We start from the raw sequence: 57,671 nt of genomic DNA, 5'->3' as shown, positions 1-57,671 counted from the left end.
TGGAACCCCTTCTTGTCACCGGCCTCGGGCGCCACTCTGTCGGTGCTGCCGTCGGCGGAGTTGCCGCAGGCGGTGACCGAGAGGACGGTGACGAGGCCGAGCAGGGCGGAGGTGATACGGAGGGGACGACGACGGGGCGGCACGGAGGGCTCCTCGACAGGGTGGCGGAAACACACGGAAGGACGAGTGACGGAAGGACGGAAGGACGGAAGGACCGAAAAAAGGGGACGAGCGGACAGGTGGATGACGGGATGGCCGAAGATCAGAGGACCTTGGACAGAAATGCCCTGGTGCGCGCGTGCAGCGGGCGGTCGAGCACCTCCGCCGGCGGGCCCTGCTCGACGATCACCCCGTCGTCCATGAAGACGACCGTGTCGGCGACCTCGCGGGCGAAGCCGATCTCATGGGTGACGACGATCATGGTGGTGCCGGTACGGGCCAGATCCTTGATGACATCGAGGACCTCACCCACCAGCTCGGGGTCGAGCGCGGAGGTCGGCTCGTCGAAGAGCAGCACCTTGGGCTCCAGCGCGAGGGCGCGGGCGATGGCCACGCGCTGCTGCTGACCGCCCGAGAGCTGACGCGGATAGGCGTCGGCCTTGTCCGCGAGACCCACCCGCTCCAGCAGCCGTCCGGCCTGCTCGACGGCGGTCTTGCGGGGGCGGCGCAGCGCCGAGATCGGGGCCTCGACGATGTTCTCGACCACCGTGAGATGTGGGAACAGATTGAAGTTCTGGAAGACGAAACCGATGTGCAGACGCTGCTTCAGCACCTCCCGTTCCTTGAGTTCGTGCAGCTTGGAGCCCACACGGCGGTACCCGATCAACTCGCCGTCGATGCTGACGTATCCCCGGTTGAGCTTTTCGAGATGGTTGATGCTGCGCAGCAGCGTCGACTTCCCGGAGCCCGAGGGGCCGAGCACGACGGTGACCTCGCCGGTGCGGACCTGGAGGTCGACCCCGCGCAGTACTTCGAGCGCGCCGAAGTTCTTGTGGACACCGCGCACATCGACCATCAGACCGCCGTCGGCGTACCTGCCCCCGGCCTCGCCGGTGACGGATTCGGAGTCGGTGCTCATTTCTCGATACCTCCCGTGGCGGCGGCGGTCCGCATTCTGCGGGTGAAGGTCCTGGCCCGCTGGAGCGGCGTGGGCGGCGGCGTACGCTCCGCGCCGCGCGCGAAGTGCCGCTCCACGTAGTACTGGGCGATCGTCAGCAGGGTGGTCAGCAGGATGTACCAGACGGTCGCCACCATCAGCAGCGGTACGACCCGCCCATTGCGGCCATAGATGACCTGCACCTGGTAGAACAGCTCCCCGATCGCCATCACCGAGACGATCGACGTCCCCTTGAAGAGGGAGATGACCTCGTTGGCGGCGTTGGGCAGGATGCCGCGCATCGCCTGGGGCAGCAGGACACGGCGCAGCTGCCGCGACCGGGGGATGCCCAGGGCCGCCGCCGCCTCCAACTGCCCGGCGTCGACCGAGATGATCCCGCCGCGCACGATCTCCGCGGCGTACGCGGCCTGGTGCAGCGCGAGCCCGATCACCGCGGCCGACAGCGCGCTGACCAGATTCATCGTGTCGAAGCTCCACAGGACGGGCCCGAACGGGATCCCGATCCCCAACTCCTCGTAGAGATAGGCGAGGTTGAACCAGAACAGCAGCTGCACGATCAGGGGGATCGAACGGAAGGCCCAGATGTACGTCCATGCCACCGTCTGGAGGATGACGCTTCGGCTCAGCCGCATGAAGGCGAGGACGACGCCGAGCGCGAAGCCGAGCGCCGTGCCGTACACGGTGAGCTGGAGGGTGACCCAGACGGCCTTGAGTACGGTGTCGGCGGACAGATAGCGGAAGAAGGTGTCCCAGTCCCAGCCCGGGTTGGTGACCAGACCGTGGCTGAACTGGGCGACCACCACGAGCGCGGCGACGCCCGCCACCCAGCGCCAGTAGTGGCGCGCGGGCACGACCTTCAGTGTGGCGGGATCCTCCTGGTCCGGGACCGATCTTCGCGGTGGTACGAGGCGGCCGGGAGGTGGCGCGGTGTGCGCGGCGCCGGTTGCGGTGTCCATCAGCGGCTCCTGCCGGCTACTTCTTCTCGGGCGGACTGATCCGGGACTCCTCGATCGCGGAATCCCCCGTTCCCCACTTGTCGAGGATCCGGCGGTAGGTGCCGTCGTCGATCAGCTGGTTGACGGCTCCCTGGAACGCCTTGAGCAGCGGGGAGCCCTTGGTGAACGCGAAGCCGACATCGAGCCGGTGGAATTCGCCGAGGAACCTGACCCCGGCCGCGGGCTGGGACGCCTGGTGGCGCAGACCGTTGATCGTCGACATGACCACCTCGACCCGGCGCTGCTGGAGGCTGGTGAGCAGCGCCCCGTTCTCGGAGTACACACTGACCCGGTACGGCTCCTTGCCCGCGTCGGCGCAGACGCCCTTCCGGGAGTTGAGCGTGGCCTCGAAGGTGGTGCCCGCCCCCACCCCGACGGACTTGCCGCACAGCTGGTCGAGCCGGGTCACCTTGTCGAGGCTCTTGTCGTCCGCGCGGACGGCGAACCCCTGACCGTCATTGATATAGGTGACGAAGTCGATTGTTCTGCGGCGTACGTCGGTGACCCCGAAGTTGCCGGTGCCGACGTCGTACTTGCCGCTGCCGAGCGCGGGCAGGATCGCCTCGAAGCTCGCCTCCTCGCGGCGCAGCTCCACCCCCAGGACCTTGCCGACCGCGTCGGCGATGTCGATGTCCAGTCCGGCGGGACGGCTGGACGACGCGTCGGGGTAGTAGGCGCTGGGCGGCGCTCCCACGGAGGAGGCGATCCGTACGGTCCCCCGCTTCCTGATGTCTTCGGGGAGAAGGGCCGCCAGCGACGCGTTCTTCTTGAGAGCGGCGGTGACATCGTCGGACGGCGCGGGTGAGGCGGCGCCGGCCGCCTCCTCCCCGGCGGCGGCGTCCGTTCCACAGCCCGCGAGCACCGGCAACAGCAGGGCGGCCACCAGCGTCGCGGCGATGCGGTGACGTACGGGCCGCGTACGTCCCGGGATCGGGATACGCATGGGGTCACACCTCTCTTTCGTGGGAATACGGAGAATCCGGGGAACCCGCGGGACGGTCGGCGAGGCGCTTCTCGAAGGGGAGCGGACCGATGGTTTCCGGATCCGCCCCGGTGTCGAACAGCGGTGTGTAACCGGTCGTCAGATACAGCTCCCTGGCCTCCGGCTGGCGCGGCCCGGTGGTGAGAAGGACGCGGCGGTAGCCCCGGGCGGCGGCGATACGTTCCAGCTCCGCGACGACGCGTCTGGCCAGCCCGCGCCGCCGGTGCGCGGAGTGGGTCCAGATCCGCTTCAGCTCGGCAGTGGTGTGGTCGTAGCGGCGGAACGCACCGCCGGAGACCGGTTCGCCGTGCTCCAGCAACAGCAGCAGGACCCCGTGCGGTGGGTCGAACTCCTCGGCGGGATAGCGGGCCAGCTCGCCGTGCGCGTCCTTGCCGTAGCGGGTGGAGTACTCGTGCCCCAGCTCACGCAGCATCGGCAGCACCCGTGGATCGGAGACGGAGGTCGACAGCCAGGTCAGACCGCCGGGTTCGGCGACGGACGTCATCAGTCGGTGACCAGCGTCTCCGGGCCGCGGGCCGCCCGCGCGGCGTCGCGCTTGGCGACCTCTTCGCGGACCGGCTTGAGTGTGAACTCCATGTCAAACGAAGCGCCCGAGCGGGGATTTGTCTTCGACCCGTTGTGGGTGGCGGCTATGCCGAGGAACTCCACAGGCATGACGGACCTTTCGTGCGGGAGATGGGTGTGCGTCGGCGGGAAGGCATGCCGAGGGAGACCCGGGACAGCCCCGTGGAACCGGCGGACACGGGACCACCTGCTGGTACGGGGCAGCCGGGCGCGACGGTGCGGCCGGGCGCGACGGTGGGAAGGCGTGATGACGGGTGAGGAAGGGGTGCTTCACGGCGGAAGCGGCAGCGAACGCCCGGTGAGATAAGGGAAGTCGGCCCGCGACGGGATCACCGAAGGGACGGGGTCACCGAGGGAGGGAGGGGCCGGTCAGGCGGCCCGCTGCCGGGTCAGGCGCAACAAGAGGCGGACCACACACGACCGAAGTCTATGTGGCCGCGTATGACCAACGGCAGCTGCTTCTGCATAAGGCCAATTGAGCACGGGACGTTCGGTGAAGTCAACAGGCTCTCGCTCTGTGGGCAGCGCCGACGCCCCGGCGGCCTTGACAGTCGTCCGGCGAAGGCCCGTACGATCGAGAGGTGTGCGGTACCGGCTGCTGTGAGAACACCGGTCCGCGCCGGCCGTGTTGAGGGACGCGGTACGCGTGATGACATCTGCCGCCCGGTCCACGCCGCCGACCGTCTCTCCCGCCGGAGCCCCCTCATGTCCGTATCGCCCTCGCTCGATGGTCCGCGCGCCACCGCCGCCGCGGCCTCCCGGAAGACACCACCCGCCGACCCCGCGAACCCCGCTCCGCCGGGGACCTCGGGGGCCTCCCCGCTCGCCCCGCCGGGACCCGACGAGATCTCCCGTATCGTCCCCCGACGCCACCCGGGCCGGTGGCTGGCGGCCGCGGTGGCGCTGCTCGGCCTCGCGATGATCGTCAACTCGGTCGTCCGTAACGAGAGATTCCAGTGGAGTGTGGTCAGCCGGTACTTCACCACCCCCGCCGTACTGGACGGTCTGCTGCTCACCCTCTGGCTGACCGCCGCCGTGATGGTGCTGGGCTTTCTCATCGGTACGGTCTTCGCCGTCATGCGGCTCTCCGTCAACCCCGTGCTGCGCACGATCAGTTGGGGATACGTCTGGATCTTCCGCTCGACCCCGCTGCTGGTGCAGCTGCTGTTCTGGTTCAACATCGGCGCGCTCTATCCGACCCTCGGGATCGGGATCCCCTTCGGCCCGGAGTTCCTCACCTTCCAGACCGTGAACCTCTTCGGCGCCGGTCTCACGGCGCTGATCGGCCTCACCCTGCACGAGGCGGCCTACGCGGCGGAAGTGGTGCGCGGCGGCATCCTGTCCGTCGACGCCGGCCAGACGGAGGCGGCCGCGGCACTCGGTCTGAGCCGTCGGCGAGTGCTGCGCCGTGTCGTCGTGCCCCAGGCGATGCGCTCGATCGTCCCCACCGCCGGCAACATGCTCATCGGCACGCTCAAGGGGACGAGCATCGTCAGTGTCCTCGCCGTGCACGACCTGCTGTTCTCGGTGCAGCTGATCTACAACCGCACCTATCAGATCGTTCCACTGCTGATGGTGGCGACCATCTGGTACGTCATCGTCACGACCGTGCTGTCCGTGGGCCAGTTCTATGTCGAGCGCCACTACGCCCGGGGCGCGGCCCGCGAGCTGCCGCCCACGCCGCTCCAGCGCCTGCGTGGGCGCGTGGCGGCCCTGGCCGGGCGGCTCCGTACCGCGAGCGCCGCGGACGCGAAGCCGCTCTGAGACCCGGCACGCCCTGTTGACTCGCTTCCGCTCGCACACTCCGGGTAACGGAGGGAGTCTGGAGACGGATCGATTCGAAGCGGTGACGGAGAGGAAGGACCCACGTGAACAGTGCGCACCAGCCCGCGGCGGACGTCGTCGTGGCTCTCACCGGTGATGAGAAGGAAGACGCACGCGTGGTGTTCGGCGCGCTGCGCACGGCCTTCGCCTGCGACCGCGCGGCGGAGGATGTCCCGCAGGAGGTGGTCGAGGGCCGCCCGACCGTATGGATCGCGACGTTCAATGTGTCCGAGCCACGCGCGGAGCCCCGCCCGGCGCGGCTGAGGGCGCCGGTGGTGGCCACCCTCCAGGGCGGCTATACGGCGGTGGACAGTCTCCGGAAGAGCCTCGCCTCCGCGTTCACCGTCCGCATGGTCGGTACGGCCTCCGGCGACCAGGAGGAGGAAGTCCAGCTACGTCTGGAGAACCGCGGGAATCGCTAGGTCCTTTTCACTCCCACTCGTCTTCACTCCCACTCGTCCGGTCACTCCCACTCGTCCGGCTCGGGGACGAGATGCACCGCGGCCTCCTCCGCCGAAGCCGCGGCGCCGTCGATGCCCACATCGCGGGCGATCATGTCCTTCTCGGTGTCCTCGTGAGCGCCCTCGTCGGGAGCCACCAGCCGGCCCGAGCGATCGTCGCCGACCTCGTCGTCCAGCCGCTCACCCTCGCCGTACGGCAGGTCCCCGATGCCGTCGCCGACAAAGGCGCCCTCGTCGGGGATCTCCTCCGCGAGCCGCTGGTCGAGCGTTTCGCCCACTCGCTGCTCGGTGGCCGTCGTACCGACATGCTCGACACCGAGCGGGCGTTCGGGCGGTGACCAGCCCTCGTCGAACGGGTCCGAGCCGCGGTCGATGAGGGTGTCCTCGGGATCGAGGATGCCCTCGTCCTCGCCGATCTCGGCGCCGTCGGGCTGGTACACCTCGTCGCCCATCGCCTCGCCGTTGTCGCCGCTCACGTCCCTCTCCTCGCCTCCTCCATGCGCCCGGCCGGCCCATCACGGCCGGTGGGACCGTCCACAGCCGGTGGGACCCGCCACGGCCGGGTGGCAGTCCACCATCGGTGAGGCCGTCAGGAGCACGCGAGTGGCCGGAGCGGTTGCGTTCTCACGTCCTGCCCGGGGGCGGCTCATCCACCACGTCCACCTTCCCACCAATCACGGCCGTGTCAAACGGCAGGTGAGCGCCCCTGTGAGGGGGTGCGCGGACCGCCTCGACGCGATCCTCCGTGTTTGTCGGCGCTGTCGTCGGGCACGTGACCAAACGACCCGTACGACCCGTACGACCCGAAATGCAACCCTCCGGAGTCGAACGTGAGCCGAGAACGCATAGTCATCGTCGGAGCCGGGTTCGCCGGCTATCAGGCGGCCCGCACCCTCTGCCACCGGGTCAGGGGCGCGGCCGAGATCGTGCTGCTGAACCCCACCGATTACTTCCTCTACCTCCCGCTCCTGCCCCAGGTCGCGGCGGGCATCCTGGAGCCGCGCCGGGTGACCGTCTCCATCCCGAGCACACTGCCACGCGTACGGCTCGTGCTCGGCGAGGCCAACCACATCGATCTGGAGACGCGGAGTATCGGCTACACCGGACCGGAGGGCGAACGGGGCGAGCTGCGGTACGACCGGCTCGTCCTCGCCGTGGGCAGTGTCAACAAACTGCTCCCCGTCCCCGGGGTGGCGGAGTACGCGCACGGCTTCCGGGGACTGCCGGAAGCGCTCTATCTGCGTGATCACATCACCCGTCAGATAGAGCTGGCGGCCGTCACCGACGACCGGGCGGAGGCCGCCGCGCGCGGCACTTTCGTCGTGGTCGGCGCCGGGTACACCGGCACCGAAGTGGCCGCCCAGGGCAAGCTCTTCACCGACGCGCTGGTCCGTAAACAGCCCGCGTGGCGCCGCACGGACAAACCCCGCTGGCTGCTCCTCGACATCGCCCCGCGCGTCCTGCCTGAGCTGGACCACCGGCTGTCGGACACCGCACAGCGGGTGCTGCGCGAACGCGGTGTGGACGTCCGTACGGGCACCTCCGTCAAGGAGGCGCGAGCGACCGGGATCACCCTGGACGACGGCGAGTTCATCGAGACCCACACCCTGGTCTGGTGTGTGGGCGTACGGCCCGACCCGCTGGTCTCCGATCTCGGGGTGTCCGTCGAGCGGGGCCGGGTGGTGGTGGACCCGCAGCTCAATGTCCCGGGCCACCCCGAGGTGTTCGCCTGCGGTGACGCCGCGGCCGTACCGGATCTCACCAGGCCGGGACGCTTCACACCGATGACGGCTCAGCACGCCACCAGACAGGGCAGGGTGGCGGGCCGCAATGTGGCCGCCTCTCTGGGATACGGGGAGCGGCAGACCTACAAACACAACGACTTGGGGTTCGTGGTGGATCTCGGCGGGGTCAAGGCGGCGGCCAACCCGCTCGGCGTACCGCTGTCGGGGCCGCTCGCGGGGGCCGTCACACGCGGCTACCACCTGGCGGCCATGCCGGGAAACCGGGTGCGCGTCGCCGCCGACTGGATGCTCGACGCGGTCCTGCCGAGGCAGTCCGTCCAGCTCGGACTGGTCCGCTCGTGGACGGTGCCGCTCGAATCGTCCTCGCCCGAACTGGCGAGGGTTCCCGGCGCACCCCGTAAGGAGTGACATGAACAGCCAACGTACGGACAGCAAGCGCTCGAAAAGCCGGCACCACCAGCTGAACAGCGAACAACTCGCCGAACTGGGACAGCAGTTGAGGGTCGACTCGGTACGGGTCGCCGACGCGGCCGGATCCGGCCATCCCACCTCCTCGATGTCCGCCGCCGACCTCATGGCGGCGCTGCTCGCCAACCATCTGCACTACGACTTCGGCCGGCCGGACGATCCGGCCAACGACCGGCTGATCTTCTCCAAGGGACATGCCTCGCCACTGCTGTACTCCATGTATCTGGCGGCAGGCGCGGTGGACGAGAAGGAGTTCCTCACCTACCGCACCCTCGGCAGCCGGCTCGAAGGCCATCCCACCCCACGGCTGCCCTGGGTCGATGTCGCCACCGGCTCGCTGGGCCAGGGGCTTCCCGTCGGCGTCGGCATGGCGCTCGCGGGCCAGCGGCTCAGCCACACTCCGTACCACGTCTGGGTGTTGTCCGGAGACAGCGAGATGGCCGAGGGCTCCGTATGGGAGGCGATCGAGGAGGCCGGTGACCAGCATCTCGACTCGCTGACCCTTGTCATCGACGTCAACCGCCTCGGCCAGCGCGGACCCACCCGCCATCAGCGGGATCTGGACGCGTACGGCCGCAGGCTGCGCGCCTTCGACTGGCACACCATCGAGATCGACGGCCATGACCTCGATGCCGTCGACGCCGCGTTCACCGAGGCCCGGTCGACCTTCCGCAAGCCCACCGCGATCATCGCGGGCACCCGCAAGGGACGTGGTGTCGCCTCCGTCGAGGACCGCGAGGGCATGCACGGCAAGCCGCTGCCCGACGCGGAGAGCGCCATCGAGGAACTGGGCGGGCGGCGCTCCATCCGGGTGTCCGTGGCGAAGCCCACCGAGCCCGGGACCCACGCCCGCGCCGCCGGACGGCGTGCCACCATCAAGCTGCCGCGCTACGACCTCGGCGACTCGGTCGCCACCCGGGACGCCTACGGCCGAGCGCTCGCGGCCCTCGGCACGGCCCGCGAGGACGTGGTCGTACTGGACGGCGAGGTCAGCGACTCCACCCGCTCGGAGTTCTTCGCCAAGGAACACCCCGAGCGGTTCTTCGAGTGCTACATCGCCGAGCAGCAGATGATCGCCGCCGCGGTCGGCATGCAGGCGCTGGGCCATGTCCCGTACGCGTCGACCTTCGCGGCCTTCCTGACCCGCGCGTTCGACTTCCTGCGGATGGCGGCCGTCAGCCGTGCCTCGATCAATGTCGTCGGCTCGCACGCGGGCGTCTCGATCGGCCAGGACGGTCCGTCCCAGATGGGCCTGGAAGACCTGGCGATGTTCCGCTCCATCCACGGCAGTACGGTGCTCCACCCTTGCGACGCCAACCAGACGGCGCGTCTCGTGGCGGCGATGCATGACCTGCCCGGCGTCTGCTACCTGCGTACGCTCCGGGGCGCTACACCGGTCATCTACGGCCCCGGCGAGCGATTCCCGGTCGGTGGCAGCAAGGTGCTGCGCCGCTCGGACGCGGACCGGGTGACGCTGATCGGCATCGGGGTCACGGTCCATGAGTGCCTGAAGGCGGCGGATCTGCTGGCCGGGGAGGGCTTCCCCGTACGGGTCGTCGACCTGTACTCGGTCAAGCCCGTCGACGAACACACACTCCAGGCGGCGGCCGACGAGACCGGCTGCCTGGTCACGGTCGAGGACCATCACCCGGAGGGCGGCATCGGGGACGCGGTGGCCGCGGTCTTCTCGGACGGCCGTCCCGCGCCGAAGCGGCTCGTACGGCTCGCGGTGGGGAACATGCCGGGCTCGGCGACTCCGGCTGAGCAGCTCAGGGCGGCGGGCATCGACGCGGACTCGATCGCGGCGGGGCTGCGGCTGCTGGTGGAACAGACCCTCCGCTGACAGCGGGAGGCCGGCACCAGGAGCCCTGGACAGCAGGACCCGGACACACGGCGAACACACGGCGAAGAGGACGGAGAGAGGGAAGACGGTATGAGCACCCACCATCCAGGCCCGCGGCCCGCACCGGCCGTGACACACCGGCCGACCGAGCGCGAGGGGCGGATACGTACCTGCGTTCCGGCGCGGGTCGCCCCACGCGAGCGCCGGGCCAGAGCCGGCCATGGGCGCCAGGAGACGGCCGATCAGGAGTGGAACGTCGTGCGCGGAGAGGACTGAATGACTGGCGTGTTCCCCGCGATCGAGGCCCACGCGCCCGCGTCCCGTGTTGCGGGGCCGGTCGCGGCACGGGAGGGTCGGACTGCCGAATCGAGGCGAATCGAGGAGGAATCGCCCCCATGCCCATCGCGACGGTGAATCCAGCCAGCGGAGAGACACTCAAGACCTTCGACGCGCTGGGAGCCGAGGAGATCGAGAGCCGGATCGCTCGCGCCGCCCAGGCGTTCCGGCACTACCGGCTCACCGGATTCGACGAACGCGCGCGGCTGCTGAACCGCGCCGCCGACCTGCTTGAGAAGGACGCGCCGGAGATCGCCCGGACCATGACCACCGAGATGGGCAAGCCACTCGCGGCGGCCCGCGCCGAGGCGTTGAAGTGTGTGAAGGCGATGCGCTGGTTCGCGGAGCGCGCCGAGGAACTGCTCGCGGACGAGTACCCCTCGGACGCCGACGTACGGGACGCGGGCGCGTCCCGGGTGAGCGTCCACTACCGGCCGCTGGGCGTGGTCCTCGCGGTGATGCCGTGGAACTTCCCCCTCTGGCAGGTCGTACGGTTCGCCGCGCCCGCGCTGATGGCCGGCAATGTGGGGCTCCTCAAACACGCCTCGAACGTTCCGCAGACCGCCCTCTACCTGGAAGACCTGTTCGCCAGGGCCGGATTCCCGGCGGGCTGCTTCCAGACGCTGCTGGTGGGTTCCAGCGCGATCGAGAACATCCTGCGCGACCCCCGGGTGGCCGCCGCGACACTCACCGGCAGCGAGCCGGCCGGCCGGTCGGTGGCGGCGATCGCGTCCGACGAGGTCAAGAAGACCGTTCTGGAGCTGGGCGGCAGCGACCCGTATGTGGTCATGCCCTCGGCCGACATCGAACGCGCGGCGCGTACGGCGGTCACGGCCCGGGTGCAGAACAACGGCCAGTCCTGTATCGCCGCCAAACGCTTCATCGTGCACGAGGACGTCTACGACGTCTTCGCCGAGCGGTTCACCGCGGGGATGCGTGATCTGACGGTCGGCGACCCGATGGACGAGTCCACCGATGTGGGGCCGCTCTCCACCGAGCGGGGCCGGGCCGATCTGGAGAGACTGGTCGACGACGCGCTGAGCCGGGGCGCGACCGCGCTGTGCGGGGGCCGGCGGCCCAAGGGGCACGAGCGGGGCTGGTACTACGCGCCGACGGTGCTCACCGGCATCACCTCCGCCATGCGGATCCACCGCGAGGAGACGTTCGGGCCGGTCGCCACGCTCTACCGGGTCTCCGGCCTGGACGAGGCGGTGGCGCTCGCCAACGACACGCCCTTCGGCCTGAGTTCGAACGTCTGGACACGGGACGAGGGGGACGTGCGCCGCTTCGTACGGGATCTGGAGGCGGGCGGGATCTTCTTCAACGGGATGACGGCCTCGCATCCCGCCCTTCCCTTCGGCGGTGCGAAGCGCTCCGGTTACGGGCGCGAGCTGTCGGCGCACGGCATCCGGGAGTTCTGCGACATCACCACGGTGTGGCACGGCGCGGAGCCGGACGACACCCACTAGGGACGACACCCACGAGAGACGACACCCACTGGAGACGACACCCACTGGGCCGGGGCCCGCCACGGCCACCCCGGGCCGCCATGGCCACCCAGTGGTATGGCTCCGAGGAGGACCGGGTTCAAGGAGGACCGGTTCAAGGACAAGGCGGAAAGGCCGGGAACAGCAGGGAGAAGGGAGACGGGTATGCGCAAGGCGACCACGACCACCGCGGGCGCGTCGGCCGGGCTCACCGAGGCAGAGCTCGCCGCTCTCGACGCCCACTGGCGTGCCGCCAACTATCTCGCCGTCGGCCAGATCTATCTGATGGCCAACCCGCTGCTCCAGGAGCCCCTGGCGCCGGAACACATCAAGCCCCGTCTCCTCGGCCACTGGGGGACCTCACCCGGCCTGAACCTCGTGCACACCCATCTCAACCGAGTGATCAAGGCCCGGGATCTCGACGCGCTCTGCGTCTGGGGGCCGGGCCACGGAGGTCCGGCCGTACTCGCCAATTCCTGGCTGGACGGCACGTACTCGGAGACCTATCCGGATGTCAGCCAGGACCGGGCGGGCATGGAGCGGCTCTTCCGGCAGTTCTCCTTCCCCGGCGGGGTCCCCAGCCATGTCGCTCCCGAGACACCGGGCTCGATCCACGAGGGCGGCGAACTCGGCTACTCCCTCGCGCACGCCTACGGAGCCGCGCTGGACAACCCCGAGCTGCTGGTGGCCTGTGTGATCGGTGACGGTGAGGCGGAGACGGGGCCGCTTGCCGCGTCCTGGCACGCGAACAAGTTCCATGATCCGATCCACGGCGGCGCGGTCCTGCCGATCCTGCATCTCAATGGCTACAAGATCGCCAACCCGACCGTGCTCGCCCGGCTGCCGGAGGGCGAACTCGACTCCCTGCTGCGCGGCTACGGTCATGAGCCCCTCCATGTCACCGGCGACGAGCCCATGGCCGTGCACCGCGCCATGGCCGCGACCATGGACCGCGCCCTGGACCGTATCGCCCAGATCCAGCGGGACGCCCGCGAGGGCCGGAGCACCGACCGGCCGAACTGGCCCATGATCGTGCTGCGTACGCCCAAGGGCTGGACCGGTCCCCGTGAGGTCGACGGGCTGCCCGTCGAGGGGACCTGGCGCGCGCATCAGGTCCCGCTGAGCCGTGTCCGGGAGAACCCCGACCATCTGCGCATGCTCCAGGCATGGCTGCGCTCCTACCGTCCCGAGGAACTGTTCGACGCGATGGGCACGCCCCATCCCTCGGTACTCGACTGCGTACCGGCGGGAACGCGCAGGCTGGGCGCCAATCCGCACGCCAACGGCGGTCTGCTGCTGCGAGATCTGCCGGTCCCGCCACTGGAGCGGCACGCGGTCCGGGTGGACCGGCCGGGTACGGGCCTGCACGAACCCACCCGGGTGCTCGGCTCCTTGCTGGAATCCGTCATGGAAGCGTCCTCGGGACGGCGCGACTTCCGGGTCTTCGGCGCCGATGAGACGGCGTCCAACCGGCTGGACGCGCTCTACGAGGCCACGGCGAAGGCATGGGAGGCCGAGACGCTCGACACGGACGAGCGTCTCGCGCCCGACGGCCGGGTCATGGAAGTGCTCTCCGAGCATCTGTGCCAGGGATGGCTGGAGGGCTATCTCCTCACCGGCCGGCATGGTCTCTTCTCCAGCTACGAGGCGTTCGCCCATATCGTCGACTCCATGGTCAACCAGCACATCAAGTGGCTGCGGACCTCGCGGCGACTGCACTGGCGCCGACCCATCGCCTCCCTCAACTATCTGCTGACCTCCCACGTCTGGCGCCAGGACCACAACGGCTTCTCCCACCAGGACCCCGGCTTCGTCGACCACATCCTGAACAAGAGCCCCGAGGTCGTACGGGTCTATCTGCCGCCGGACGCCAATACGCTGCTCTGCGTGGCCGACCATGTGCTGCGCAGCCGCGACTACGTCAATGTGATCGTCGCCGGCAAGCAGCCGAGCTTGGACTGGCTCACGCTCGACGAGGCCCGCGCCCACGCCGCCCGGGGTGCGGGGGTCTGGTCGTGGGCCGGTACGGAGAGCGCCTCGAAGACCAGCTACCGGGAGCCGGACGCCGTCCTGGCCTGTGCCGGGGACGTGCCCACCCTGGAGACACTGGCCGCCGCCGACCTGCTGCGGCGGTATCTGCCCCAGCTGGTCGTACGCGTGATCAACATCGTCGACATGGCGCGGCTGCTGCCCCATGACGAACACCCGCACGGGATGCCGGACTCCGAGTACGACGCCCTGTTCACCGCCGACAAGCCGGTGATCTTCGCGTACCACGGCTATCCCTGGCTGATCCACCGGCTCGCCTACCGCCGCAGGGGCCATGACAATCTCCATGTCCGCGGCTACAAGGAGAGGGGGACGACCACGACCCCGTTCGACATGGTCGTCCGCAATGACCTCGACCGCTACCGGCTGGTCATGGATGTGATCGACCGCGTGCCGGGGCTGGGGGTCCGGGCGGTCGCCGTGCGCCAGACGATGGCGGACGTACGTACCCGCCACCACGCCTGGATCCGCCGGCACGGTACGGACCTGCCCGAGGTCGCCGACTGGACGTGGACGGGCTGAGCCCGGCTCCACCGGACGGCGGAGCCGGGCCCGCGCCGCCCTGTACGCGCCACGGCTTACGGCGTGAACTCACCGGTCAGCGCGGCGGCCATGCGCAGGTGCGGCGCGGCCTCAGCCGCCCTGCCCTGCCGCTCCAGCGTCCGGCCCAGCATCAGCCGGGCGTAGTGCTCCACCGGGTCGCGCTCCAGGACGGCTCGCAGCTCGGTCTCGGCCTTCGCCAGCCGGGCCGAGTGGTAGTAGGCGCGGGCGAGCAGCAGCCGCGGCGCGACCTGCTCCGGAACCTCGTCCACCAGCCCGCCGAGGATACGGGCGGCCGTGACGTACTCCTTGGCGTCGAAGAACAGCCGCGCGCGGTCCCAGCGCTCGGCGGCCGTTCCGTACTCGTAGTACGTGGTCTCCACGTGCCCTCCTTCATCGTCTTCGTACACCCTGAACACCCTAAGATGGTTGAACATTCCACTATCGAATTCGTGTGGGTACTGCCCGACCGGGGCACCACGGGAATAGGTTGTCCGCCATGAGTAATCTTGATCGTCAGGCATCCGTCAGCGTCTGCGGCGGTCGCGGCTTCGTCGTCGCCGAACCGGTACGTGAGTTGCTGAGCCCGCGCCGGGTCCAGCTGGGGGAGTCCACGGAGGTCCGCAGGCTGCTGCCCAACCTGGGCCGCCGCATGGTGGGTGCCTGGGCCTTTGTCGATCATTACGGGCCCGATGACATCGCCGACGCCTCCGGTATGCAGGTGCCGCCCCACCCGCACATGGGGCTCCAGACCGTCAGCTGGCTGCACGACGGCGAGGTGCTGCACCGCGACAGCCTGGGCAGCCTCCAGACCGTCCGCCCACGCGAACTGGGCCTGATGACCTCCGGCCGGGCCATCTCCCACTCCGAGGAGAGCCCGCGCTCACACGCGCGCTTCCTGCACGGCGCCCAGCTCTGGGTCGCCCTCCCGGAAGCGCACCGCCAGGTCACCCCGCACTTCCAGCACCACGCGGACCTGCCCGTCGTCACAGCCCCGGGCCTGATCGCCACCGTCATCCTCGGCGCCCTCGACGGCGCCGTCTCGCCAGGCACCACCTACAGCCCCCTGGTCGGCGCCGACCTGGCCCTCGCCCGCGGCGCCCGGACCCGGCTGCCGCTCGACCCCGACTTCGAATACGCCGTACTGGCCATGTCCGGCGAGGCCGAGGTCGACGGCGTACCCGTACTGCCCGGATCGATGCTCTACCTCGGCTGCGGCCGCACGGAACTCCCCCTGCGCGCCGAGTCCGACGCCGGACTGATGCTCCTCGGCGGCGAGCCCTTCGAGGAGGAGATCGTCATGTGGTGGAACTTCATCGGCCGTTCGCACGAGGAGATCGAGGAGGCGCGGAGGGGCTGGATGGAAGGCTCCCGCTTCGGCGAGGTCACCGGCTACGCGGGTGACCGCCTCCCCGCCCCCGAACTCCCGCCGGTGGCACTCAAACCGCGTGGACGGGTGCGCTGACCCGCGGCGACAGGTTTGGAACGGTTCCCGCCGCGTGCCCACCCGGCGTTCCCCCGCCGGTTCGACGGGGGAACGCCGATGTGCCTGCCGTCGACCGGTTTCGCGGGTGCCCGGGTGGCGCAAGTGTGGGCACGTGTGACCAGGCCGCGAACTCGTCGCGAACCGACGAGGCAAGGCCAGGACCGGCACCCGGACGCCGCCGACGTCAGCCGCCGCAACGCACCGCGTCAACCGATCCACGATCCAGGAGTGACACCATGAGATGGGACAACCACCGCGTCGTCATCACGGCCGCCGGCCGTGACTTCGGGCGAACCCTGGCCATCCGCCTCGCGGACCTCGGCGCCGAGGTCTTCCTCTCGGCACGCGACCTCGCCGCCGCCCAACGAGTCCGCGACGAGATTCGCGACCGCGGCCATCGGCACGTGCATGCCTTCGCCTGCGACCTGACGGACCCCGCATCAATCCGCGACTTCGCTTCCGGCGTCGCGGAACACACCGACCGCGTCGACATCCTCATCAACAACGGCTCTCGCTACCTCGAAGGGCCGGATGTGCTGTCCGCGACGGACGAGGACGTCGTCAACACCATTGCCTCCGGCGCCACCGGCACGGTCCTGACGACGAAGAGCTTCCTCCCCCTCCTGCTCAAGTCGGAGATGCCAGATATCGTCACGATGGTTTCCGCATGCGGAACACCGGGCCATCACCGGTCAGACGCGCACGACGCCTTCTATGCGGCCAAGAGCGCCCAAACAGGCTTCACCGAGATCCTCTCCAAGCGCCTGCGTCCTCAAGGGGTCCGGGTGATCTCGCTCTACCCGCCGGACTTCGACAACGCCGACCCGCTCTCCGAGGAGTGGGAGACCACCCCGCGCGAGGCCAAGGACACCCTCACCGCGCACTCGCTCGTGGAGTGCATCCTCTTCGCCGTCGGCCAGCCTCGCGACTGCTTCATCAAAGCGTTCCACTTCGAACAGGTCTGAGCAATGCCCTCGTAGCGCATGGCCCGCACAGGTGACAGGCCGGATCGGCTCATCGAGGGTCGTCGATCTGAGACCAGACCCGCTGGATCGTCCGGTAGTCGATCACAGCGATGTCCTCCTGCCGCAGAACTTCACGGGCCTGCGGCGATGTCAGGAACTCGTAGTCGGTCCGACGCACGAGCCGGCCACTGTCGGCGGCCGGGGGCGGCGGTGAGCGTCCCAGCACCCTGCTGAACAAGATGCCAACTGGCCGCTCAAACGGGCCAGACATCGCAGAGGCCCCGTCGAGCCCGGCACGGCGGGGTCAGCCGAACAGGCCGGAACCGAGCGGGTGCTGTTCGTCGAAGCCGGGGAGGATCAGGAAGGTCGCGCTGGCGGTCGTGGTGGTGAAGGGCAGCAGTGCGTCCGAGGCGTCCATGCGGCTGAGTGTGGCCGTGAAGGTCCGCAGATCGTTCTGGAAGCTGATGAAGAGCAGGCCGGGGGCGGGCTCGTCGGTGCTGTAGGAACGGCGGAGCATGAGGCCGACGCCGACCACGGTGGGGTTCGCCCTGCGGACGTGGGCGTCCACGGGGACGAGATAGCGCCCGTCGGGCGTCTTGGCGCCGAGTTCCGGGCCCGCGGCGACGGTCCCGCCGGAGAGGGGTACGCCGCTGGCCCGGCGCCTCCCGAAGACCGCCTCCTGCTCGGCGACGGACAGTGCGGCGAACCGGGTCAGGTCGAGTTCCATGCGCCGCAGTACGGCCAGGGTGCCGCCGGCGACCGCGGGGGGCCCGGCCAGCCACAGGTCACGCTCCTGCTCGGCCGTCGTGTGCGGGCCCACGATGCCGTCGATGAAGCCGAGCAGGTTGCGCGGCGCGGTGACGCCCTCGGCGACGGACACGTTCGCACCGCGGCGTCCGCTCTGCCGCCAGCGTTCGCGGACGCGGTCGCCGGCCTGGTCAAGGAGCGCGGCGGCGACGACCGGTAGGAGCAGGGCGTCGTCGGCGCAGATCTGTATCAGCAGATCACCGCCGCGGGCCGGCGGGGCGATGCGTTCGCGGGAGAACCGCGGGAGGTCGGCCGCGCCGGGCAGTGCGGCACCGGCCGGCCGTACCAGCCGCGGACCCACGCCGACGGTCACGGTCAGGTCACCCGGGGACAGGCCCAGCAGCCGCGGATCGGACCCGGCGGTGAGGGCGCGGATGGTCTCGCCGAGTTCCGCCAGCAATGGGCCGGGCGCCACCGCGGTGTCGAGGTCGGCCACCACGGCCAGCAGATTGCGCTGGGCCGACTGGGGAAGCGTGACGCCCGCCTGATGCCGGCCCGTCGCCGGGACCGTCGTGGCCATGGCCGCCGCGGAAGGGGCGGGCGGGCCCGGCCGGGCGGAGTCCGATGAGCACCCGGCGATGAGACCGGCGGCCACCGTGGCGCCGGTGGCATCGAGGAACGCGCGGCGTGACGGGTGGCGATCGGCGCGGTTCATGATGTGCAGAGTGCCATACGCGCCTCGCGTCTGCCGTTCAACTTCGCTATTCCGGCGCGGAATTCGCCGCCGTGACAGACTGGGATCATGTCTCGATCAGCTCTTCGCGTGATGGCGGCGGTACTGGGCGCACTGACACTGGTGGCCGGTTGCGGCGGTGGTGACGGCGGTGGCGGCGACGACGGATCGGGCAAGGGCCAACGGCCGGAGGGTGCGCGGGTGACGATCCGGGTGCCCGGCGACGCCCCGACGATCTCGGACGCGGTGTCCCTGGCCCGCCCCGGTGATCTGGTGCTGGTGGCCCCGGGTGTGTACCGCGAGTCGGTGAGGATCGACACAGCTCGTATCACGCTGCGGGGCGAGTCCCGCCACAAGGTGGTCATCGACGGGCAGTTGCGACGGCCGAACGGAGTGGTCGTCACCGCGCCCGGGGTGGCCGTGCAGAATCTGACCGTGCGGCAGAACACGCAGAACGGGGTGCTGGTCACCGGTTCGGCGGCGGCGGTCAACGGGCTGCCGGGGAGCGGCGGTTACGACACCGGCGACGAACCCGTCAGCCTCCTGAAGTCGTTCCTGGTCTCGCATGTGACCGCGACCCGTAACGGCCTGTACGGCATCTACGCGTTCTCCGCGCAGAACGGTGTCATCGAGCACTCCTACGCATCGGGCGGCGCGGACTCGGGGATCTATGTCGGCCAGTGCAAGCCGTGTCGGATCGTGGTGCGGGACAATGTGGCCGAACTCAACGCGGTCGGTTACGAAGGCACCAACGCCGGCGGCGACATGTATGTGGTCGGCAACCGTCTGGTCGGCAACCGCGTCGGACTGACCACCAACTCCGACCACCAGGAGAAACTGCTCCCGCAGCGCGACGCCGTCATCGCCGGCAACCTGATCGCGGACAACCAGCAGTCACGGACCCCCGAACAGGCCGACGGGGGCTGGGGCCTCGGTATCGGCGTCGACGGCGGCAGCGACAACCAGTTCATCCGCAACCGGATCACCGGAAACACCAACGCCGGGCTCCTGATCACCGCGACCGCCGACCTGACGGCGGACCGCAACCGGATCACGGACAACACCTTCACCGCCAACGGCGTCGACGTCGGCTGGACGTTCCCCACCGCCACCCGCGGACAGGGCAACTGCCTGCGGGGGAACGTGCTTCGCAGGACCGTACCCGCGGGGCTCGAAGACACCGCGTCCTGCCCGCTTTCCGCCACGTCCCCCACGCCCTCCGGCAGTTGGGCGAGTCCGCCGGCGCCCGCGGGCATCCCGTTCACCGACGTGGCCGCGCCGGGCCCGCAGCCGGAGTTCCCGCGTGCCGCCACCACAGGCGCCACCGCCGTGCCGGACGTTCCGACGCTGCCGGACATCGCGGACATCGCGCTGCCGTCGGCGTCGCTGCTCGCCACCGGTGCGGCGGTAGGGACCTCCTGAGCGGCGGCTACGACGGTCCCGGCGCCGGTGTGATTCCGGGGACCGGCTGGACGGGCACGTACGCCCTGGTGTCGAAGTCGAAGACCACCGGCTGCGACTCGGAGGCGATACTGACCTGAACCTGGTGCATGGTGCCGTCCGAACCGATCCAGTAGCGCACGGTCTGCGACGAACCGGCCTTGGTATCGGCGTCAGGCCCGTTCATGATGTCCGTCCGATGGCCGTGCACCGTGTCCCGCCCGACCCATGCGGCGCCGTTCTGCGGCAGCAGCGCGGCGTTGTCCGGCCGGTCGTTGCCGAGGCGGAGCGCGATGGCCAGCGAGCTGTCCAGGGACATGCCGGTTGTCCGCAGCTGACGGCTGTACCAACCGGACGCGGGCGGCGACGCGGGTGCGGTCGCCGGGGGATCCGTCATGGGGTGGACCAGGACGGTAGTGGCCGTCCACTGGATCAGCCCGTCGCTGGATGTGTCGCGCCCGGTCCCGCGCACCACCCCGTAACCGGTGTGGGTGCGGTAATCGACGGATCCGGTGATCACCAGTCCACCGGTGGCGTTCGGCACGGTGATCGTCACCGCACGGCCACCCGCCTGGTAGTTGAGGAACCGCGTGACAGCCAGCCGGTTCACTTCGTCCGAGGTCAACGCCCGCGGGGCGGTGGGGCCACCGCTGTCGCCGAGGAGGACGAAAGCGGTGACGGCGGCAGCCATGATGCCGATGACGGCGGCTGCCGCCCATCGTCGCCCTGGCCACCGGCGGCGCCGGCCCGGCTCGCGTCCCGGAAGACCCTGCTTGATGTCGATGCTCCGCGTTCTTATACTCCGCACGCGGCGCGACTGTAACAGGTCTTCGCCGGGGGACCATCAAACGCTGCGTTTACCGGACATGACGTTCCGTCACTTGTAAACTCACCCTGGATTCTGCCGAGTTAACATCAGCGTAGGACGAGGTAAAGGAATGCCATGCCATTACGTGGAGTGGTGCGGTTAGGGCTGTGCGGCCTCTTATTGGTAGGGGGCGGCACAGGCGCGATCTTGACCGGCGCCGGGCAGGCCGGCGCGGTGGCGTCCGACGGCACCCTGACCGTTCAGGTGCTGCGGGACTTCTTCGGCACCGGAGTGGTCAACTCGACCATGGACGTGCCGCAGCGGGGAATGAAGGTCGATGTCGCCGACTCCGCCGGCCATCACGTCACCGGTGTCACGGATGCCACCGGAAAGGTCATCGTGCCGCCGTCGAACGAGCTGACCGGCGGCCGGTACCGGGTCGATGTCACCGTCCCGGCGCCCTACAGCGACTATCTGCGGGCGGCGCCCGCGTCGACCGCGCCGAACCACTTCGACAGCTTCACCACGTTCGTGGACGTCTCGGACGGCAAGGACGACTCGGTGATCACCGGGGTCTGGAACCCGGCCGACTACACGCTTCCCGATTCCCGCTATTTCGTGCCGATCCAGAGTGGCGCGGGCGGGACGGACACCCGGGCACTGGTGGCGTTCGGGACGGGCGCCCGCGGCAACTGCCCCGAGCAGGAGGCATGCCCGGAGGTTCTCAACACTCAGGAACAGGTGGGCACGACCTTCGGGCTGGCCTACGACAAGTACCGCGACCAACTGTTCCAGTCGGCGTTCGCCCGGCGGTACACCGAGTACGGGCCGGACGGCGGTGACGCGATCTACACCGTGCCGACCGACGGCGGGGGCGCGCCGAAGCTGTTCGCGAAGGTGCCGGGCGCCACGGAGACACCGCATGACACCGACAACCTGATCAAGGATGCCGGGTTCACCGACGCGCCGGGCAAGGAGAGCATCGGCGGCCTGGCCCTGTCGGAAGACGGTTCCACCCTGTACGCGGTGAACCTGCTCACCCGAAGCCTGGTCAGCTTCGACGCGACCGGGCCCACGGCGTCGGAGCCCGAGGCGACCGTACCGATCCCCGACCCGGGGTGCGCGTCGGACGAGGACTGGCGTCCGTTCAGCGTGGCCGCCCATGACAACACCCTGTATGTGGGGGGCGTGTGCAGTGCCGAGAGCACACAGCAGCGCTCGGACCTGAAGGCCGTCGTCGCCACCTATGACGGCGAGCGGTTCACCACCGTGCTGTCCCAGCCGCTGACCGCCGAACGCGGGAGCGTGCTCACCAGCAACTCCGGCAGGGACCAGGTCAACCACTGGAACCCGTGGAACACCGACCTGGAGGACTGGGACTCCTTCAGTGTGAACGGCCCGATGATCGATCCGCAGCCGGAGCTGGCCAGCATGGCCTTCGCCCGCGACGGCTCGATGATCCTCGGCTTCCGCGACCGGTTCATGGACGTCGTGAGCTGGGGCGGGCTGGACCCGAGGCCGGGCATCGACACCCCGCAGAACGGCATGTCCGGCGGCGACATCAATATGGCCTGCGCCACGCCCACTGGTGGGTACGAGTGGGAAGGCACCGGAAGCTGCCCCGACCACGCCACGGACCCGACTATCGACGGGGTCCAGCCCAGCGGCGTCGTCGAGTACTTCCCGGGTGACTTCTTCCCGAACGGCGGCTCCGCGACCCAGCCCGGGCCGCACCAGGAGTCCGCGCTGGGATCGGTCGCCTACATCCCGCAGCAGCAGTGGGTCGTCAGCACGCAGATGGACCCGACCGGCCAGGTCATCACCAACGGGACCGGCTACTACGACGTCACCACCGGGCTCGGCCCCGGCAACGACCCGGCCGCCAACGCCTACCAGTTCATCGGTCCGAACCAGAACGGGTTCGGCAAGGCCGGTGGTCTCGGCGACATCGCGTACGCCGCGGCGAACGCACCGATCCAGATCGGCAATGTGGTGTGGTACGACGGCGACCACAACGGCGTTCAGGACCCCGGGCAGGTGCTGTTGCCGGACGCGACGATCAACCTGCTGGACGCCGATGGCAAACAGGTCGCCACGACCACGACCGATGCCGCCGGCGAGTACTACTTCGGTGGTGTCGGCGCGGAGTACGAGCTGACACCGGGCGCCAAGTACACCGTGCAGTTCGATGTGTGCACCGCGGACACCACCGAGGTGCCGGGCCAACCGGCGGCCACCGACCTGCGGTTCACCCTGCCACGGGTCGGTGACGACCGGGTGCATGACTCCAATGTGACCCCGCCGACCACCGGCCGATTGTGCAATGGGTACGCCCCGGTCACCGCGCCGACCACGCCAGGAGGGGTTGATCACACGATCGACGCCGGCGTGTACATCCCGCAGCCGGAATCGCCGTCGCCCACGCCGCCAGAGTCTCCGTCCCCGACACCGACTCCCACTCCGACACCGACTCCGACACCGGCGCTGCCGACAGGCCCGCCGCCCAACACCCCGGCACCGGCCGGCCGCCCACCGGGTTCCCTCGCCAACACGGGTATGGCCGATCTGGGAGAGGTTCTCGCCCTCGTGACCCTGCTCCTCGGTGCGGGCGCGGCAGCCGTTCTCATCAGCCGAAAGCGGCGCGCCAGGCACCGCTGACACCCGAAATCCCCGACGAGCCGGTGCGACGCACCGGCCCGTCGGCATGACCGGCTTGATCGCCGACAGCGGTCGGTGCGCGTCCGCGTGAAGGAGAGGTCAGGCGCGCGGCGAGTCGGCCCGAACGGCTTCGCTGATGATCCGCACCGCGCGCTCGACGCCGGCCGCCGTGGCTTCGGGGGAAGGCTGCTCGGATTCGTGGATGAACGCGGTGGCACCGCGGCGGCTTCCGCAGTAGTCGACGATGCCGTGCTCGATCTGTGTCCGTAGAGCCCTGTCGTACCCATGCCGCTCGAACGTGCCGGAGGCATCGCCCGCTATGGGCAGAAGATGCGTCGTGAGCCGCTGGAGCTTGGGGCGCAGGCCCGAAGCGGCGGAGTAGTCGAAGGCCCAGCCGTTGATGAAAACCCGGTCGATCCACCCCTTCAGCAGGGCCGGCATCGACCACCAGTACACAGGGAAGATCAGAACGAGGTCGGTGGCCCGTTCGAGACGACGGTGCTCGCGGACAACGTCGGGCGGGTAGTCGCCGCCCTCGCGGTATGTATGGCGATCCGCCAGGGTGAACGTGGGCTCGAACTGCTCCTGGTGCAGGTCGGCGACCTCGACTGGCCGGGGGTGAAGGGCCGAGGCGAGTCTGTCCCGCACATGATGTGTCAGGGACTGAGGGTCTGGGTTCGCGGTGACCAGCAAGGTCAGGGAGTTGTCGTCGGTGCTCATCCAAGTGCTTCCGTTACGTGAGGAGTACGGCGTCCGGGTGAGGAGTACGGCGTCGAGGTCGTTGAACGAGGCGTCGAGTGGCCGGGGCCGGTCATGGGTGTGCCGATACCCACGGCCGGGTCGGGCGGCTGTGGCCGGGCAAGGATTCACCGGGCACCGCTCGTGCCGTGATCATGTGTCCCGCACCGAGGACGAGATGGGCGTTTCTTCTCATGATGACGATGGAATCACGACAGGGGCGGACGATCCCATGGGTAAGGAGCCGGAATGCCTTTGTGATCGTCCAACTTCCCGTCCTGGCCACACCTGGGCCCAGCGCGGAGGGTCTCCGCGCACCGCCGCGCGGGAGATCCTTCGACCGAGGCCGGAACTCGACCGAGGGCGGGAACTCGGCAGCGTGCCACTGAGTCGCGATTGGCCATGTTCCGCAAGGCAGGAATCCGCTGGGATGGACATGTGTCCGCCGCGTACGGGCGTACGAGAACCGCCTCCGACCGCTACCGAAAGGTCCTTGATGACTGTGCCGCGCTCACGCACGTTCGCGCAGGTCGACGTCTTCTCTTCAAGTCCCTGTCTCGGCAACCCGGTTGCCGTCGTCCTCGACGGGACGGATCTGGGCGACGAGGAGATGCGACGCCTGGCCCGCTGGACGAATCTGTCCGAGACCACGTTCGTCCTGCCTCCCACCACTACGGCGGCGGACTACCGGCTGCGGATCTTCACCCCTGGAGGCGAACTGCCCTTCGCCGGGCACCCCACTCTCGGGTCCGCCCGCGCGTGGCTGGACAACGGCGGCACACCGCGGAACAGCGACCACATCGTGCAGGAATGCGCCGCGGGCCTGGTCAGCGTGCGTTGCGGTGAGGGCACCCTGTCCTTCGCCGCGCCGCCGCTCGTCCGCGACGGCGCCCTCGACGAGGAGTATCTCGACCGGATCGTCGCCGCGTTCGGCATCAAGCGTGATCGTGTCGTTGCCCACCAGTGGGTCGACAACGGCCCCGGCTGGGCCGTTGTCCAGCTGCCCACGGCCGAGGAGGTCATCGCTCTCGAACCCGACCTCTCCCTTGTCCCGACCGCGATGGTCGGTGTGATCGGTGCCTACCCCGAAGGGGCCGAGCACGCCTTCGAGATGCGTACCTTCGCCCCTGGCGTCGGAGTGGCCGAGGATCCCGTGTGCGGCAGTATGAACGCCTCCGTCGGCCAGTGGCTCACCTCCACCGGCGGCGCTCCCTCCGCCTATCGGGTCTCTCAGGGCGCGCGCCTGGGCCGGGCGGGGACCGTCGAGATCACCGCCGATGAGGACGGCACGGTCTGGGTCGGCGGCGCCGCCATCGGCTACATCCACGGCACCATCATCCTCTGACCGGTTCAGGACGAGCCGCCGTAGCGGGTAGGGACGGAGCGGTCAAGGAGCGTCCTCGTCCGGTGGATGACGGCGCGCCTTCGGCCGCTTCAGTCGTCCCGACGGTCCAGTCCCAGCGCCTCCCGTCCCGCGTAACGGGCCCGGGGACCCAGTTCCTCCTCGATGCGCACGAGTTGGTTGTACTTGGCGGTGCGGTCGGCGCGGGAGAGTGAACCCGTCTTGATCTGGCCGCAGCCGGTGGCCACGGCGAGGTCGGCGATGGTGGTGTCCTCGGTCTCGCCCGAGCGGTGGGACATCACGACGGTATAGCCGGCGCGGTGGGCGGTGGCGACGGTGGCCAGGGTCTCCGTCAGGGTGCCGATCTGGTTGACCTTCACCAGAACCGAGTTGGCGATGCCGTCGCGGATCCCCGCCCGCAACAGGGCTTCGTTGGTGCAGAAGACATCGTCGCCGGTGAGCTGGCAGCGGTCGCCGAGCCGCGTCGTGAGCAGGCGCCAGCCGTCGTGATCGTCCTCGGCCATCGGGTCCTCGATGGAGGCGATGGGGTAGCGGTCGACCAGTGCGGCGAGATAGTCGGCGTGCTCGGCGGGGTCTCGGCGGACGCCTTCCCCCGTGTAGTCGTAGATGCCGTCGCGGTAGAACTCCGAGGAGGCCGGGTCCATGACGATGGTGATGTCGGCGCCGGCCTTGTAGCCGGTGCGCTCGACAGCGCGTACGACGAAGTCCAGCGCCTCGTCGGCGGTGCGCAGGTCGGGGGCGAAACCGCCCTCGTCGCCCACGTTCACGCTGTGGCCGGAGGCGAGGAGGTCACCGCGCAGGGTGTGGAAGACCTCCGAGCCCATCCGGACGGCCTCGGCGAAGGTGGCCGCGCCGACCGGGGCGATCATGAACTCCTGGAAGTCGAGCGGATTGTCGGCGTGGGCGCCGCCGTTGACGATGTTCATCATCGGCACCGGCAGCAGGCGGGCGTCTACCCCGCCCACGTAGCGGTACAGCGGCAGGCGGTGGGCGGCCGCGGCGGCCTTCGCGGTGGCCAGGGAGACGCCGAGGACCGCGTTCGCCCCGAGCACCGACTTGTCGGCCGTGCCGTCCAGTTCGATGAGCGTCGCGTCGACCGTCGCCTGGTCCTCGGCGTGCAGCCCGACGACGGCATCCGTGATGCGGTCGTTGACGGCGTCGACGGCGCGCCGCACCCCCTTGCCGTGGAAGCGGGCGGGATCACCGTCGCGCAGTTCCACCGCCTCGCGCGCGCCGGTGGAGGCTCCGGACGGTACGGCCGCACGGCCGAGCGATCCGTCCGACAGTTCTACGTCGACCTCGATGGTGGGGTTGCCCCGGCTGTCGAGGATCTCTCGTCCTACGACCCGGCTGATAACGGTCACCCTGCTGCTCCTCACGTGCGGCCGTATGACGACGGAGGTAAGTTCCGTCGGGAAACAAAGTGAGTCCCGAAAGGGAACTTACTATGGGCGGATGAGAATGCACAACGCCGACGAGACCTGCGGGATCGCCCAGGCGGCCGTCGTCCTGGGGGACTGGTGGAATGTCCTGGTCCTACGGGAGATCGCGCGCGGCCATGTCCGCTTCGACGCGCTGGCCACCGAGATCGGCCTGTCCCGCAAGGTCCTCACCGAACGGCTCGGCAGGCTCGTCGCCCTGGGAGTGCTGCGCCGGTGCCTCTACCAGCGACGTCCGGTCCGCTACGAGTATCTGCTGACGCACGCCGGGCAGGCGCTGCTGCCGGTGCTGGTGGCCATGCAGGACTGGGGTGACCGCTGGGTCCTGGGCGACGGCTCCGCTGCCGCCACGGCGGCCGAGGGCGGCGCCGAGCACGCTCGCGCACACGCGCTGGCGGGCACCCGCGTGCCCGGCGGGCTCGTCCTGCCGGCCACCGACGGCACCGAACGGGACGTGGTGGGTTCGCGGGGGGCGACCGTGCTGTTCGCCTACCCCGGCACGGGCGTCGAGTGGGACGAGCCGATCCCGGGCGCCGTCGGCTGCGCGCTGGAGAACCGTCTGTTCGGCGACGCCTGGCCCCGGTTCCGGGACGCAGGCGTGGCGCTGCGCGGAACGAGTACGCAACTGCCCAAGGAACAGGAGGAGTTCGCCCGCGCCGAGTCGGTCCCGTACCCACTGCTCTCCGACGCGCGGCATCAATTGGCCGCGGCCCTGCGGCTGCCGACGTTCCATGGTGTGGGGCGGCTGCGGCACAAACGCCTGATCCTCGTCATCGACGCGGAGCGGACCGTACGCCATGTGCTGTTCCCGGTCATCGACATCCCTCAGGCGGTCGAGCGGAGCCTGAGCCTGGCGGCGGCATACGCACGGACATCGTGACCGCGGTGTATCCGGCGCGCCCGCTCACGCCGCGGTGTGCCGGGATGCGCGTTCAGGCGTTCGAGCCGGCCGGGGCGGTGCGGGCCGCCGGGGCGGTGCGGTCCGCCATGGTGGTGCGGGCCGCCGGGAAGGGAGTGATCGCGGTACGTCGGAACTCGCTCGGGTTGGCGCCCCGGACCCGCTTGAACGCGACGCTGAACCCGAACGGATCGGAGTAGCCCACGGCGCGGGCGATCTCCGCGACGGTCGCGGCCTCCTGCTCCACCAGGAGGTCCGCAGCGAGCGTCATGCGCCAGCGGGTGAGATAGGTCAGCGGTGGTTCGCCGACCAGGTCGGCGAACCGTTTGGCCAGCGTCGAACGTGACACCCCGGTGCGCTCGGCCAGCGCGGTGACCGTCCACGGCGCCGCCGGTTCGGCGTGCAGCAGCCGCAGCGCGTCGCCGACCACCGGGTCCCGCTGGGCGGCCCACCAGGCCGGGGGCTCGCCGCCGGGCCGGTCGAACCACTCGCGGAGCGTGCAGACCAGCATCCAGTCCAACAGCCGGTCGAGCACTACCTGCTGGCCCGGAGTGTCGACGGCGACCTCGGCGGCGAGATGGTCCAGCACCGGGTCGGACGTGCCCCCGCCGTCCACACGCAGCACGGCGGGCAACGCGTCGAGGAGTCGGCGGCTGATCTCGCCGCGCACCGGATAGGCACCGACGATCAGGGTCGTCGCACCAGGGACGTCACCCGTGTCGGCGCCGCAGTCGTGCCAGCCGAGCCGGTGCCGGGTCCCGCCCTGCTCGGGCGTCGCGCAGAACTCGCCGCAGGCGATCGGTTCGGCCCGGGTACCGACCTCGTCGACGAAGGTGAACGTCGCGGGGCCGCGCACGACGATCGTCTCGCGGGCGCGCAGCGGCTCGGGCGGACCGTGCTCCGGCACGATCCAGCCCGCCCCGGTCAGGACGGTGCACAGGGTCAGCGGCGCGCCGTCCACGAAGTGCAGTGCCCAGGGCGGGGACAGGGTCGAGCTGGCGAACAACGAGCCGTGGGCTCGCACACCGCGGATCAGATCGCTGAACACGTCCACCTCAGCCAGGTTAGACGACGACGAAGTTGGACGCATACGCAGGTGATCCGGCTTCTTGCCCATGGGTTCGTCCAAATCGGCCCTGTTCAATCGGTGTCATGAGCAACGACACCACTCTCGTCCTCGGCGCGACCGGCAAGACCGGCCGGCGGATCGTCTCCCGGTTGCGGCTGCACGGCACACCGGTCCGTGCTGCCTCCCGATCGAGCCTGACCCGGTTCGACTGGTCCGACCCCGAGGGCTGGGATTCGGCCCTGCGAGGTATCTCCGTCGCCTACGTGGTGGCCCCGCGCGTGCCGGGCCCGGTGCACGAGTTCGTCGCCCGGGCCGAGGCCGCCGGAGTGCGGCGGCTGGTCCTGCTCTCCGGGCGCGGCGCCGACACCTGGGGGGACTCCGCCTTCGGGCTGGACATGCGCTCGGCCGAGGAAGCCGTACGCGGCTCGGCGCTGGAGTGGACCATCCTGCGGCCGTCGAATTTCGCGCAGAACTTCGACGAGGACGTTTTCCACGCCCCGCTGGTCGCCGGGGAACTGGCGCTCCCGGCCGGCGCGGTTCCCGAGCCGTTCATCGACGTGGACGACGTCGCCGACGCCGCGACGAAGGTACTGACCGAGGCCGGCCGGCACGCGGGACGCGTCTACGAGCTGACCGGACCGCGCGCGCTCACCTTCGGCGAGGCCGTGGAGCTGATCTCCCGGGCGTCCGGACGGCCCCTCACCTACCGGCGGATCTCTCCCGCCGAGTACGCGGCGGCGCTGGTCGAGGAGGGCTTGAGCGAGGAGGACGCCCACCATGTCGCCGAGATGTTCGTGCTGATGGAACGCGGGCTGATCGCCGCGACGACGGATGACCTCGCCACCCTGCTGGGGCGGGCGCCCCGGACCTTCGAGGAGTACGTCGTGCGGACCGCGGCGGCGGGAGCCTGGCGGCGCTGATCGCCCGGCGGCGGTGCTCGCGCCGTACCGGGAGCGGGTGTTGGGCCGGTTCGCCGCGCTGGAGACGTCCGGCCGGCGGCCGGCCCGTTACGGCGACGCGCCGCACCACACCGGCGACCCCTCTGCCGTGCTCGTTCCTCAGGGACGGCTGGTGAGGTAGCCGCCCATGGAGGTGAAGTACTCGGCCGCGGGCAGTTCCCGGCCGTCCTCCGTCCGCACGCGGGTGATGGCCAGGCCCTGGTTGCGGCCGGTCCGCGCGTCCGCGCCGGCGACTATCACCACGCCGTCGCCCTCGCGGTAGAAGACGCGGCCGGGTGTGCCTCCGTAGCGCCCCTGGGAGACGACCGCGGTGAGGACCTCCAGACGCCTGCCCTTGTGGAAGGTGAACGCGCTCGGATACGGCGCGGACTGAGCGCGGATCAGGCGCTCCAGGGCATCGGCGGGCCAGTCCCAGTTGATCCGGATGTCCTCCTCCGACCGCTTGTGGAAGAAGCTGGCCTGAGAGCGATCCTGCTTGGTGAACTCGGTCCGGCCGGAGGCGATCAGATCCAGGGCGCCGACCGTGACGGGGGCGATGAGGTCGACGGTCTTGTGGAACAGGTCGGTGGCGGTGTCCGTGGGCCCCACCGGCACCGCGCGCTGGTCCACGATGTCGCCCGCGTCGAGCACCTCGTCCATCATGTGGGCCGTGACGCCGACCTCTCGCTCTCCGTTGATGAGGGCCCAGATCAGCGGTGAGAAGCCGGCGTACTTCGGCAGGAGCGAGTCGTGGATGTTCAGCGTGCCGAAACGGGGAAGGCCGTAGATCCGCGGCGGGATCCAGGTGCGCCAGTTGTTGGCCACGATGATGTCCGGGTCGGCCTCCTTGAGCCGCTGGAGCAGTTCCTCGTCGTCCGGCCTGTCGCGGATGATGACGGGGACGCCGTGCTCCTCGGCCAGGTCGGCGACCGAGTCGCTCCAGATCTTCTCGTAGGCGTGCTCGCTCTTGGGGTGTGTCACGACCATCGCCACGTCGTGCTCGGAGTCCAGGAGTGCGCGCAGGGTGCGGTGCCCCCAGGTCTGGTAACCGAACATGACGACCCGCATGGGGTTCCTCCTCAGAAGAGCGAATGATCGCAGCAAGTAAAGCAAGCCTTACCTAAGGATGCAACGGGCCTCGGATCGGGGCCCGTTGGGTGGCCGGGCCCCCCGCCTGCCCGATTCGTCCAGTCGACAGCCCGACCCAGGTCAGGTTAGCTTTACCTAAGTTCGACTGGCCGGCGTGCACGGCGGGCTCGGCGTCTCGTTTTTTCATCCACGTCCGACAGGCGGCTGTCCCGCACGATGGGAGTGACATGTCACAGGTTCTTCCTGGCGACACACCTTTGATCCATGACCTCATAGGGATCGGCTTCGGTCCGTCCAATGTGGCCATGGCGATCGCGCTGAGCGAACACAACGCGAGTGTCGGCAGGCGGGAGGCGGTCACCGCGCACTTCTTCGAGTCACAGCCGAGCTTCGGCTGGCACCGCGGCATGCTGATCGACGACGCGACGATGCAAGTGTCGTTCCTCAAGGACCTGGTGACGCTGCGCAACCCGTCCAGCGAGTACACCTTCCTGCGGTACCTCCAGAGCAAGGGCCGGCTGATCGACTTCGTCAACCACAAGAACCTCTTCCCGCTCCGCGTCGAGTTCCACGACTACTTCGAGTGGGCCGCGGCGAAAGTGGACGACATGGTCTCCTACGGCCACGAGGTCATCGCCGTCGCCCCCGTCGTGCGCGACGGAGTGGTGGAGTACCTTGACGTAACGGCCCGTTCGGGGACGGAGGCGGTGGTCCACCGCGCCCGCAACCTCGTCATCGGCACAGGTCTGCGCCCCCTTCTGCCGGAGGGTGTCGAGCGGACCGACCGCGTCTGGCACAACTCCGACCTCCTCGCGAAGGTGGATGGCCTGGAGGGCGCCGACCCCACTCGGTTCATCGTGGTCGGCGCCGGTCAGAGCGCCGCCGAGAACGTGGCGTATCTGCACCGCCGCTTCCCGGGCGCCGAGGTCTGCGCCGTCTTCTCCCGCTACGGTTACAGCCCCGCCGACGACAGCAGCTTCGCCAACCGCATCTTCGACCCCGAGGCGGTCGACGAGTACTTCACCGCCCCCGACGACATCAAGCGCAAGCTGATGGGCTACCACGGCAACACCAACTACTCCGTCGTGGACATCGATCTGATCGACGACCTGTACCGGCAGTCGTACCAGGAGAAGGTCCTGGGCAACGAGCGGCTGCGCTTCCTCAACATCTCCCGGCTGACCGCCGTCGAGGAGATCGGGAACCAGGTCCGCGCCACCGTCACCTCCCTGGTGACCGGCGAGGAGGAGGTGCTGGACGCCGACGTCGTGGTGCTCGCCACCGGCTACAGCCAGGCCGACCCCCTCGGTCTCCTCGGCGAGGTCGCGGAAAGCTGCCGCCGCGACGACCAGGGCCGGGTCCGTGTCGAGCGGGACTACCGCATCACGACGGACCCCGAACTGCGCTGCGGTATCTACCTCCAGGGCGGCACCGAGCACACACACGGCATCACGTCGTCTCTGCTGTCCAACACCGCGATCAGGGTCGGCGAAATCCTGGACTCGATCCTCGACCGCGGCCCCGAGCGCGCCCGGGGCGAGTCCCGGCCGGTGGCCGACGGCATCGGCTCCGTCCGCTAGGACTCTCGCGCCCCGAGAACGCGCCCCGCGCGCCGTCGTACACGACGGGCGTGGCACGCACCGTGCAATTCCCGTGAAAGGAACATCCGTGTCCACTGGTACGCGCCCCATTCTGACGCGTTTCGTCAGATATGTCCCCCGGGTGGCCGTTGTCACTGCCGCCCTACTCGCTCTGTCCGCCTGTGGGGGCGGTACCGACAAGGCCGAGTCCACGCCCTCGGGTGAGGCGAGCACCACGTCGGCCGCCTTCCCGGTGACGGTGGAGCACAAGTACGGCAGTACGACGATCGAGGCCGAGCCGAAGAGGGTTGTCACCCTGGGGCTGTCGGACCAGGACGCGGTCCTGGCGCTCGGCGTCAAGCCGGTCGGGGCGGTGGACTGGTTCAAGGAGCAGCCGTACGGCAAGTGGCCCTGGACGAAGGACAAGTGGGGGTCCACGAAACCGGAGATCGTCGGTGAGCGTGACGAGTACAACATCGAGAAGATCGTGGCGCTGAAGCCGGACCTGGTCATCGCGCAGTACTCGGGGATGAAGAAGGAACAGTACGACACGCTCTCGAAGTTCACCAAGGTCGTCGCCCAGCCCAAGGGCCTGCCCGACTACGGGGCGTCCTGGCAGGTGATGACCCGGCAGATCGGCACGTCCCTCGGCAAGGAGGCGGAGACCGAGAAGCTGATCAGCGGCATCGACGCGCGCTTCAAGGCCGTGCGCGACAAGCACCCGGAGTTCGCCGGACAGACCCTCGCCGTCGCCGACAGCTTCGAGGCGGGCAAGTACTCGGGCTTCACCAAGACCGACCCGAAGGCGATCTTCTTCTCCGAGCTCGGTTTCCGGCTGAAGCCCGAGATCGACACGCTCGCGAAGCCGGGCTGGAACGTCGCGGAACTGAGCGCCGAGAAGCTGAACGTGCTCGACGTCGACCGTCTCGTCTGGGTCACCTCCAGCACCGAGGCCAACGACCGCATCAAGGCGGAGCCGCTCTACAAGAAGCTGAAGGTCCACCAGGAGAAGCGTGACCTGTTCGTGCCGTACCAGGACCCGGACATCGGCGCGGCCTTCTCCTTCAACACCGTTCTCTCGATTCCGTACGCCATCGACGAGGTCGAGCCGCTGATCGCGGCCATCAAGTAAGCGCCGGTACAACGGCGTCCCGTCCGTCCGCGGGCAGTGTCGCGGACGGACGGGCGGGTCCCGCGACACACCTCACCGACGTACCACCAGGGAAAGGCCCTTTCGAACGATGTTTGACGTCGAGTCCGACCGGACGTCCGCTTCCGGCATACCCGTCACGGGTGGGCAATCCGGTATCTGGCTCGCCCAGCGGATCGACCCGGACAGCACCGCCTACAACATCGTGTTCGCTCTGGACCTGCGCGGCGACATCGACCTCGACCGCCTGGCCGCCGCCGTGCGGGGGGCGGTCGGGGAAGCCGAAAGCCTGCACGTGCGGATCGGCCCCGGCGACGACGGACCGCGGCAGACGCCCGCACCCGTCCCCTTCGACGTCCCCGTCGTCGACCTGCGACGTGCCTCCGATCCCGGACGGACCGCCGCCGACTGGATGGACGCCGAGCGCGATCGCCCGGCAGATCCGGCCCAAGGCCCGCTCTTCGCCCAGGCCCTGCTGCGCCTGGCGGACGACCACGTCGTGTGGTACCAGCGCTATCACCACATCGTCACCGACGGCATGGGCGTCGCGCTCATCACGCGCCGGGCCGGGGAGATCTACACCGTCGGCGACCGGCCTCCCGCCCCCCACGACTGGCGGATCTCCCGCCTGGTGGACGCCGACCTGGCCTACCGCGCCTCGGATCGCCACCAGGAGGACCGCGGCTACTGGCTGGCCCGCATGGCCGACCGTCCCGAGCCCGTACGCCTGGTGGAACGTGCCCCCGCGCTCATGACGCGGCGGCTGCGACGCACGTCGGAGCTGTCCCCGGTGGACGCCCAACCCCTGTACGCCGCCGCGCGGCGGGCCGGCACCCGGGTCTCCCGCCTGCTGCTCTCGGCCGTGGCCGCCTACCTGCACCGGGTCAGTGGTGAGCGGGACCTCGTCCTCGGCCTGCCGATCGCCGCCCGCCAGGACACCGAGTCGGCCGGCATCCCCGGCATGGTGTCCAATATCGTCCCGCTGCGGTTGTCCGTCCGCCCGGGTACGACCGGCGCCGCACTGCTGGCCGAGGTCCGTGACGCGGTCACCGAGGCGGTCGACCACGGGCGCTATCGCGCCGAGGACCTGGCCAGGGAACTCGGCCTGGCCGACGGCGTACCCGAACTCGTCGGCCCGACGGTCAACATCCTGCCCCGCTCCGACGACCTGCGGTTCTCGGACCACGAGAGCGGACTCGAACCGGTCTGGCTCGGCCCGGTCAGCGACCTGGCGTTCAACTTCGCCGAGACCGGGGGAGGGCTCGGCATCCGCGTCCATATCGACGCCGACGCGGACATGTGCGACGAGGAGACCCTGCGTGCTCACGAGCGCCGCTTCCTGGCCCTGCTGGCCGACCTGGCCGACGATCTGAACCGCCCCGTCGGCCGCGTCGAGCTGACCTCCGGGGCGGAGCGGGGCCGACTCCTCGACGAGTTCGGCGTGTCACCGCGCGAGACCGCCGAGCTTTCCTGGCCCGCCGCGTTCGAGCGGCAGGTCCGCCGTACCCCGGACTCCGTCGCCCTCGTCTGCGAGGAGCGGGAGCTCACCTACGCCGAACTGAACGCGGCGGCCAACCGGCTGGCCCGCCTCCTCGCCGCCCGCGGCGTGGGCGCCGAGGACGTCGTCGCCGTGGCCATGCCGCGTTCCCCCGAACTCGTGGTGTCCCTGCTCGCGGTCATGAAGGCAGGGGCCGCCTACCTGCCGCTGGACGTCGACCACCCGCGGGACCGTCTCCGCTACATGCTCGATGACGCCGGGGCGCGCACCGTCATCACCACCCGAGAACTGTCCGACGTACTGCCGAAGGCCGCCGGCGTCGGCCATCTGCTCCTCGACGACCCCTCCGTGGCCTCCGAGTGCGCCGCCCTCGACGCCTCGGACCCGGGTGTGCCCATCACCGTGGGCCAGGCCGCCTATGTCATCTACACCTCGGGCTCCACCGGCCGGCCCAAGGGCGTCGTCGTCTCCCACGACGGCGTCGGGAGCCTCATCGCCACCGCCACCGACCGCATCGGCATCACGTCCGACAGCCGCGTCGTCCAGTTCGCCTCCGCCGGCTTCGACGTGACGGTCTGGGACCTGATCATGTCGCTGTGCGTCGGCGGTCGCGTCATCGTCGTCCCCACCGAGCGGCGCGTCGCCGGGCCCGCCCTCACGGAGTACATCGGGCGCCATCGCGCCACCCATATGATCCTGCCGCCGTCCCTCGTCTCGGCCCTGCCGGGAGACCGCGACCTGCCCGACGGCGCCGTGCTGATCGTCGGCACCGAGGCCGTGCCCGGCGAGCTGATCGCCCGCTGGTCCGGCCGGCTCCAGGTGGTCGTCGCGTACGGCCTCACCGAGGCCACCGTCAACTCCACCCTGTGGATCGCCACTCCGGACAGGCCGGGACCCGCTCCCATTGGCGAGCCCGACCCCAACACCCGTGCCTATGTGCTCGACTCCGCGCTGCGCTGTGTGCCGGTCGGTGCCGTGGGCGAGCTGTATGTCGCGGGACGCGGCCTCGCCCGCGGCTACCTGGGCAGGCCCGGGCTCACCTCCGAACGCTTTGTCGCCGACCCGTACGCGGCCGAACCGGGCGCGCGGATGTACCGGACGGGCGACCGCGTGCGCTGGGCAGCCGACGGCAACCTGGAGTTCCTGGGACGCGCGGACGGGCAGATCAAGATACGCGGCCACCGCATCGAACCCGGCGAGGTCGAGAGCGCCTTCATGGCCTGCCCGGGCATCGCCCAGGCGGCCGTCCAAGTCCGTGAGGACCACCGCGGCGCCAAGCGGCTCGTGGCCTATCTGGTGGCCGAGGCCGGTACGGACCCGGACGCCTCCCTGGCGCGCGCCCGCGCCCGGACCGCCGAAGCGCTGCCCGACCATATGGTCCCCTCCGCCGTCGTACGCCTGGACGGACCCCTGCCGCTGACGCCCAACGGCAAGCTCGACAGCCGGGCCCTGCCTGAGCCGCGGTGGACCGCGACGGCCGGCGGCGACGCGCCCACCACCCCCGACGAGACCGCGCTCGCCGGGCTGTTCGCGGACGTGCTCGGCCTGCCGTCGGTCGGCGTCCACGACAGCTTCTTCGAGCTGGGCGGTGACAGCATCGTCGCGATCCAGTTGGTCAACCGCGTCCGCGACGCCGGGCTCGTGATCACCCCCCGTGACGTGTTCCGGCAGCGGACCGTGGCCGCGCTCGCCAGGACGGCGGGCCGGGCCGACGCGGTCCGGACGCCGACGGAGGACCGGACGGCCGCACGGGCGGCGCTCGACCGGGACGCCCTGCCCGTCTCCCCGCTCCAGGAAGGATTCTTCTTCCACGCGGAGTTCGACCCGGAGGCCGGCGACCTCTACGTCGTCCAGGAACTCCTCGACCTCGAAGGCGCCCTCGACCCTGACCGGCTGCGTCGGTCGCTCCAACTGCTGCTCGACCGGCACCCGCTGCTGCGCGCCTCGTTCCGCCAGCTCCCGGGCGGCGAGGTCGTCCAGCGGATCTCCGACGACGCGCCCCTCCCATGGCGCGAGGCCGACACCGCGGCCACCCCGCTGGAGGAACTGCTGCGGCAGGACCGCGCCGAACGGTTCGATCTCGCCCGGCCGCCGTTGATACGGGCCACTCTGATCAGGGACGGGCAGCGTCGGCGGCTCCTGCTCACCCTGCACCACATCATCGCCGACGGCTGGTCGGTCTCCGTCCTGCTGCGCGAACTCACCGCCGCGCACGCGGGGGTGGACCTGCCGGAGCCGCCCGCCCCGGAGCCGTATCTCTCCTGGTTGGCCCGCCGGGACCGCGACGCCGCTCGCGCCGCGTGGCAGCGGGCCCTGGCCGGTCTCGACGGCCCCACCCGGCTGCCCGCCGCCTTCGCGACCGGCGTCGACCAGAGCGCACCGGCCGCCATGCCCGAGCACGTGGACGTCAGGCTGCCCGAGTCGCTCACCACCGACCTGACCGCCTTCACCCGCGGTCACGGCCTCACCCTCAGCACCGTCGTACACGGTGCCTGGGCCCTGCTCCTCGGTGGTCTGACCGGCAGCCAGGACGTGGTGTTCGGCACCACCGTCTCGGGACGTACCACCGAGGTGGAGGGCCTGGACAGGGCCGTGGGCCTGTTCATCAACACGGTGCCCACCCGGGTCACCCCGCACGCCGGAGAGTCGCTCGTCGACCTGCTGCGGCGCGTCCAGGACGAGCACGCCGCCCTCCTGGACCACCAGCACCTCGGGCTCACCGAGATCCAGCGGATCGCGGGCGGCGGTGAACTCTTCGACACGCTGGTGGTGTTCGAGAACTTCCCGTCCGGTGACCAGTCCACCGGAGAGGACCACGAGGCGTTGCGTGTCACCGGCGCCGAGGTGTTCGACGCCGTGCACTACCCGCTCGCGCTGATCGTCGAGCCGGGCGGCGGCCAACTGTCGCTGCGCCTCAAGTACGACGCGGTCCGGCTCGACCCGCTGTCCGTGGCGGTGATCGCCTGCCGGTTCGAGAGACTGCTGCGGACCCTGCCCGCCGACCCCGCCCGCCCGGTCGCCCGGACCGGAACGCTGTCCGACAGGGAGCGGGAGCGACTGACCGCGCTGAACGCCACCGCGCACGTGCTGCCCGACGCGGATGCCACGCTCGCCTCGCTCTTCGCCGCGCGGGTGGCACGGACCCCGCACGCCCCCGCGGTCGTCTTCGAGGACACCACCCTGACCTACGCCGAACTGGACCGGCGCGCGGAGGCGCTGGCCCGGCGGCTACGGGCACGCGGCGCAGGCCCGGAGCGGTTCGTCGCGGTCGCGGTGCCCCGTTCCGCGGAGCTGATGGTCGCGCTGCTCGGCGTGCACAAGGCGGGCGCCGCCTACCTGCCCGTGGACCTCGACTACCCCGCCGACCGGGTGGCGTTCATGCTCGCCGACTCGGCGGCCCGTACCGTCGTGACCACCGGCGACTCGGCCCGGCGACTGCCCGACGTACCGGGTCTCGAACATGTCGTCGTGGACCACGACGAGGAGGTCCCCCAGACGCCCGGTGCGCAGGCGGGACCCGATCACCCCGCGTATCTGATCTACACCTCCGGCTCCACCGGGCGCCCCAAGGGCGTCACCGTCACCCACCGCGCGATCGTCAACCGCCTCGCCTGGATGCAGGGGGAGTACCGCCTCAGCGCCGACGACCGGGTGCTCCAGAAGACCCCGTCCAGCTTCGACGTGTCCGTCTGGGAGTTCTTCTGGGCCCTGGTCGAGGGCGCGACCGTCGTCCTCGCCCGGCCCGACGGCCATCGCGATCCGGCCTATCTGGCCGAGCTGATCCACGCCCGGCGGATCACGACGACACACTTCGTGCCGTCCATGCTGGCCGCGTTCGTCCAGGCGATGGACGCCGCCGACGACGCCCCGGACTGGACGGCGAGCCTGCGCCGGGTGTTCGCCAGCGGCGAGGCCCTGACCGGCCCGGACGCCCGCCGCTGGTGGGAGCTGACATCCCGGCACGGCCGGGGCCCGGTACCGCTGCACAACCTGTACGGTCCCACCGAGGCGGCCGTCGACGTGACGCACTTCGCGTACGAGGGCGGCGCCGAACTCGCCGTTCCCATCGGCCGCCCCGTGTGGAACACCCGGTTGTACGTGCTCGACGCCTTCCTGCGCCCCGTCCCGGACGGTGTGCCCGGCGAACTGTATCTGGCCGGGGTCCAGTTGGCCCGTGGCTACCACGACAGACACGGCCTGACCGCCGAGCGGTTCGTCGCCGACCCGTTCGGCGAGCCCGGCACGCGCATGTACCGGACCGGGGACCTGGTCCTGCGCCGCGCCGACGGCGCCGTCGAGTACCTGGGTCGCACCGACCGGCAGGTCAAGATCCGCGGCAATCGCGTCGAGCCGGCCGAGATCGAGGCCGCGCTCGTCGCCCTGCCGGGTGTCGCGCGCTCCGCTGTGATCGTCCGCGACGGGACGCTCCTGGGCTACGCCGTACCCGCTCCCGGCGCGGTCCCGGACGCCGAGGTCCTCCACCGGGCGCTCGCCGAGGCACTGCCCGCGGCGATGGTGCCGACGGCCGTCGTGGCCGTCGACGAACTGCCGCTGACGCCCAGCGGCAAGCTCGACCACAACGCCCTGCCCTCGCCGTCCCTCACCCCCGGGGCGGGCGGCCGGGCACCCCGCGACGAGCGGGAACGCGCCCTGTGCGAGATCTACACCGATGTCCTCGGCCACGCCGGGATCGGTGCCGACGACGACTTCTTCATGCTCGGCGGCGACAGCCTCACCTCGATCGCCGTCGCCACCCGCGCCCGTGAAAGGGGACTGACCATCAGCCCGCGCGATGTGTTCGAGCGCCGCACCCCCGCCGCGCTCGCCGCCGCGGCCGTGAGCGCGCCCGCTGATCCCGCTGATCCCGCCGACCCCGCCGACGCCGCCGACGCCGGCCCGAGCGGCCCCGAGGCGCCCACGGACGGTGTGACCGTGTCCGCCGCCGAGGCCGGGCAGGCCGCCGCGGCACTCCAGGCCATGCTCGCCCAGCAGCAACGCTCAGGGGCGGCGGTCGACCCGGCCCTGAAGGCGCTCCTCGACCAGCTGACCACCGCCGTGCCGGCGGCGCCCCCGGCCCCCGCCCCGCTGGGCGGGCTGGAACTGTCCGCGGAGGAGAACGCCCGCGTCGAGGCCGTCGCCGGGCTGCCGCTCGCCGACATCTGGCCGCTCTCCCCGCTCCAGGAGGGCATGTACTTCCACGCCACCTACGACGCGGGGGACGCGCTCGACGTCTATCTGTCGCAGGAGACCCTGGACTTCGACCACCGGCTGGACGCGGCCCGGCTGCGCGCCGCCTGCCGAACGCTCCTGGAGCGCAACGCCGGCCTGCGCGCCGGATTCACCAGCGACGGCCTGTCCCGGCCCGTGCAGTTCGTCGTGGACGGTGCCGAGGTCCCCCTGGTGGAAACCGATCTGTCCGGGCTGGCCACCGAGGACCAACACGCCCGCGTGGCCGAGTTGTCGGCCGCCGACCGCCGCGAGCGCTTCGACCTGGCGGCGCCGCCGCTGTGCCGCCTCCAGCTGATCCGGCTCGGGGACGGCCGCGACCGGCTCATCGTCACCCACCACCTCATCCTGTGGGACGGCTGGTCCGCGTGGCTGTTCATGGAGGAGTTGTTCACGCTCTACGAGCGGGACGGCGACCCCACGGGTCTGCCCGCCCCGGGCTCGTACCGCGACTACCTGGCATGGCTGGACGAGCAGGACACGGCCCAGGCCGTCGGCGCGTGGCGCGGCGCGCTCGCCGGTTTGGGCGAGCCGACCCTCGTCGCGCCGGTGGGCCGCGACGCGGGTCCGGTCATCCCGGCCGACTTCGACGCGGTGCTCACGCGGGAGACCAGCGACCGGCTGCGCGCCCTGGCCAGGCGGCACGGTCTCACCCTGAACACGGTGCTCAACGCCGCCTGGGGGCTGGTCCTCTCCGCGATGACCGGCCGCGACGACGTCGTCTTCGGCACGGCGGTCGCCGGACGGCCCGCGGAGGTGCCGAACGTCGCCGGCATCATCGGTATGTTCCTCAACACCGTCCCGGCACGGGTCGGGTTCACCCCGGACGAGCCGCTGCTCGACCTGCTCCGGGGCATGCAGTCCGAGCGGGCCGCGGTCATGCCGTACGAGTACGTCGGACTCGGCACGCTCCAGCGGGAGACCGGCCACCGACGGCTCTTCGACACGCTCTTCGTGCTCCGCTCCGCCGACGGCGAGGACCGGGCGGCGGCGCTCCGGCAGCGGTACGGCATCACCGATGTGTCGAACGTGGACGGTACCCACTTCCCGCTCACTGTGATCGTCACGCCCGAGACCCGGTTGCGAGTGACCCTGGCGGCCCGGCCCGACCTGTTCGGCGCGCAGGCCGCCACCACGATCCTCGGCCGGTTCACCACCATCCTCGAAAGGCTCGGGGAGGCCCTCGCCGCCCCGGACGCCGCCTCCGCCCGTACCGTCGGCGTGGACCTGCTGCTGCCCCCGGAGCGCGCCGCGCTGGCGGCCGAGTGGGCCGCCGGCCGGGAGCCGGTGCCGAACGAGACCGTCGCGGACATGCTGACGGCGCAGGTCGCCCGCACCCCGGACGCGGTCGCGCTGGTCTTCGGCGAGCGGTCCCTCACGTACGTCGAACTGGACGCGCGCGTCAACCGGATCGCCCGCCTCCTGCTCGCCCGCGGCGCGGGGCCGGAGAAGGTCGTGGCGCTGGCGCTGCCCCGGTCCATCGACATGGTGGCCGCGCTGTTCGCCGTTCTGCGGACGGGCGCCGCGTACCTGCCGCTCGACCTGGACCACCCGGCCGACCGGCTGCGGCTGATGGTCGAGGACACCGGACCCCTGTGCCTCGTGTCCACCGCGGCCGTCGCCCCGACCCTGCGCGGGGACGCCGGTGCGGTGGCGCCCGAACTCCTCCTGGACGACGAGGCCGTGGCCGCCGAGCTGGCCGCCCTGCCCGGTGGGGAGATCGCGGACCGCGAACGGTCCGCGTTCGCCCACGACGTCCCGGACCGACTGGAGTACCCGGCGTACGTCATCTACACCTCCGGCTCGACCGGCCGCCCCAAGGGTGTCGTCACGCCCTACCGGGGGCTGACCAATATGCAGCTCAATCACCAGAAGGAGATCTTCGACCCGGCCATCGCCTCGGCCGGCGGGCGTCGGCTGCGCATCGCCCACACCGTGTCCTTCGCCTTCGACATGTCCTGGGAAGAACTCCTCTGGCTCGTCGAGGGCCATGAGGTCCACATCTGCGACGAGGAGCTGCGCCGCGACGCCGAGGCGCTGGTCGCCTACTGCGACCGGCACCAGGTCGATGTGGTCAATGTGACCCCCACCTACGCCCAGCTGCTCATCGAGGAAGGCCTGCTCGACCGGGACGAAACGGCCGGGAAGCACCGTCCGGCGCTGGTCCTCCTCGGCGGCGAGGCCGTCTCCGACACCGTGTGGACCAAGCTGCGCCGCACCGAGGGCACCTACGGCTACAACCTGTACGGGCCGACCGAGTACACCATCAACACCCTCGGCGGCTCGACGGCGGACAGCGCGACCCCCACCGTCGGCATTCCCATCCGCAATACCCGCGCCTACGTGCTGGACGCGATGCTGCGCCCCGTTCCGCCGGGCGGCCCCGGCGAGCTGTACATCGCGGGCACCGGTCTGGCCCGCGGTTACCACGACCGTCCCGCGCTGAGCGCCGAACGGTTCGTCGCCGACCCGTTCGGGGAGCCGGGTGAGCGGATGTACCGCACGGGTGATCTCGTACGGCGGCGGCCCGACAGCCTGCTCGACTTCCTGGGCCGTACCGACGACCAGGTGAAGATCCGCGGCTACCGGATCGAACTGGGCGAGATCTCCTCGGCCCTGTCCGCGCACTCCGAGGTCGCCCACGCGGCGGTCGTCGTGAACGAGAGCACCGGAACGCCGCGCCTGGTCGGCTACTTCGCCCCGGAGGACGGCACGGAGGTGGGGGAGAAGCTGCTCCGGCGGCTGCGTGAGCACCTGAGGGAGGGGCTGCCCGACTACATGGTCCCGTCGGCGCTCGTCCCCGTGGCCACACTGCCGCTCACCGTCAACGGCAAGCTGGACGTACGCGCCCTGCCCGCCCCGGACTTCACCGGAACGGGCACGAGCCGCGCCCCCCGCACGCCGCGCGAGGAGACACTGTGCGCCCTCTTCGCGGAAGTGCTCGGCCTGCCGGAGGGCAGCGTCGGCATCGACAGCGACTTCTTCGAGCTGGGCGGCCACTCACTGCTCGCCACCCGTCTGGTCAGCCGGGCCCGCACCGCCCTTGACGCCGAACTCGCGATCCGCGACCTGTTCGAGGCACCCACCGTCGCCGAACTGGCCGCCCGCGCGGCCCGCCCCGCCGGCCCCGCCCGTCCGGCGCTGACCGCCGGTGTGCGGCCCGACGCACTGCCGCTCTCGCACGCCCAACAGCGGTTGTGGGTCATCCAGCAGATCGAGTGCGCCTCCGCCGCCTACAACTTCCCGCTGGTCATGCGGTTGCGCGGGGTCTTCGACGCCGAGGCGTGGCGCGCGGCCCTCACCGATGTGACGGACCGTCATGAAGCCCTGCGTACGGTGTTCGTGGAGCCCGACGGCCAGGCGGCTCAGAGCGTGCTGGCCGCCGGGGAGGCACGCCCGGTCGTGACGCGGCTGCGCGCCACCGAGGACGAGGTGCCCGCCATCGTCGACGAGGCCGTCAACCGGCCGTTCGATCTCGCCGCCGAACTGCCGTTGCGTACCACGATCGTGGAGCTGACGCCCGAGGACCATGTCGTCGTCCTGTTGCTGCACCACATCACCACCGACGAGTGGTCGGACCGCCCGTTCCTCCGTGACCTGGCCACCGCCTACGCGGCCCGCGTCCGCGGCGGGGCGCCGCGGTGGGAGCCGCTGCCGGTCCAGTACGCCGACTACGCGCTGTGGCAGCAGCGCCTGCTCGGCGACCCGGCGGACACCGGCAGTCTGGCGGCCCGGCAGCTGGAGTACTGGCGCGCGGCCCTGGACGGCGCCCCCGAGGAACTGGAGCTGCCCACGGACCGGCCGCGACCGGCACGGCCGACGTTCTCCGGCGCCGAACTGGACATCGCGTTCGACGCCGACGTCCACGAGGGGCTGAAGCGGCTCGCCCGCGAGAGCGGCGCCAGCATGTTCATGGTGGTGCACGCCGCCGTGGCCGCGCTGTTGTACCGCATGGGCGCCGGTACGGACATCCCCCTCGGTTCGACCATCGCGGGGCGCGGCGACGAAGCGCTGGACGATCTGGTCGGCTTCTTCGTCAACACGCTCGTACTCCGTACGGACCTGGGCGGTGATCCGAGCTTCACCGAACTGCTGGCCCGGGTCAGGGAGACTGACCTGGCCGCGTTCTCGCACGCGGACGTGCCGTTCGAGTCGGTGGTGGAAAAGCTCAACCCGACGCGCTCACTCGCCCGGAACCCGCTGTTCCAGGTGATGGTCGGCTATCACGCCCGGACCGGCGACGGACTGGAACTGCCCGGCCTGCGAGTGGACCATGTGCCGTTCCGTGTCCGCTCGGCCAAGTTCGACCTGGTGTTCAGCTTCACCGAGCACACCTCGGCCGACGGCGGAGCGGACTCCCTGAGCTGCCGCCTCGAATTCGCCACGGAGCTGTTCGACCACGAGAGCGCCGAACGCCTCGGCGATCGCCTCCGGACGCTCGTCGGCGCCCTCGTCGCCGCCCCCGAGCAGCCCGTATCGCGGGCGGAGATCCTCGCCCCCGACGAGCGGCGGATGGTCCTGGAAGGCTTCAACGCCACGGCCCGCGAGGTCGACGAGGAGTCGTTCCCCGCGCTGTTCGCACGGCGGCTCGCCGAGCGCCCCGACGCGGTCGCCGTCGTCGAGCGCTCCCGCTCCGTGACCTACGCGCGGCTCGACGCCCGTGCCAACCGCGTGGCCCGGCTGCTGGCGGCACGCGGTGTGGGCGTCGGCAGCGTGGTCGGTGTGGCCGTGCCGCGCTCGGTCGACATGGTCGCCACGGTGCTCGCCACGATGAAGCTGGGCGCCGCGTTCCTGCCGCTCGACCCGGTCCACCCGGCCGACCGCCTCACGTACATGATCGAGGACTCGCGCGCGGCCCTCGTGGTCGGCACCGAACCGGTCGCGGGGAAGATCCCGGAGGTGGCGGGCGTACCGCTGGTGCTGCTCGACGAACCTTCGGTGGCCGCCGAGCTGGACACCGCGCCGGAGACCGCGGTCGACGGCAGGCGGGTCGGCCTCGACCAGGCCGCCTACGTCATCTACACGTCCGGTTCGACGGGCCGCCCCAAGGGCGTGGTCGTCCCGCACGAGGGCATCGCCGGCCTCGTCGCCACCGCGGTCGACCGGATGGGTCTCGAACGCGACAGCCACGTACTCCAGTTCGCGTCGATCGGCTTCGACGTCTTCGCCTTCGAGCTCTCCATGGCGCTGTGCCAGGGAGGCCGGCTCGTCCTCATCACGGACGAGGCACGAGTCGCCGGCCCGGCCCTCACCGACTTCCTCGCGGACCAGCGGATCACTCACATGATCCTTCCGCCGTCCCTCGTATCGGCCCTGCCGCCGGGCTGCGAACTGCCCGAAGGGTCGACCGTCCTGGTCGGTACGGAAACGGTGCCGCCGGACCTGTTCGAGCGGTTCGCCGAGAGGGCCCATCTGATCTGCGCGTACGGGCTCACCGAGGCGACGGTCAACTCCACGCTGTGGCCGGCGCGCGAGTACGGCGGACGCCCGGCCGGCCGGGTGCCCATCGGGCGGCCCGACCCCAACACCCGCTGCTACGTACTGGACGACAACCTCCGGCCGGTCCCGCCGGGTGTCGCGGGCGAGCTGTATGTCTCAGGGCGCGGCCTCGCGCGCGGCTACCTCGGCAGGCCCGGGCTGACCTCGGAGAGGTTCGTGGCCGACCCGTACGGCCCGCCCGGTGCCCGGATGTACCGCACCGGTGACCGTGCCCGCTGGCGCGCGGACGGCAACCTCGACTTCCTCGGCCGGGTCGACACCCAGGTCAAGGTCCGTGGCTTCCGTATCGAACTCGGAGAGATCGAGGCGGCCCTCGCCGGACATCCCTCGGTCGCCCAGGCCGCCGTGGTGCCCGACCGTGACGGCGACATCGTCCGGCTCGTCGGCTACGCCGTGCCGGAGGCCGGGGGGCTGGACCCGCGGGAGCTGCGCGCCCATGTGGCCGGTGTGCTGCCCGAGTACATGGTCCCGGCGCTCGTCGTGCCGCTGGACGGCCCGCTGCCGCTGACGCCCAACGGCAAGCTGGACCGTAAGGCGCTGCCCGCGCCCGACTGGACCGCGATGACCGGCGGCGCGCTCCCGGCCACCGGGACGCAGGCCCGGCTCGCCGATCTGTTCCGCGAGATCCTCAAGCTGGAGAAGGTCGGAATCCACGACAACTTCTTCGCGCTCGGCGGCCACTCCATGGCGTCGATGCGGCTCTTGGCCCGTATCCGCGCCGAGTTCGGGGTCGAGCTGAGCATCCGGGACGTCTTCGACGCCCTCACCGTGGCCGGTCTGGAAGGCAAACTGAAGGGCGCGGCGACCGCCCGCCCGGCACTTCGCCCGGCGGAGGACCGCGGCCGATCGCGGGCGGCTGCCCCGGTCCAGCGCTGGCAGTGGGACGCCCACCGCCGTGACCCCGGCTTCGATCACGCGCTCGTGCTGCGCTCGTCCGGCGCTCTGGACGTGGACGCGCTGTCCGCCGCGCTCGGCGATGTGGCCGCCCGTCACGAACCCCTCCGTACGGCGTTCACGGAACGGGACGGCGCGCTGCACCACCGGGACGCCGAGCCCCCGGCCCTGATCCGGGAGGAGTGCGAGGACCTGGAGGCCCGCCTCGCGGAACTGGCGGCCGGGGCGCCGGAGCCGGCCCGTGAGGCACCGCTCAGGGCCCATCTGCTCACGGCGCCCACCGGGCAGCAGGCGCTGCTGCTGACCATGCACTACCTGGCGGTGGACGAGTGGTCGGTCGTCCCGCTCTTCCGTGACCTGACGGCGGCGTACGCGGCCCGTCAGGAGGGCCGGGCGCCCCACTGGCGGCCGCTGCCGGTCTCGTACACGGACTACGCACAGTGGGCCCGCGAGGCCCTGGGCGATCCGGGCGATCCGGACAGCCGGGGCGGCCGGCAACTCGCCTACTGGCGTGAGACGTTGAAGGATCTGCCGGCCGAGCCGGCACTCCCGACCGACGGCGCGCGCTCGTCCTCGCCCGGCGCGGGCCATGTGGGCTTCGTCCTGGACGAGCGGACGCACGCGGCCGTCGACGATCTGGCCCGGGCGACCGGCACCAGCATGTTCATGGTCCTGCACGCCGCCCTGGCGACGCTGCTCACCGCGCACGGCGCGGGTACCGACCTGCCCATCGGCACGATGGTCGCCGGCCGCACGGACGACCAGCTGACCGACCTGGTGGGCTGCTTCTTCAACACGGTGGTGCTGCGCACCGATCTGGCGGGCGACCCGACCTTCACGGAACTGCTGTCCCGCGTACGGGAGACTACGCTCAGCGCCCTCGACCGGCAGGACGTCCCGTTCGAGGAGGTCGTACGGGCGACCGGACTGCCTCCGGAGGGCCCGCGGGTGATGGTGATCCACCATGAGCAGGCGGACCTGGAGGGGCTGGAGGGCGGTGTCGGCTCCCTCGACGCCGTACCCACCGGTTCGACCCGGGCCCCGCTGACCCTCAGCTTCTACGAGCCGCGCGGCGACGGCCCCGTCCACTGCGGCCTGATCCACGCCACCGACCTGCTCGGCACCGCCAAGGCACGGCGGCTCGCCGACGAACTCCAAAGGCTGCTGCGCACCGTGGTGGCCGACCCGGAACAGCCGCTCTCGGAGCTGTTCACCGCCCTGTCCACGAGGAGTGACAACGCATGACCACCAACCCGTTCGAGGACCCGCGGGGCCGCTTCCTGGTCCTGGTCAACGACGAGAATCAGCACTCGCTGTGGCCGTCCTTCGCGGAGGTTCCCGCCGGGTGGCGGACCGCCTTCGGCGAGGACACGCGCGAGGCCTGCCTCGCGTACGTCGAAGAGCACTGGACGGACCTGCGCCCGGCGAGCCTCATCGCTCAGCAGGGCTGACCTGCGGACCGGGACGCCGCCGCCCGTGGAGAGGGTTCTCCACCGGCGGCGGCGTCCCGGTGCGTGGTCCGTCCTCGCGGTTCTCCTCCGTCCACGCGGTTCTCCTCCGTCAACGCCAAGCTCCCGCCCGGATGTCCTGGGCGGGAGCTTCGCGCGAGGTCCGGACGGGACGGACGCGGACGGGACGGACCCTTACGCCGGGACCGCTGGTTCCTGGCGGCTGTCGGACCACGCCGACCAGAGTTCGGCGTAGCGGCCGCCCGCAGCGACGAGTTCGTCGTGGGTGCCCGTCTCGACGACGCGGCCCTCGCTCAGTACGACGACACGGTCCGCGGTCGCCGCCTGCGGGAGACGGTGGGCGACCAGCACGCCCGTACGGCCCTCCAGCGCGCGCAGGGCGGCCGTCTCCAGCACCCGGGCGCCCGCGCTGCCCGCGTCGGCGGTGGCCTCGTCCAGGATCGCGATGGGCGGGTCGGCGAGAACGAGGCGGGCGAGGGCGAGTTGCTGGGCCTGGGTCACCGTGAGGCGATGGGCGCCCTCACCGACGACCGTGGCCAGACCGTCGGGCAGCGCGTCGACCCAGTCCGCCGCGTCCACATGGGCGAGCGCGGCGCGCAGCTCCTCGTCCGTCGCCTCGGGGCGGGCCAGTCGCAGATCCTCGGAGAGCGGGCCGGCGAAGACGTGGACCTCCTGGCTGATCAGGGTGACGGACTGCCGGACCCCGGCCGGTCCCAGGTCCTGGGAGTCCACGCCGCCCAGGGAGATCGCGCCCGCCGTCGGGGTGTGGACGCCCGCGATCAGCTTCGCCAGCGTGGTCTTGCCCGCGCCGCTGGCACCGACCAGGGCCACCCGTTCGCCGTCCCGCACTTCCAGGTCCACCGCGCGGAGCACCGGGTGACCGGCCACGTACGCGTGGCCGAGGTCCACCACCTTGACCGAGCCGTCCACCGGCGCGGCGGCCCGCTCGTCGGGCTCCCGTTCGGCCGGGAGCCCCGATACGCCGACGAGACGGGCGAGGCTCGCCCCGGCGGACTGGGCGTCGTCGATGAGGAAGAGCGCGGCGTTGATCGGGTTGAACAGACCGTGGAAGTAGAGCGCCGCCGCGGTCGCCGTACCGATGCTCACCGAGCCGTTGTCGACGAGGAGGAATCCGGTGACGAGGATCGACGCCATGCCGATGAACTCGGCGATGTTCAGGCGGGAGAAGAAGCCCGAGACGAGGCGCATACCCCGCGCCGCCAGGTCCACGGCGGCCTGCGACCGCTGCTCCAGCAGCTCCGCGTGACGCCCGTTCAGACGAAACGCCCGTACGGTGCGCACCCCGCCGACGCTGTCGAGCAGCTGGTGCTGGAGCGCGCCGGTCGCCACCCGGTGCGCGGCGTAGACGCTCGCGGCGCGCGGGATGTACCAACGCACCGTCAGGACATGCACGGGCGCGGACACCAGCACCGCGAGCAGCAGACGCCAGTCGAGGACGGCGAGACCCCCCAGGGTCAGCACGATGGTGAGGAAGGCGCCGATGAATTCGGGCAGGGCCTGCCGTACCGCCCTCGCGATGAGGGTGACATCAGCGGTCACCCGCGAGGTCAGGTCGCCGGAGCCGGCCTGCTCGACCCGTTCCAGCGGCAGTCGCAGCGCCCGTGCGATGAACCGTTCTCGCAGGTCCGCGAGGACCGTCTCGCCGAGCCTGGCGACGAGGGACTTGCCGATGGCGGTCGCGACGGCCCTGGCGACGGCCACCGCCAGCAGGAGCAGCATCGGTACGGTCAGCGCGCTCGCGCCGCGCTCGTCGACGACCAGGTCCACGATGTGGCCGAGCAGCGGCGCGGTCAGCAGCCCGATGCCCGTGCCGACGACCAGTACGGTCACCGCGCCCACGGCCAGTGGCCGGTGACGGCGCAGTAGTCCACGGACGACGGCGAGGGTCTGGGCGCCGGTGGCGGTGGGCAGGAGTGCGCGTTCGGGCGTGCCGGGTCCGCTCATCGTCCGTCCGTCGTCCTTCTTGTCTCGGTGCCGAGGATCCGGGTCCCGCGGGTCCTGGTCGTGCGGGTCCTGGTCGTGTGTGTCTCTGTGCTGAGCGTTCGTCATGCCAGCACCGCCGCGCGGTACGTCTCGTGGGCGCCGGCCAACTCGGGATGGCTGCCCCGCGCGGCCACCCGGCCGTTGTCGAGCATGACCACGACGTCGGTGCCGGCGAGCAGGGCGGGGCTGGTGGTGACCAGGATGGTCGTGCGGCCCCGGCGCAGGTCCCGCAGCCGGGCCGCGATGCGGGCCTCGGTGACCGTGTCGACGGCGGTGGTCGGGTCGTGGACGACGAGGACCGGCGGGTCGGCGGCCAGGGCCCGGGCGAGCGCGACCCGCTGGCGCTGGCCGCCGGACAGCGACCGGCCTCGTTCGGTGAGGACGGTGTCGACTCCCTCGGGCAGGGCCTGGGCGACGTCGTCCGCCGCCGAGGCGGCCAGCGCCGGGCTCATGTCCACTGCCTCGGTGTCCGCTCCGGCCCGTACGTTGGCGAGGAGGCTGTCCTCGAACAGGTCGGCGTCGTGGTGGGCGACCAGGATGGCGCGGCGGACCTCGCCGGGGTCGAGATCGCTCAGTGGTACGCCGTCGAGTTCGACGGTGCCTTCGGCGGGGTCGAGTTCGCGGCCCAGGCAGAGCAGCAGATCATTCGCGGCGGCCGGGTCACGGGTGACCACACCGACGAGGCCGCCGGGCGCGATGTCGAGATCGACGCCGCGCAACGCGCCCTGGGTGAGGCCCCGCAGCCGCAGTCGCCCGAGGACCGGGTCGGGAAGCGTGGCCGCCCCGGCCACGACGGCGGGAGGCGATGCGAGGATCTCGGCGATCCGGTCGGCCGAGGCACGGCCCTGGGCGAACTCCCCGTTGACGAAGGTGAGGAGCTGGAAGGGACCGAGAAGGTACTGGGCGAGTCCGACGGCCGCCACCAGCTCACCCACGCTGATGGTGCCTCGCATCGCCAGATGAGCGCCGACGAGTCCGATGACCGCGATGAAGATGCCCGTCAGCGCGAGGATCGCGCCGTCGTGCCAGGCCCGGCTGTTGGCCGCCCGCAAGGCGGCGGACAGCGAACTCCGGCTGGTCTCCCGGTACCGGGAGACCGCCGCGGGCTCGGCGCCGATCCCCTTCAGTACGCGCAGGCCGGCGACCAGGTCGGCGGCGACCCCGGACGCGTGGGCCGCCTGTTCCTGCTCGGTCTCGCTGCGCCGTTCGAGCGGGCGGCTGATGAGATGGCCGATCCACAGCAGGGGCGGCACGCCGAGGAGGACGAGCAGACCGAGCGGCACGGAGATACGGAGCAGTGCCACCGCGCTGATGACCAGCCCGGCGATCGCGGACAGACCGTACGTCAGCGCGGAGGCGACCGAGCCGACGCGTCGGGCGTCACCGGTCGCGACGGCGGTCAGCGCGCCGGGCAGCCGCCCGGAGTCGGCGCCGCCCCGGGGATCGAGCACCCGGGTGGCGAGGTCCTGCCGGATCCGGTGCGCGGCGCCCTCGCCCGCGCCTTCGGTGAGCCGCGCGGAGTTCCGGTAACACGTGGACAGCACGAGGAAGAGACCGGCGAGCACCAGCAGCCAACGCAGCAGGGCGGCGGAGGAACCGGTCGCCACCGCCTCGTCGATGACCAGACCGACGACCACCGGGACAAGGGCCTCGCACGCCTGGTGCGCCATGCCGAGGAGTGACGCTCCGACGACACGGCGGCGCTGGTCGGCGAGCGCTCTCCGAAGGACATGGCCCCCCGTTGGTCCTCCAGCGGGCATGCGGCGCCTCCATAAGAACAAGGGGGATAGTTAGGTAAGCCTAGCTTAATTACGGTCCGTGCCAAGGGTGCGCCCGGGGCTCCGCGAGGGCTCGTGGTACGGGCGTCGGCGCAGGCCGCGCCCCCGCGTTGACCCCGTCGCGACTGTACGGTTAGGCTCACCTAAGTTGCATCGTTCGTATGTCATATCGCTTGCGGCACACCAATGTTCAACGCCTCGTGCGGTGCGCGGGGCGCGCGAACGCCGCCGGGGGAGTGGTCCTTGTCTGTCGAAGCCCGGGCGGCGTCCGGAAGCGAGACCGGTGGTCCCGTCGTGCCCGCGGCACGTCCGGCCGCCGCGGCCCTGCGCGGTCTCGGGCTTCTCGTGACGCTCGGCGCGCTCGTCCTCGTCTCGCTGGTCAGCGTCTGGGTGGGCACCAGAGGGATTCCGTTCGCCTCCACCTGGGACCTCCTGTGGCGCCCTGACGGGTCGGAAGCCGCCGTCATCATCCACGACTACCGGATCCCCCGTACCCTCCTGGGCATCCTCGTCGGAGTGGCCCTCGGGCTGTCCGGCGCCCTGATGCAGGCCCTGACCCGCAATCCGCTCGCCGACCCGGGACTGCTCGGGGTCAACCTGGGCGCCTCCGCCGGAGTCGTCGTGGCCATCGCGTTCATGGGCGTGGCCGCGCCCCTCGGCTATGTGTGGTTCGCCCTCGCCGGGGCGGCCGTGGCGTCGGTGGGTGTCCATCTCCTCGGCTCCTCCGGGCGGAAACTGGCCACCCCCGACCGGCTCGTCGTCGCCGGAGCGGCGGTGACCGCGGTGCTGTACGCCTTCAACTGGGGGGTGCTGCTGTTCGATCCGGAGGCGTTCGACCAGTTCCGGTTCTGGACCGTGGGCTCTCTCGCGGGCCGGTACTACGACATCGTGTTCCTCGTCCTGCCGTTCGTCGCCGTAGGAGTGGTCATCGCCTTCCTGCTGGCCCCGTCCCTCAACGCGCTGGCGATGGGCGACCAGTTGGGTCGCGCCCTGGGCGTGCGCGTCGGCCGTACCCGTGTGCTGGCGGCGGTCGCCGTAATGCTGCTGTGCGGCGCCGCGACCGCGGCCGTCGGACCGATCGGCTTCGTGGGGCTCGCCGTTCCCCATGTCGCCCGGTTCATCTCCGGAACCGATCAGCGCTGGGTGTTCGCGTACTCGACACTGCTCGCACCGGTCCTGCTCATCGGCTCGGACGTGCTGGGCCGGGTGCTCGGCGCGCCGGGCGAAGTGCAGGTCGGCATCGTCACCGCGTTCATCGGGGCGCCCTTGTTCATCGCGCTGTGCCGTCGTCGAAAGCTGGTCATGCTGTGAGCGCCGCCCAGGGGGCGGAAGCCTCCGTGCCCGGATCCGTCAACACCCCCGCCCCCCGCGTCATCAGCGACCGGGTCGTCCGCATCGGACCGGGCGGGGTCTCGCTGCGGGTGCGGGGCCGGGTCCTCGCCGTGACCGTCCTGCTGCTCGTCGCGCTGGTCGTCGTCGTGGGGATCACCCTGACCACCGGTGACCTCCCGCTCTCCGTCGGGGAGGTCCTCAAGGCGCTGACCGGGAGCGGATCCGCCTCCGCCGACTTCGTCGTCAACACCCTGCGCATGCCGCGCATCCTGACCGCGGTGTTCGTCGGCGCGGCCCTCGCGGTGAGCGGGGCGATCCTGCAGAGCCTCACCCGCAACTCCCTCGGCAGCCCCGACATCATCGGCTTCACCAACGGCTCCGCCGTGGGCGCGCTCGTCGTCATCATCGTGCTGCACGGCAGCATGACCCAGATCGCGTTCGGCGCGCTGGTCGGTGGTCTCGCCACGGCGCTCGCCGTCAACCTCCTCCTGGTCGGCCGCGGTTTGCAGGGTTTCCGGCTGGTCGTCATCGGGATCGGCGTCAGCGCCCTGCTGCTCGCCGTCAACTCGTATCTGATCACCCGGGCGACCTTCCAGGAAGCGCTGGAGGCCCAGGCATGGCTGATCGGCAGTCTGGGAAACCGGCTGTGGACGCACGCCAACGCCATCGGTCTCGCCCTCGCCGTACTGCTGCCGCCGGCCTTTCTCCTCTCCCGCCGCCTCTCCATGGTGGAGATGGGCGACACCACCGCCATGGCGCTCGGCGTCGATGTGACACGCACCCGCACCATCCTCCTCATCATCAGCGTCGCCCTCGCCGCGTTCGCCACCGCCGTCACGGGGCCCATCTGGTTCATCGCCCTGGCCGCGCCCCAAGTGGTCCGGGCACTCACCCGGTCATCCGGCCCGGCGCTGCTGCCGTCCGCGCTCATGGGCGCCGTCCTCCTCGCCCTGAGCGACCTCGTCGTGCAGCGGGTCTTCGCACCCGCGCTCCTTCCGGTGGGCACGGCGACCGGCGCCATCGGCGGGCTCTACCTCATCTGGCTGCTGATCACCGAGTCGCGAAAGAGCCGCGCATGACCGCGAAAGAGCCGCGCATGACTGGAAAGAACCGCCCTCGGCCCCGGCTGCGTGCCGAGGACCTCACGCTGTCCTACGACCAGCGGACGGTGGCCACGTCCCTGAGCGTCGACATCCCCGATCACTCCTTCACGGTGATCATCGGGCCGAACGCCTGCGGCAAGTCGACGTTGCTGACGGCGCTGGCCCGGATGCTCAGGCCGAAGGCCGGGCAGGTCTATCTCGACGGCGCCGCCATCGCCTCGTACCGTTCCCGTGAGGTCGCCCGCCGCCTCGGCCTGCTCCCGCAGTCCTCCAGCGCGCCGGGCGGCATCACGGCCGGCGACCTCGTGGCCCGCGGCCGGTACCCCCACCAGCGCCTGCTGAAGCAGTGGTCCGCCGAGGACGAGGCGGCTGTGACCGAGGCGATGCGGCAGACCGGCGTACTCGAACTCGCCGACCGTCCCGTGGACGACCTCTCCGGCGGACAGCGGCAGCGCGTCTGGCTGTCCATGGTGCTGGCGCAGCAGACCTCCATCCTCCTGCTGGACGAACCGACCACCTTCCTCGACATCGCCCACCAGGTCGAGGTGCTCGACCTGTGCGCCGAACTCCACGCCCGCAAGGGCCACACCGTCGTCGCGGTCCTGCACGATCTCAACCAGGCATGCCGCTACGCCACTCACCTCATCGTGATGCGGCCGGGCGGCATCATCGCCGCCCAGGGAGACCCCGCCACCGTCATGACCGCCGAGCTCGTCGAGGACGTGTTCGGCCTGCCCTGCCGGATCATCGGCGACCCCGAGACCGGCACTCCGCTGATGGTGCCGGCCGCCCCCCGGCGGTACGAGCCCGAGACGGACGCGGCCGACCTCCCGTACGACGCGGCCGGCGCCATGCTCGCCGAAACCTCTTTGACCCGGATGGATTCCGCATGACGCTGTGCACGAGGCTGACCAACGCGCGCGTCCTCACCATGGACCCGGAACGGCCGGTCGCTCACGACCTGGGCATCTGGCGGGGCCGGATCGTGGGCCTGGACGAGGCCGTGACCTCACTGCCCGCCCGCGAGGTGATCGACCTTCAGGGCGCCACCGTCCTCCCGGGATTCATCGACAGCCATGTCCACCTCGCGTGGACGGGGCTGAAGGCGAGCTCCCCGAGCATCGCCGGTCTCGAACGCGTCGAGGATGTTCTCGCCGTCGTGGCGGACGCCGCCTCCCGCCCCCACGCACCCGGTGCGTGGGTGCACATCGGTGGGTACGACCAGCGAGTCCTCGGACGGCACCTGACCGCGGCTGATCTCGACCCGGTCAGCCAGGGCCGCCGGGTGTTCGTGATGCACGATTCCGGTCACGCCTGTGTGGTCAACAGCGCCGTGCTCGACCTGCTGTCGGCCGACGTTCCCCATGACAACGGCGTCCTCGTGGAGAGTGCGATGAGCGCCGTACGCCGCCTGCGACTGCCGTACTCCCAACGGGAACTCGCCGACGCCATCGAGTACGCCGCACGCGCCTGCCTCGCCGAAGGCATCACGGCCTGCGCCGAGGCAGGCATCGGCGGCGGCCTGCTGGGCCACAGCCCTGTCGAGCTCGGCGCCTATCAACTCCTGCGCGACCAGGCTCGTCTGCCGCTGCGGGTCCAGCTCATGCCGGGCGCCGACACCCTGCGGCCACTCGGCGCGCACGAGAACGACGGCATCCCGCGCGCGCTCGACCTCGGCCTGCGCACGGGGTTCGGCGACGACTGGCTGTCCATCGGCGCTCTGAAGATCTACACCGACGGCGGCATGATGGCCCGTACGGCCGCTCTCACGGCCCCTTACGAGGGGATGACCCACACGGGCCGCCTCCAGGACGACCCGGAGCACCTCACCTCCCTCATCGTCGACGGCCACCTGGCCGGCTGGCAGCTCGCCGTCCACGCCATCGGCGACCGCGCCGCGGATCTCGCCCTGGACGCCCTGGAGCGGGCGCAGACGCTGAGGCCCCGCACCGACGCGCGCCACCGTATCGAGCACGCCGGGCTCATCCGGCCGGACCAACTGCCCCGCTTCGCCCGGCTCGGACTCGCCGCGGTGATCCAGCCCAACTTCCTGCGCTACTTCGGCGACGACTACGCCACGATCATGGGCTCGGAGCGTGCGCCCTGGATGTACCGCGGCCGGGCCTTCCTCGACCATGGCGTCACGCTCGTCGGCAGCTCCGACCGCCCCGTCACCGATGGATCGCCTTTGCGGGCCATTCAGTTCATGGTCGAGCGGGCCTCGCTCTCGGGGCAGCTCATCGGGCCGGACGAGGCGATCACCGTCGACGAGGCGCTGCACGCCTACACCCTCGCCGGGGCGTACGCCGCGCGATGGGACGACAGCGCGGGCAGCCTCACCCCGGGCAAGCGCGCCGACTTCGTCGTCCTGGGCGACGACCCGCACCATGTCGAGCCCTCCGGAATCGGCGACATCGAGGTCGTGGCGACCTTCGTGGATGGACGCGAGGCGACGGAGAGCGGGAAACTGTGAGCCCCCGGTCGACGGCGCCCCGGTCGACGGCGGTGACGAAGACAGGACTTGGCTGAACACTTAGGTAAGGCTAACCTTACTCTGACTGTGTTTCATCGAGGTGAAACGGCGCACCAACAGGGTGTCTCACGCGATGGAGCCGAGGAAGGAACGCCTTGATCACGGCCAGGCCGCGCCCCGCCACGCGGCTGTCTGACGCGACCCACCCGACACGTCCGCCCGCCGTGCCCGTCAGCCGGGTGCGTCCGGGCCGCACCCGGGACGCCGCCGCGCTCGCCGCGCTCTCCGAGCCGTTCGTACGCTCCGGCGCGCTGCGTGCCCGGCCGTTCCAGGTCTACGCCTGGCAGGCCGGTGATTTCCTGGTGGCCGAGGCGCCCGACGGAACGCTGGACGGCTGCCTGGCGCTCCGTGTCCACCCCGAACCGACACGCGACGGGCGTGCGGCCGGCGTTCTGTACAACTTCTGCGTCGCGCACGGACGGCAGGGCAGTGGTCTGGGCGCACGGCTCCTGGCCGGGGCCTTCGCCGAGGGGCGTGCGCGGGCGCTGGACACACTGTTCACCGCGACGACCGGAAGCGGCCGGGTCTTCCTCCACCACGGCTTCGCGCCGGTCTCCCCGCACCGGGCCCCGGAGACCTGGGCGCGGTCGCTGGATCCGCGGCGCGGCGCCAAGGTCCTCGCCCGCGTCCTGTGACCAGCGGCGCTGTCGCCGCCGGTCATGCGCTCCCGCACGGCGGCGTCGAGGCCCGACCCGTGTCAAGGCCCCAGGTCCTGTCCGGTCGATCTTCGCGGGCCCGCGACGCCTGGCACCGCACCTCGCCGCGTTGTCGGAGTCGCCCAAGTACGTCCAGTACATGGGCG

39 protein-coding genes (1 of these 39 running past the window's edge) are annotated in these 57,671 nt (G+C 70.9%); 22 read left to right on the top strand and 17 right to left on the bottom strand.

Going from position 1 to position 57,671, the window contains the following annotated elements:
* The 6 genes from ABTZ59_RS16100 to ABTZ59_RS16075 all read right to left on the bottom strand — a co-directional run.
* Positions 1 to 143: the 5' portion of an ABC transporter substrate-binding protein gene (locus ABTZ59_RS16100; RefSeq protein WP_351396840.1), read on the bottom strand. It extends 850 nt beyond the left edge of the window; 143 of the gene's 993 nt are visible here — the first part of the coding sequence; its start codon is at positions 141 to 143; the stop codon falls past the left edge of the window.
* A gap of 119 nt (positions 144 to 262) precedes the next feature.
* Positions 263 to 1,015: an amino acid ABC transporter ATP-binding protein gene (locus ABTZ59_RS16095; RefSeq protein WP_351397088.1), complete on the bottom strand. Its 753-nt coding sequence runs from the start codon at positions 1,013 to 1,015 to the stop codon at positions 263 to 265.
* A gap of 59 nt (positions 1,016 to 1,074) precedes the next feature.
* Entirely contained in the window at positions 1,075 to 2,073 is a 999-nt protein-coding gene (locus ABTZ59_RS16090; RefSeq protein WP_351396837.1) for an amino acid ABC transporter permease, read from the bottom strand.
* Positions 2,074 to 2,089: 16 nt separating this feature from the next.
* Positions 2,090 to 3,055 carry an ABC transporter substrate-binding protein gene (locus ABTZ59_RS16085; RefSeq protein WP_351396834.1) on the bottom strand — a complete coding sequence of 322 codons (966 nt, stop codon included), beginning with the start codon at positions 3,053 to 3,055 and terminating at the stop codon, positions 2,090 to 2,092.
* A 4-nt stretch (positions 3,056 to 3,059) separates the two neighbouring features.
* Entirely contained in the window at positions 3,060 to 3,599 is a 540-nt protein-coding gene (locus ABTZ59_RS16080) for a GNAT family N-acetyltransferase (RefSeq protein WP_351396831.1), read from the bottom strand.
* Positions 3,599 to 3,769 (bottom strand): hypothetical protein, encoded by a 171-nt coding sequence (locus ABTZ59_RS16075; protein ID WP_351397118.1) that lies wholly within the window; start codon positions 3,767 to 3,769, stop codon positions 3,599 to 3,601. Before ABTZ59_RS16075 ends, ABTZ59_RS16080 begins: the two co-directional genes overlap by 1 nt.
* 615 nt (positions 3,770 to 4,384) lie before the next feature.
* Here ABTZ59_RS16075 and ABTZ59_RS16070 point away from each other — a divergent pair.
* On the top strand, positions 4,385 to 5,443 hold the full coding sequence (locus ABTZ59_RS16070; RefSeq protein ID WP_351396828.1) for an amino acid ABC transporter permease: 1,059 nt from the start codon (positions 4,385 to 4,387) through the stop codon (positions 5,441 to 5,443).
* A gap of 104 nt (positions 5,444 to 5,547) precedes the next feature.
* Entirely contained in the window at positions 5,548 to 5,925 is a 378-nt protein-coding gene (locus tag ABTZ59_RS16065; protein ID WP_351396825.1) for a hypothetical protein, read from the top strand.
* Between the two features lie 41 nt (positions 5,926 to 5,966).
* Here ABTZ59_RS16065 and ABTZ59_RS16060 read toward each other — a convergent pair whose 3' ends face one another.
* Positions 5,967 to 6,416, bottom strand: a complete 450-nt coding sequence (locus tag ABTZ59_RS16060) for a DUF5709 domain-containing protein (RefSeq protein ID WP_351397085.1) — start codon at positions 6,414 to 6,416, stop codon at positions 5,967 to 5,969.
* A 378-nt stretch (positions 6,417 to 6,794) separates the two neighbouring features.
* Here ABTZ59_RS16060 and ABTZ59_RS16055 point away from each other — a divergent pair, with 378 nt between their 5' ends.
* The 4 genes from ABTZ59_RS16055 to ABTZ59_RS16040 all read left to right on the top strand — a co-directional run bounded on the left by ABTZ59_RS16055 (position 6,795) and on the right by ABTZ59_RS16040 (position 14,414).
* Positions 6,795 to 8,117 carry an NAD(P)/FAD-dependent oxidoreductase gene (locus ABTZ59_RS16055; protein WP_351396822.1) on the top strand — a complete coding sequence of 441 codons (1,323 nt, stop codon included), beginning with the start codon at positions 6,795 to 6,797 and terminating at the stop codon, positions 8,115 to 8,117.
* Positions 8,118 to 8,169: 52 nt separating this feature from the next.
* On the top strand, positions 8,170 to 10,020 hold the full coding sequence (locus ABTZ59_RS16050) for a transketolase (protein WP_351397082.1): 1,851 nt from the start codon (positions 8,170 to 8,172) through the stop codon (positions 10,018 to 10,020).
* Between the two features lie 395 nt (positions 10,021 to 10,415).
* On the top strand, positions 10,416 to 11,825 hold the full coding sequence (locus tag ABTZ59_RS16045; protein WP_351396819.1) for an NADP-dependent succinic semialdehyde dehydrogenase: 1,410 nt from the start codon (positions 10,416 to 10,418) through the stop codon (positions 11,823 to 11,825).
* A gap of 183 nt (positions 11,826 to 12,008) precedes the next feature.
* Positions 12,009 to 14,414, top strand: a complete 2,406-nt coding sequence (locus tag ABTZ59_RS16040) for a phosphoketolase family protein (protein ID WP_351396816.1) — start codon at positions 12,009 to 12,011, stop codon at positions 14,412 to 14,414.
* 56 nt (positions 14,415 to 14,470) lie between these two features.
* On the opposite strand, the gene ABTZ59_RS16035 is transcribed toward ABTZ59_RS16040, so the two are convergent.
* Positions 14,471 to 14,815, bottom strand: a complete 345-nt coding sequence (locus tag ABTZ59_RS16035; protein WP_351396813.1) for a tetratricopeptide repeat protein — start codon at positions 14,813 to 14,815, stop codon at positions 14,471 to 14,473.
* 116 nt (positions 14,816 to 14,931) lie between these two features.
* Here ABTZ59_RS16035 and ABTZ59_RS16030 point away from each other — a divergent pair, with 116 nt between their 5' ends.
* Positions 14,932 to 15,897 (top strand): pirin family protein, encoded by a 966-nt coding sequence (locus tag ABTZ59_RS16030; protein WP_351396810.1) that lies wholly within the window; start codon positions 14,932 to 14,934, stop codon positions 15,895 to 15,897.
* 257 nt (positions 15,898 to 16,154) lie between these two features.
* Entirely contained in the window at positions 16,155 to 16,883 is a 729-nt protein-coding gene (locus ABTZ59_RS16025) for an SDR family oxidoreductase (RefSeq protein ID WP_351396807.1), read from the top strand.
* 49 nt (positions 16,884 to 16,932) lie between these two features.
* Here ABTZ59_RS16025 and ABTZ59_RS16020 read toward each other — a convergent pair whose 3' ends face one another.
* Together ABTZ59_RS16020 and ABTZ59_RS16015 are read right to left on the bottom strand one after the other, a co-directional pair.
* Positions 16,933 to 17,121 carry a hypothetical protein gene (locus tag ABTZ59_RS16020; protein ID WP_351397116.1) on the bottom strand — a complete coding sequence of 63 codons (189 nt, stop codon included), beginning with the start codon at positions 17,119 to 17,121 and terminating at the stop codon, positions 16,933 to 16,935.
* A 66-nt stretch (positions 17,122 to 17,187) separates the two neighbouring features.
* Positions 17,188 to 18,345: a Dyp-type peroxidase gene (locus ABTZ59_RS16015; RefSeq protein ID WP_351396804.1), complete on the bottom strand. Its 1,158-nt coding sequence runs from the start codon at positions 18,343 to 18,345 to the stop codon at positions 17,188 to 17,190.
* Positions 18,346 to 18,432: 87 nt separating this feature from the next.
* Here ABTZ59_RS16015 and ABTZ59_RS16010 point away from each other — a divergent pair, with 87 nt between their 5' ends.
* Entirely contained in the window at positions 18,433 to 19,785 is a 1,353-nt protein-coding gene (locus ABTZ59_RS16010) for a right-handed parallel beta-helix repeat-containing protein (protein ID WP_351396801.1), read from the top strand.
* Between the two features lie 7 nt (positions 19,786 to 19,792).
* Here ABTZ59_RS16010 and ABTZ59_RS16005 read toward each other — a convergent pair whose 3' ends face one another.
* The gene (locus ABTZ59_RS16005) at positions 19,793 to 20,494 is read right to left on the bottom strand and encodes a hypothetical protein (RefSeq protein ID WP_351396798.1); all 702 of its coding nucleotides are present in this window, start codon (positions 20,492 to 20,494) and stop codon (positions 19,793 to 19,795) included.
* 252 nt (positions 20,495 to 20,746) lie between these two features.
* On the opposite strand from ABTZ59_RS16005, the gene ABTZ59_RS16000 reads away from it, so the two are divergent.
* Positions 20,747 to 23,269 carry an SdrD B-like domain-containing protein gene (locus tag ABTZ59_RS16000; protein WP_351396795.1) on the top strand — a complete coding sequence of 841 codons (2,523 nt, stop codon included), beginning with the start codon at positions 20,747 to 20,749 and terminating at the stop codon, positions 23,267 to 23,269.
* 99 nt (positions 23,270 to 23,368) lie between these two features.
* On the opposite strand, the gene ABTZ59_RS15995 is transcribed toward ABTZ59_RS16000, so the two are convergent.
* A complete protein-coding gene (locus ABTZ59_RS15995) occupies positions 23,369 to 23,989 on the bottom strand; it encodes an NAD(P)H-dependent oxidoreductase (RefSeq protein WP_351396792.1) in 621 nt (206 codons plus the stop codon).
* Positions 23,990 to 24,503: 514 nt separating this feature from the next.
* Between ABTZ59_RS15995 and ABTZ59_RS15990 the strand changes: the two genes are divergently transcribed.
* A complete protein-coding gene (locus ABTZ59_RS15990) occupies positions 24,504 to 25,352 on the top strand; it encodes a PhzF family phenazine biosynthesis protein (protein WP_351396789.1) in 849 nt (282 codons plus the stop codon).
* A gap of 89 nt (positions 25,353 to 25,441) precedes the next feature.
* Here ABTZ59_RS15990 and eno read toward each other — a convergent pair whose 3' ends face one another.
* Positions 25,442 to 26,734, bottom strand: coding sequence for a phosphopyruvate hydratase (eno, locus tag ABTZ59_RS15985; protein WP_351396786.1), 1,293 nt, complete (start codon positions 26,732 to 26,734; stop codon positions 25,442 to 25,444).
* A 91-nt stretch (positions 26,735 to 26,825) separates the two neighbouring features.
* Here eno and ABTZ59_RS15980 point away from each other — a divergent pair, with 91 nt between their 5' ends.
* Positions 26,826 to 27,689 (top strand): winged helix-turn-helix transcriptional regulator, encoded by an 864-nt coding sequence (locus tag ABTZ59_RS15980; protein ID WP_351396783.1) that lies wholly within the window; start codon positions 26,826 to 26,828, stop codon positions 27,687 to 27,689.
* A 52-nt stretch (positions 27,690 to 27,741) separates the two neighbouring features.
* Here ABTZ59_RS15980 and ABTZ59_RS15975 read toward each other — a convergent pair whose 3' ends face one another.
* The gene (locus ABTZ59_RS15975; RefSeq protein ID WP_351396780.1) at positions 27,742 to 28,761 is read right to left on the bottom strand and encodes a cupin domain-containing protein; all 1,020 of its coding nucleotides are present in this window, start codon (positions 28,759 to 28,761) and stop codon (positions 27,742 to 27,744) included.
* A gap of 98 nt (positions 28,762 to 28,859) precedes the next feature.
* Here ABTZ59_RS15975 and ABTZ59_RS15970 point away from each other — a divergent pair, with 98 nt between their 5' ends.
* Positions 28,860 to 29,696, top strand: coding sequence for an NAD(P)H-binding protein (locus ABTZ59_RS15970; RefSeq protein WP_351396777.1), 837 nt, complete (start codon positions 28,860 to 28,862; stop codon positions 29,694 to 29,696).
* Positions 29,697 to 29,834: 138 nt separating this feature from the next.
* On the opposite strand, the gene ABTZ59_RS15965 is transcribed toward ABTZ59_RS15970, so the two are convergent.
* Positions 29,835 to 30,782, bottom strand: coding sequence for a methionyl-tRNA formyltransferase (locus ABTZ59_RS15965; RefSeq protein ID WP_351396774.1), 948 nt, complete (start codon positions 30,780 to 30,782; stop codon positions 29,835 to 29,837).
* Positions 30,783 to 31,030: 248 nt separating this feature from the next.
* Between ABTZ59_RS15965 and ABTZ59_RS15960 the strand changes: the two genes are divergently transcribed.
* The 4 genes from ABTZ59_RS15960 (at position 31,031) to ABTZ59_RS15945 (ending at position 48,101) form a co-directional block, all read left to right on the top strand.
* Positions 31,031 to 32,383, top strand: coding sequence for a lysine N(6)-hydroxylase/L-ornithine N(5)-oxygenase family protein (locus ABTZ59_RS15960; RefSeq protein ID WP_351396771.1), 1,353 nt, complete (start codon positions 31,031 to 31,033; stop codon positions 32,381 to 32,383).
* An 88-nt stretch (positions 32,384 to 32,471) separates the two neighbouring features.
* Positions 32,472 to 33,515, top strand: coding sequence for an iron-siderophore ABC transporter substrate-binding protein (locus tag ABTZ59_RS15955; RefSeq protein WP_351396768.1), 1,044 nt, complete (start codon positions 32,472 to 32,474; stop codon positions 33,513 to 33,515).
* A 109-nt stretch (positions 33,516 to 33,624) separates the two neighbouring features.
* Entirely contained in the window at positions 33,625 to 47,895 is a 14,271-nt protein-coding gene (locus ABTZ59_RS15950; protein ID WP_351396765.1) for a non-ribosomal peptide synthetase, read from the top strand.
* Entirely contained in the window at positions 47,892 to 48,101 is a 210-nt protein-coding gene (locus ABTZ59_RS15945; protein WP_249950224.1) for an MbtH family protein, read from the top strand. The genes ABTZ59_RS15950 and ABTZ59_RS15945 overlap by 4 nt, the downstream gene beginning before the upstream one ends.
* 192 nt (positions 48,102 to 48,293) lie before the next feature.
* Here ABTZ59_RS15945 and ABTZ59_RS15940 read toward each other — a convergent pair whose 3' ends face one another.
* The gene (locus ABTZ59_RS15940) at positions 48,294 to 50,189 is read right to left on the bottom strand and encodes an ABC transporter ATP-binding protein (protein ID WP_503002917.1); all 1,896 of its coding nucleotides are present in this window, start codon (positions 50,187 to 50,189) and stop codon (positions 48,294 to 48,296) included.
* Complete coding sequence (locus ABTZ59_RS15935; protein ID WP_351396762.1) at positions 50,186 to 51,883, bottom strand: ABC transporter ATP-binding protein; 1,698 nt, start codon at positions 51,881 to 51,883, stop codon at positions 50,186 to 50,188. Before ABTZ59_RS15935 ends, ABTZ59_RS15940 begins: the two co-directional genes overlap by 4 nt.
* 261 nt (positions 51,884 to 52,144) lie before the next feature.
* Between ABTZ59_RS15935 and ABTZ59_RS15930 the strand changes: the two genes are divergently transcribed.
* From ABTZ59_RS15930 to ABTZ59_RS15910, 5 genes are all read left to right on the top strand, one after another.
* Positions 52,145 to 53,212: a FecCD family ABC transporter permease gene (locus tag ABTZ59_RS15930; protein WP_351396759.1), complete on the top strand. Its 1,068-nt coding sequence runs from the start codon at positions 52,145 to 52,147 to the stop codon at positions 53,210 to 53,212.
* A gap of 26 nt (positions 53,213 to 53,238) precedes the next feature.
* Positions 53,239 to 54,312, top strand: a complete 1,074-nt coding sequence (locus tag ABTZ59_RS15925; protein ID WP_351396757.1) for a FecCD family ABC transporter permease — start codon at positions 53,239 to 53,241, stop codon at positions 54,310 to 54,312.
* A gap of 17 nt (positions 54,313 to 54,329) precedes the next feature.
* A complete protein-coding gene (locus ABTZ59_RS15920; protein WP_351396754.1) occupies positions 54,330 to 55,229 on the top strand; it encodes an ABC transporter ATP-binding protein in 900 nt (299 codons plus the stop codon).
* Positions 55,226 to 56,809 carry an amidohydrolase gene (locus ABTZ59_RS15915; protein WP_351396751.1) on the top strand — a complete coding sequence of 528 codons (1,584 nt, stop codon included), beginning with the start codon at positions 55,226 to 55,228 and terminating at the stop codon, positions 56,807 to 56,809. Before ABTZ59_RS15920 ends, ABTZ59_RS15915 begins: the two co-directional genes overlap by 4 nt.
* 155 nt (positions 56,810 to 56,964) lie before the next feature.
* On the top strand, positions 56,965 to 57,504 hold the full coding sequence (locus ABTZ59_RS15910; RefSeq protein ID WP_351396748.1) for a GNAT family N-acetyltransferase: 540 nt from the start codon (positions 56,965 to 56,967) through the stop codon (positions 57,502 to 57,504).
* Positions 57,505 to 57,671: the final 167 nt, after the last annotated feature.

This window comes from Streptomyces sp. NPDC094034 (genome assembly GCF_040303865.1).
Taxonomy (GTDB): domain Bacteria; phylum Actinomycetota; class Actinomycetes; order Streptomycetales; family Streptomycetaceae; genus Streptomyces.
The sequence above is the reverse complement of the archived record's forward strand: the minus strand, read 5'-3'. Positions and strand labels throughout refer to the sequence as shown.

Bases quoted from the DNA above. Each gene is read 5' to 3' on its own strand.
- ABTZ59_RS15940 (WP_503002917.1), bottom strand. From the start codon at position 50,189: ATGACGAACGCTCAGCACAGAGACACACACGACCAGGACCCGCACGAC.
- ABTZ59_RS15945 (WP_249950224.1), top strand. From the start codon at position 47,892: ATGACCACCAACCCGTTCGAGGACCCGCGGGGCCGCTTCCTGGTCCTG.
- ABTZ59_RS15915 (WP_351396751.1), top strand. From the start codon at position 55,226: ATGACGCTGTGCACGAGGCTGACCAACGCGCGCGTCCTCACCATGGAC.
- ABTZ59_RS16085 (WP_351396834.1), bottom strand. From the start codon at position 3,055: ATGCGTATCCCGATCCCGGGACGTACGCGGCCCGTACGTCACCGCATC.
- ABTZ59_RS16070 (WP_351396828.1), top strand. From the start codon at position 4,385: ATGTCCGTATCGCCCTCGCTCGATGGTCCGCGCGCCACCGCCGCCGCG.
- ABTZ59_RS16090 (WP_351396837.1), bottom strand. From the start codon at position 2,073: ATGGACACCGCAACCGGCGCCGCGCACACCGCGCCACCTCCCGGCCGC.
- ABTZ59_RS16010 (WP_351396801.1), top strand. From the start codon at position 18,433: ATGTCTCGATCAGCTCTTCGCGTGATGGCGGCGGTACTGGGCGCACTG.
- ABTZ59_RS16060 (WP_351397085.1), bottom strand. From the start codon at position 6,416: ATGGGCGACGAGGTGTACCAGCCCGACGGCGCCGAGATCGGCGAGGAC.
- ABTZ59_RS16080 (WP_351396831.1), bottom strand. From the start codon at position 3,599: ATGACGTCCGTCGCCGAACCCGGCGGTCTGACCTGGCTGTCGACCTCC.
- ABTZ59_RS16040 (WP_351396816.1), top strand. From the start codon at position 12,009: ATGCGCAAGGCGACCACGACCACCGCGGGCGCGTCGGCCGGGCTCACC.
- ABTZ59_RS16005 (WP_351396798.1), bottom strand. From the start codon at position 20,494: ATGGCTGCCGCCGTCACCGCTTTCGTCCTCCTCGGCGACAGCGGTGGC.
- ABTZ59_RS15990 (WP_351396789.1), top strand. From the start codon at position 24,504: ATGACTGTGCCGCGCTCACGCACGTTCGCGCAGGTCGACGTCTTCTCT.
- ABTZ59_RS16095 (WP_351397088.1), bottom strand. From the start codon at position 1,015: ATGGTCGATGTGCGCGGTGTCCACAAGAACTTCGGCGCGCTCGAAGTA.
- ABTZ59_RS16025 (WP_351396807.1), top strand. From the start codon at position 16,155: ATGAGATGGGACAACCACCGCGTCGTCATCACGGCCGCCGGCCGTGAC.
- ABTZ59_RS16045 (WP_351396819.1), top strand. From the start codon at position 10,416: ATGCCCATCGCGACGGTGAATCCAGCCAGCGGAGAGACACTCAAGACC.
- ABTZ59_RS16030 (WP_351396810.1), top strand. From the start codon at position 14,932: ATGAGTAATCTTGATCGTCAGGCATCCGTCAGCGTCTGCGGCGGTCGC.
- ABTZ59_RS15995 (WP_351396792.1), bottom strand. From the start codon at position 23,989: ATGAGCACCGACGACAACTCCCTGACCTTGCTGGTCACCGCGAACCCA.
- ABTZ59_RS15950 (WP_351396765.1), top strand. From the start codon at position 33,625: ATGTTTGACGTCGAGTCCGACCGGACGTCCGCTTCCGGCATACCCGTC.
- ABTZ59_RS16075 (WP_351397118.1), bottom strand. From the start codon at position 3,769: ATGCCTGTGGAGTTCCTCGGCATAGCCGCCACCCACAACGGGTCGAAG.
- ABTZ59_RS15935 (WP_351396762.1), bottom strand. From the start codon at position 51,883: ATGCCCGCTGGAGGACCAACGGGGGGCCATGTCCTTCGGAGAGCGCTC.
- ABTZ59_RS16015 (WP_351396804.1), bottom strand. From the start codon at position 18,345: ATGAACCGCGCCGATCGCCACCCGTCACGCCGCGCGTTCCTCGATGCC.
- ABTZ59_RS15980 (WP_351396783.1), top strand. From the start codon at position 26,826: ATGAGAATGCACAACGCCGACGAGACCTGCGGGATCGCCCAGGCGGCC.
- ABTZ59_RS15965 (WP_351396774.1), bottom strand. From the start codon at position 30,782: ATGCGGGTCGTCATGTTCGGTTACCAGACCTGGGGGCACCGCACCCTG.
- ABTZ59_RS15960 (WP_351396771.1), top strand. From the start codon at position 31,031: ATGTCACAGGTTCTTCCTGGCGACACACCTTTGATCCATGACCTCATA.
- ABTZ59_RS15970 (WP_351396777.1), top strand. From the start codon at position 28,860: ATGAGCAACGACACCACTCTCGTCCTCGGCGCGACCGGCAAGACCGGC.
- ABTZ59_RS15920 (WP_351396754.1), top strand. From the start codon at position 54,330: ATGACTGGAAAGAACCGCCCTCGGCCCCGGCTGCGTGCCGAGGACCTC.
- ABTZ59_RS16000 (WP_351396795.1), top strand. From the start codon at position 20,747: ATGCCATTACGTGGAGTGGTGCGGTTAGGGCTGTGCGGCCTCTTATTG.